We start from the raw sequence: 56,423 nt of genomic DNA on the forward strand, positions 1-56,423 counted from the left end.
GCCTCCAGCATATCCGCCATCTTCTTGTTGGTCGCGGCCCCGATCCCGGCCATGGCCTGTTGGGCTTCCTGATCCGTCTCGACCCCAATCTCGTTGATCCGGTGCGCCACATCCTGCTGCTGCGCGGTTTTCAACGATTTGGTCAAGGCGTCATAAAGCACAACGCGCTGCTTGGTGTCGGTTTTCAACTTGTTGATCAGAACCATCTGCGTTGCGGCCTGATTTTGCAGGGAATCAATCCAGGTCTTGCCCTTTTCGATATACCGCTCCAGCGTCTGCGAGTTGGCCAATTTGACCTGCTCATCCTGCACCATTGCGTTGTACTGGGTGTTCAAATCCGCCAGTTCGGTTTCCAGCTTGGTGCGCGCTGCCGCGTCCGTTTCGTTGGAGATTTTGTTCTCCAGCTCGATGATCTTCGGGTCCATCGCCTTGATGTCATTGCGCAGGGTTTCCAGCTCACCCACCGTGAATTCACGCTCGTCCAGCGTCTCTGTCAGATTGCCCTCAACCTTGACTTTTTGCTCTTCCAGCATGGTCAGCTGACCTTCCAGCAACTGCACGATCACATCCGATTTCGAGATCAGATCCTGCAACTTGTCGTCAATGCTGGCGGTGCGCACCCGGTCCTGACGCATGCTGTCGGATTTCGCACTGCTGAAGATGCCCACGAAACTTTCCCAGCCGGTTTTGTTCCGCATCTCGTCGAAATCCTGCGAAAAACCCGCCGTGATGTCATCCAGCCCCATGATCAGCTCGGCGATGTTGGCATTCATCACCTCTGTGTGGGCATGCACGTCCTCCAGAGAGGCATTTTCGATGTCCAAAAGCGCATCTTCACCGCCCTTGATCTTGGACCGCGCGGTTTCGATTTTGCTGGTCAATTCGGCGATTTTGGCTTGTGCCTCGCTCACCTGAGCCTGTGATTCACGTACCTGGGCATCTAGATCGGCCATGCATGTCCCCCTCTTTGAAATTTGTGTTTGGTTGCATCTTATATATGGGTTTTTTGCCCAAGTTTAAGCGATTTTCGCGAAATAATTACGACATAAACGTGTTGGGTGATGGTTACGCTTCATCCATTGGTGGTGTTTTTTCAAAACCTTACGGGCGAAGGGGACGGGATTTCAATTCGTTTCCTGAAATTGCTCCCACACCTCTAATGCGATCGGGTCCAGCCTGTCGGGCGCGGCATAAATGGACAGGGTCATGGGTGTTTCCCAGTCCGTGCCGCCGACCTGCACGATATGACCCTCGGCCAGCTCCGTCTTGATGGCACTTTCCGGCAACCACGCGATACCGCGTCCCGCCAGCATCCGGCGCTTGATTGCCTCTACCAACCCGTCGACATAGATCATATCCAAATGCACCGGGCGTGCGGCGATCAGTTGCTCCGTCACAGCTCCCAGAAACGTGCTGCGCTCATAGGCAAGAAACGGCAATTCCTGATCCGGCGCGCCGGGCAACACCCATCCATGTTCCGTTGCCGCAATCCGGCTGGCCACGGGTATCATGCGATCCACCATGATGTCACGGCGGACAAATTCATCCCCGTCTATGTTGGGCGACACCCCCACGTGACGATAGCACAGCAGGAACTCAACGGCCCCGTCCTGCAAAAGCTGGCAGCAGGCACTCAGCGAATCCGAGATCACCCGCGTGCGCAACTGGGGAATTTCCCGTTCAATGGTGTCAATCCGTGCTGCCAGATAGTGCACCGAAATCGTATGCAGCACCGAAAACCTGACCTGCCGCCGATCCCCCCGATCCTGATCGCGGATCAACTGGCGGCTTTCAGAAAGATCAGAAATGGCCGCCTTGGCCACGGGCAGGAATTGCACGCCGGCATCCGAGAGGCGCACCGGATACGTGGCGCGGTCCACCAGCGGCAGGCCAACCCAGCTTTCGAGCGCTTTGATCCGGCGACTGAAAGCAGATTGTGTGATGTTGCGCTCCTCCGCTGCGCGAGTGAAATTGAGCGTTCGCCCTAAACATTCAAAATCCCGCAGCCAATTCAGGTCCATATTCGCCTCCAAAACCCTTTGAAATCAATAGTATCACATAGTTATGCAAAAATGGAATAGTTCTATGAAATGTTTGAATTGGCGGTTTTGCAGAAATCCGTTCTAGACTTTGACCTGTGGCAGGGGATGGCCGCATTCGACTGGGACAAACGAAACAAAAATGGCCGAAGCTGCGCAACTCACGGAACCAGCACAGATCTCTTACCTGCGCCAAGGCGCGGGAAAGGCACTTGTTCTGGTGCATGGCTATCTTGGGGGCGCGTCCATCTGGCGCGATCAACTTGACGCGCTGAGTGCGGATTTTGATGTCATCGCACCGGAACTGCCGGGCTATGGGGATAGCCACGCGGCCGAGGCCAGCGACACCATTCGCGGTTACGCGCGCCAAATACTCAGCCTGCTGGAGCAATTAGGCATCGATCAGTTCCACCTGTTGGGGCATTCGATGGGTGGCATGATCGCGCAGGAAATCACTGCTCTTGAACCGACGCGCGTGATGCGTCTGATCTGTTATGGCACGGGTCCGCAGGGTGTGTTGCCCGACCGGTTCGAAACCATTGAGCAATCCCGCGCCCGCCTGCACCGCGAGGGCGTTGGACCGACCGCGCGCAATATTGCAGCCAAATGGTTCACCAAAGGCGAAGCGTCCGCGGATTTCGATACCTGTGTTGCCCTGGGCAAAGACGTGTCAATCGCCTCCGCACTTGCAGGGCTGAATGCGATGGAAGGCTGGGATGGCCGCGCCGCACTTGGCGATATCACGCAACCCACGCTCATCATCTGGGGCGACCAGGACCGCTCCTACGGTCGGCAACAGCCCGAAGCACTCAAAAACGGGATTGAAAACAGCAGGCTCGCCGTGATGAAATCCTGTGGACACAACGCCCATCAGGAGGACACGGGCCTGTTCAATACGATTATCCACGATTTTTTGACGGAAGGACCCGGGAATCCCTGACCGTCCCCGCTTAACCTAATCACCAATCAGAACCAGAACCCTGACAACAGGGACCTTACAAACAGAGGAGAAGACGAATGAAATTGAAACTCATGGGAACAGCACTGGCAGGCTTCATGGCGACGGCGTCGATGAGCCAGGCAGCTGAAAGCGTGAATATTGGGGCGCCCGCCTGGACCGGCGCGCAAGCCATTGCGCATCTCATTGCCGAGATCGTGGAAACGCGTATCGGGGGTGAGGCCAATCTGGTGCCGGGCAACAACGCCTCGATCTTCCAGGCAATGGATCAGGGCAAGGGTGACATCGACGTGCATCCCGATGTCTGGTTGCCAAACCAGGAAAGCTTCACCAAGAAATACGTGGATGAAGCCGGAACCGTTGCGCTGTCCGACAAACCTTACGAAGGAAAGCAGAGCTTTTGTGTCAGCCGCGCCTTTTCCGAAGCCAACAATGTGACATCGATCTTTGATCTGGCACGCCCCGAAGTGGCCGAAAAGATGGACAGCGATGGCAATGGTAAGGGTGAAATCTGGATCGGCGCGCCGGGCTGGGCCTCGGCCAATGTGAACGAGGTCAAGGTGCGTGACTATGGCCTGATGCCGTTCATGGAGCCCATCCGCGCGGATCAAGCGGTCATGACCGCCACCGTCGGTGACAGCATCAAGAAGGACATGGGATACGCCTTCTACTGCTATAGCCCTCACGCGATCTGGTTCCAGTATGACATCGTGCGTCTGGAAGAGCCTGCGTTTGATCCGGAAAAATACATCGCGATCCAGCCATCGGATGATCCCGATTGGTTCGAAAAGTCGACAGTGATGACCGAAGACGCGCTGAAGAAAGTTCAGATCGCTTATTCCAAATCTCTGACCGAGCGTTCGCCAGCGATCGCCGATCTGCTGGCCAACATCCAGCTTGACGGAGAAACCGTGTCTGACTTCGCCTTCCAGATCGAAGGTGGCAAAGATGCAGCAACCGTCGCCAAAGAATGGGTTGCCGCCAATTCCGACCGCGTTGACGGATGGCTGGGGCTCTAAGCGCCCAAAACTCTGGGGCCGCGCGAAACCGCGTGGCCCACCCCCAAACAATCCAACCGAGGCGAGGGCAAAACGTGTCACAAGGCGTTGCAATCGAATTATCGGGCGTGTGGAAGATTTTTGGCGCCCGAGCCAAAGAAGCTTTGGCCGATATCCAGGCCAACGGTATTTCAAAAAAGGATGTGCTGGAGCGTTACAATTGCGTGGTCGGCGTTGCCGATGCCACGATGGACATCCAGCCCGGTGAGATTTTCTGCATTATGGGCCTCAGCGGATCGGGTAAATCCACGCTGGTGCGCCACATCAACCGTCTGCTCGAACCCACTGCGGGCAATATCATCGTCAATGGTCAGGACATCATGGCCATGGCGCCGGACGTGCTGCGCCAGTACCGCAACGAACATATCGCGATGGTATTTCAGAATTTCGCCCTGATGCCGCACCGGTCGGTTCTGGACAACGTGGCGATGCCGCTGGAAATCCGCGGGATCAATAAAAACCAACGGCTGGAGGCGGCTGAAAGCGCCATCGACATGGTGGACCTTTCGGCTTGGGGCAACAAGTTCGCGCATGAGCTGTCGGGCGGCATGCAGCAGCGCGTGGGTCTTGCCCGCGCATTGGCCGCGGACCCTGAAATCCTGTTGATGGACGAGCCGTTCAGCGCACTTGATCCGCTCATTCGGCGTCAATTGCAGAACGAATTCATGAAGCTTGCGGCCAACATGAACAAGACCACCGTCTTCATCACCCATGACCTTGACGAAGCCGTGCGCATCGGCGACCGGATCGCCATCATGCGCGATGGCCGTGTGGTGCAGATCGGCACGCCAGAGGACATCGTGATGAACCCGGCGGATGAATATGTGGCCGATTTCGTGGCCGGTATTTCCCGCCTCAAGGTCGTGCGGGCGCATGCGGTCATGCAGCCGCTGGCCGAATTCGAATCCGCGCACGGCACGCTTGCGTCGACAGCGCAGGAATTTGCTGAAGACGCCCATCTGGGTGAGTTGATCGACGCCGCTATCGGCACCGATCAACCCGCCGCCATCATCGACGCCACCGGCACACGGATCGGCGCGATCACCCGCGCGGATCTGCTGCGCACGGTGATCGAAGGAACGGAGACCTCGTGACCATGGCCAGTGAAACCAAAGAAGAACTGCTTGCTGAATTCGTGGCCACCAATCCCGGCTACTATGAAAGACAATTCCAGAAAATCGGCGCCAAGGCCGGATTTTCGTGGACCTTCAACCTGTTTGCCGCGCTGTTGGGGCCGATCTGGTATGGGATGCGGGGTTTGTGGAACTGGGGCCTGCCCTTTGTGATCCTCGAGACCTTTGCCTTCATCCAGATTGGTCGCGGACTGTTTGGCGATCTGGGTGCCGAGGTGCGCGAACGCATCAAACAGATCGAAGGCACGCTGGCCCTGCGATATGATCAATTGCAGGCCGCCATCGACAAGGGTGACGACGGTGCCGCGTTCCAACGTAATATCGACTCGCTCGAAGCCGCGATTGGCGGCATTCGGGCCGAGGCTGACATGGCCGACGCCACCGCCATCTGGGTCGCGCTCTTTGGGGTCGGGTTCTTGTTGCTGGTCAAGGCCGCCGAAGGCATCATGGCCAACCCTGTGCTGGAGCGGCGTTATTCCGACTGGCTGTCAGATCGCAGCATCAAGTCCGGCATCGATCCCCTGCGCACAGTGCTTAGCGTCGTGTTTGTGCTATTGGTCTTCGCGGTCAGCGTCATCCACTTCGCCTTCCCCGGCGCAGTTGCATGGCTCACGGACTTCCCGACAGATCCGAATATCCGGTTGGAAGCAATCAAATGGGTCGAGGCGTTTTTCGACTTCATCATCGCGTCAGGCCAATGGCTCTTTGACATCATCACCTTCGGCATCCGCTCTGTGCTGGACGGGCTCGAGGTCTTGTTTGTCGACACCCCGTGGCCGGTGATTGCCGCCATGATCATCCTGCTGACATACCTCTCGGCAGGCCCCGGCGCGGCATTCGCGGCCGCCGGGTTCCTGGCCTATATGGGCTTCCTGGGCTTTTGGGAAAAGGCGATGACAACCCTCGCTTTGCTGGGCACGGCGGCCTGTATCTCAATCGCACTGGGCATCCCCATTGGCATGTTCTGCGCGCGCCGCCCTCGGCTCTATTCCTTCATCCGGCCGATCATGGATTTCATGCAGACCATGCCCGCCTTCGTTTTCATGATCCCTGTGATCGCGTTCTTCGGGACCGGCAAACCCGCCGCCGTTGTCACCACGATGATCTTTGGCGGCACACCCGTGGTGCGCCTGACGGTTCTGGGCCTGCGCGGTGTGCCAGAAAGCATCCGCGAGGCAGCCATCGCCTATGGCGCGTCCAAATGGTACCTGCTGACAAAGGTCGATCTGCCGCTGGCAGCGCCATCCATCCTTGCGGGCGTGAACCAGACGATCATGCTCTCGCTGGCGATGGTGGTTGTGGCCTCACTTATCGGCGCCAAGGGGCTGGGTGAAGACGTGCTGGAAGCCCTGCAATATGCCTCCGTGGGTCAGGGTATCCTGGCGGGCTTTGCCATCCTCTTCTGCGCCATGATCCTCGACCGTGTGGTGCAGGGCAAACGCGAATAGCGTCTAGTCGAAGCAAACACCTGTGGTCTGCGCCCTGAGGCGCGGATCATGCGACAGAACGCGAACCGGCGCGCCATTCAGCACCTCATTGCAGCGTTCCAACGTTTCCCGCTCCAGTCGCAGCATCGCTTCTTTCGTGTAGAAGGTCAGATGTGGCGACAGGATCACCTGTTTATGTTCGTAAAGCGGGCTCAGCTGATGACCCGAACGTTTCAACGGCTCGTTGGCAAAGACATCCAGGCCCGCGCCTGCAATCCAACCATCATCCAGCGCCCGCAAAAGCGCCTCCTGGTCGATCAGCGCGCCACGCGAGGTGTTGATCAGATACGCGCTTGATTTCATCGCACGCAGTTCACCCTCACCGATGATGCCCCGGGTCTCGTCATTGAGCACGCAATGCAACGAGACAAAATCGCTGTCAGACAAAAGTGCCTGCAGGTCATCGCATTTTTCGATGCCAATCTCCGCCATCGCATCGGCCGACATGCCCGGTGAATAGGCAATCACGCGGGCGCGAAACCCGGCCCCTGCCATGCGCGCCATGCTGCGGCCGATTTTGCCCAGACCGACGATGCCCACCGTCTTACCCGCAATGTCCGTGCCCAGCCATTCCTGCTCTGGCCAAACCCACCCTTTGCGCTGCATCGCCCTTCCCAAGGGCTGCAACTTCTTGGCCAGCGCGATCATCAGTGCAAAGGCGCCTTCGGCCACGGTTTCTTCGGCGTATTCAGGAATGTTGACCACCGGAATGCCCCGCGCCATTGCCGCTGGAATGTCGATCGCATCAATGCCAACACCATATTTCAGGATGCCCTTCAGTTTCGGCGCGGCATCAATCACCGCCTTGGTGATCGGCGTGTAGCACATCAGGATCAACGCCGCGTCAGCCACCGACGCCATCAGCGCCTCTTCGGTCACGCCGTCCTGAAGCAAAATCAACTCATGTCCGGCATCGCGCAGCGCGGCATCCACAACCGGCATCTGCAATTCGCAATCCGTGCGGACAATTTTCATGCCGTTGGTATCTCTGCGCCAATGGCCGCGACGACAATCTCAAGCGCGCGGGTCAGATCGTCTTTGGAAATGATTAAAGGCGGTGACAGGGTCAGCACGCAGCCCTGAGAAATCTTGAAGCTCAACCCGGCATCAAGGCACCGGTAATATATCCGTTCTGCAAGTGCATTGCCGGGGGTCTTGTCCGCGCGGTTCTCGACAATCTCCACCCCGAACATCAGGCCCCTGCCCCGGATATCGCCCACAATCGGCGTGTTCGCCAATTCCTCGCGCAAGTACCCCATCGCGAACTGGCCAAGCTCATCCGAACGTTCGACCAACCCTTCGTCCTCGATGATCTCGAGCGTGGTCAGGGCCGCACGCGCCGTCACCGGGTTTTTCTCATGGGTGTAATGCCCGATGGCGAAATCACCGCACACATCCAGATCACGGCGCGCCACGCAGGCTGCAATCGGCAGGATACCCCCGCCCAATGCTTTGCCGAGGGTCACGATATCCGGGATCACATCGTCATGTTCAAACGCAAACATGCGGCCGGTTTTGCCGAGCCCGGTGGGAATTTCATCAAGGATCAAAAGCGCGCCGTGACGGCCGCAGGCCTCCCGCACGGATTTCCAGAAGCCCGGTGGCGGCACATAGGGTACGGCCCGCATCGGCTCGGCGATCACGGCGGCCACGTCGCCCTCGCGCTCCAGCACGTAGTCGACCATCTGCGCGCAGGCCAATCCGCACACGTCCGGACCCGCGTGATTATACGGGCAGCGGTAACAGGCAAAGGGCGCCACATGTTCGGTGCCGGGCATCATCGGCCCGGCGATGTGACTGCGGAACGTGGCCTCTCCGCCGACGCTGGCCGCGCCGAAGCCCGCACCGTGAAACGCATCCCAGAAACTGATCGTCTTGAACCGGCCTGTCGCCGCGCGGGCGATTTTCAGCGCAACTTCGTTGGCGTCCGAACCGCCGGTGGTAAAGAGTGTTTTGCCCAGATCACCCGGCGCGATCTCGGCCAGTTTTTCGGCCAGCGCCACTGCCGGATCATTGGTGAACCGCCGCGGGGCAAAGGACAGATCATCCAATTGCTGCTTGATCGCCGCCACCAGACGGGGATGGCCGTAGCCGATGTGATGAACCGAATTGCCATGAAAATCCATGTAGCGGCGGCCATCGGCATCTTCGATCCAGATGCCGTCGGCCTTGGCGATGGTACTCACACAAGGGCTCGACAGGCTTTGGTGCAAAAACACCTCTGCATCGCGTGCCAGCAATGGCGCGGACGCAGGCCCGATGGATTTTTTCAACCATGCGCGGCGCGCGTCCGATGTGTTGGATTCGCCTTCGGTATGGACGATCTTGCCTTGCATCGGACGCCTCGAACCGCCGGCCCTAGCGTGGCCAGGGCAGCGAGTAGGTTTTGACGTTGGTGAAGAACTTCATGGCCTCGGTCACACCTTCCTTGACCGAATTGCCACTGTCCTTGATCCCGCCAAAGGGCGAGGTTTCAATCCGGTAGCCGGGCTGTTCCCAGATGTTGCAGGTACCGACATCCAGAGCGTTGATAAAGGCAATCGCGCGGTTCAGATCATTGGTGCACACGCCCGAGCTGAGGCCAAACTGCGTGCCGTTGGAGATGCGCATAACCTCTTCGTCATCGTCCGGCACACGTACGATGGGCACGATGGGGCCAAAGGTTTCTTCCATCACCAACTCGCTGTCATGGGGTACTTTGTCAACTACGATCGGCGGCAAAAGCGCGCCCTGACGGCCCGGATGATAGAGGATTTCGGCGCCTTGCTTTTCAGCATCCAGCACGCGATTTTCAAATACTTCGGCGGCCTGCGAATGGATGACGCATCCCAGTTCCGTCTCGGGGTCCTGCGGATCGCCAAACTTGATCTTTTTGGCCTTTTCCAGAACCTTGGGCACAAAGGCATCCGCCACGCTTTCCTGCACCAGAATGCGCTTGATCGCGGTACAGCGCTGGCCGGAATTGCCCGTCGCCCCGGCCACGGCGATGGTGGCGGCTTTATCTAGATCCGCATCGCTGAGGTCATTCAGAACGATCAGCGGGTCATTCCCACCGAGTTCCAGCGCCTGACGCTTATAGCCGGATTTGCCCGCAATGATTTTGCCCACAGGCACACCGCCCGTAAAGGTGACAATATCAATGTTATCATTGGTCACCATCTCATCCCCGATATCCTCGGGCAGGCCAGTCACCACCTGGAACATCTCTGGCGGCAAGCCGGCCTCGTAGAGGATGTCGGCAAGGGTCAGGCAGGTGAGCGGTGTCAGTTCCGTCGGTTTGCAGACCATGCAATTGTTGGTCGCAATCGATGGCGCGATCTTGTGACTGACCATATTGAGCGGGTGGTTGAATGGCGTTATCGCACTGATCGCCCGGACCGGTTCGCGCATGGTGTAGATCTTGCGATCCTTGCCGTTATGCGTGAGGTCGCAGCTGAAAATCTCGCCATCGTCGTTCATCGCCTGGGCAGCAGCAAACTGATAGACATCCTGCGCGCGCTTGGTTTCGTAAATGGCGTGCTGGTGGCAAATGCCAAGCTCCAGCGTCAGCCATTTCGCCAGATAATCGCGCCGTTCGCCAATGATCTCACCCGCGCGGGTAAGGATCTGGCTGCGCTCATACCGTGTCAGTTTGGATTTGTAGTTTGCCGCAATTTCAAACGCCTTGGCCGCGTGTTCGGCCGTGCCCGCCGGAACGGTGCCCACCACTTCATCCGTGTAGGGATAATGAACATTGACCACCTTGTCGGTGAAAACGATCTCACCGCCAATGCGCATGCCTTCGTTGCGAACTTCAATCGTATCTTTCATATCTAGTCCTTCCCTCAGAGGGCTGCGGCGGTGGTTGCGTAGAAAAACGCATCAAAGTTGCGCAAAACGGGCGCATCCGGCAGATCAACCACCCGGTTCACGATGAACGGAACCTCCTGTTCGGTCAATCCACCATGGCTGCGCAGCGGTTCTTTGAGCGCTGCCAGATCATGCCGATGCTCTGACGTGCCAATGCAGATGTTTTCGCCAGAAACCATGACAAGATCGCCAATCCGGTCACCCGGCAGTTCAAACTGTTCAATCGCTTCGGCCTTGGTTAACACATGGGTGATGCCGTCGGTGGCGCGCAGTTTGGCAATGATGTCGGCCTCATCCGCACCTTCGGGCAGATAGGCGGTCGCAAAAGATCCCAAGGCACCGTGATGCACAACGTAAGGGTCCGTGATTGGCAGGATCACGCGGGCCGCGTCCTTGCCCAGCCAGTCATCCATCAGGTCCTGAACATAAACCACCGCAGGACTGCCATCGGCCAGATGCTTGGGTTTCATCCCGTGATCGGCCGTCACCACGATGGCTGCACCCAATGCGTCCAGCTCCGCAAGATAGCGGTCGAACATGGCGTAGAAATCCAGCGCGCCTTGCTGATCGGGCGCAAACTTGTGCTGGATGTAATCGGTGGTCGACAGGTACATCACATCCGGCTTGAAATCTTTCAGAAGCTTGACGCCCGCTGCAAACACGAACTCGCTGAGTTCCGCCGAATAAACCTCCGGCACCGGCATGCCCAGCCATTCCGAGGCATTGTCGATGCCATGCTCGGCCTTGGTGGTCTCTCCAGAGCGTTCGGAGGAAAACGCAACGGCGCGGTCTTCGTCAAACTTGAGCCCGGCGCCCAGAAGCGCGCGCAACTTGTCCTTGGCGGTGACCATCGCGATCCGGCACCCGGCCTCATAGAATTGCGAAAAGATCGTCGGCGCGCGCAAGAAACGCACATCATTCATCATCACCTCTTCGCCGGTGTCCGGATCAATCAGGTAATTGCCGCAGATGCCATGCACGCGCGGCGGCTGACCGGTGGCAATGCTGAGATTGTTGGGGTTGGTGAAGGACGGGATCACCGAATGCGCCAAGCGGTCGGTGCCTGTTTCACGCATCTTCTTCAACGTGGGCATCAAGCCCTTGGCAATCGCGACATCCAGATATTCAGGCTCACACCCGTCCAGACAGATTGCAATCGCCGGTACTTTCGGCATCGGATAAACCCGTTCATTCGCCTCGACAGGCGCTTGTATGTTCATGTCTTGTCGTCCTTGTCGTTAAGCCGCCAGTTTGGCGCGTTCGTCCAATGCCGCCTGCGGGGGCGACGCATCATTTACGCCCATCTCAGCGAGGGCTTCAGCGGCGGCCTCCACAACCTGCCGCATGACATCTTCGTCCATCTGCCCGATACACCCGATCCGGAAACTATCTACGACAGTTAGTTTGCCGGGATAGATGATAAAGCCCTTTTTCTTCATCAACTCATAGAATGTGTTGAATTCGAAGGCGGGCGAGCTGGGGCAGAAGAAAGTCACGATGATCGGGCTGAGCCAGCGATCCTTGAGAAGCGTCTCGAACCCCAGGTCGCGCATACCGTCGACCATCACGTCGCGGTTGCGGGTATAGCGCGCGCCGCGTGCCGCAACACCGCCTTCGGCGTCATGCGACTTGAGTGCTTCAAGGAAGGCAGCGACCACATGGGTGGGCGGGGTAAAGCGCCACTGGCCAGTCTTCTCCATATTCTCCCACTGGGCATGCACATCCAGCGACAGCGAATGGCTGTTGCCTTTGGCGGCCTCAAGCTCGGAGGTGCGTGCGATCACAAAGCCGAAACCCGGCACGCCCTCGATGCATTTATTGGCCGAGCTGACCATCGCCTCATAGCGCACCTGCGCCACCTCCAGCGGGATCGCTCCGAAGGCCGACATGCTGTCCACCAACAGTTTGCGGCCCGCCGCATAGGTCACATCGGAAATTTCTTCGACCGGGTTCAGAATGCCAGAACTGGTTTCGCAATGAATGGCGACCACATGGGTGATGGCCGGATCATCCGCCAGAATCTGGGCCACCTCATCGCCGCGTGGGGGCAGGTAATCCCCCTTGTCCAGCACGACATGGTCCCGCCCCAGATATTGCATCGTCTTGGCCGAGCGTTGCCCGTAGGCGCCATTGGCCAGAACAAGTACCTTGCCATCGCGCGGCACGAAACTGCCCAGCATCGCCTCGACACAGAAAGAACCGCTGCCTTGCATCGGCACACAATCAAAGTCTTGGCCGCCAGGCCCCAACAACGAGAGCAGACGCGCGCGCATGTCACGTGTCATGGCGCGAAAGTCTTCGTCCCAACTGCCCCAATCACGCAACATCGCCTCTTTGACCGCAATCGACGTCGTCAGCGGACCTGGTGTCAGCAAATACGGCTCGCCCAGATGGGGCGGCTTAATCTTGGCACTGTGAGACGGCATATCAGCCCCCGGAGATGGCGTTTTGACATCACCATTGCAGCAAGGCCAATCATATGTGAAATTGTAAATTGCGATTAATCTATAGGCAAAGGTAATACTGAAACCAAGGACCCTTATGATGCGCCACAGCCAACTCAAAGCTTTTCACAACGTGGCCCTCCATGGCGGCTTTTCCCGCGCCGCCGAAGCCCTTTTTCTGACCCAGCCCGCGATCTCGGAACAGGTTCGAAAATTGGAGCAGGATCACGATGTGCTCCTCTTTCACCGTGAGCGCAAACGCGTCCAACTGACAGAAGCCGGAGAGAACCTCTTCCGGTTGACGAAACACTATTTCGAAATCGAGGATCAGATCAGCGAATACATGTCGGAAACCCGCGCGACGGTCGAAGGGTCACTGCGGATCATCGCGGATTCAGCGCATCACGTGACCGACATCCTCAGCGCCTTTCGCCGCCGCTATCCCAATGTGGTTGTCTCCTTGCGGACTGGAAACTCCGACGAGGTGCTGGAAGAACTGCGCAGTTTCAATGCCGAAGTCGGCGTTGCAGGCAGCCTGACACCGGGGCGTGACATGGACACAGTGAGCTTGGGGGACACACCGATCGTTGCCTTCGCCGCCAAGGGCCTGCTGCCAAAATCCAAGACCACCATCACGCTGAGCGAATTGTCGGACATGCCATTGATCTTTCGCGAAACCGGTTCGAAGACTCGCCAGAAACTGGAAGAGGAAGCCGAAAGACAGGGCATCGTTCTGACCCCCGCTATCGAAGCAGAAGGGCGCGAAACCGTACGGGAGGTCGTGGCCTCGGGGGCCGGGATCGGGTTTGTCTCCAAAGCCGAGTTTGGACATGATGCACGGATTGTCGAAATTGCGCTGAAAGGCACCGATCTGCGCATGGGTGAAAGCCTTGTGCACCTGTCGCAACGACGTGATGTCAAAGTCATTCGGGCGTTCATGGAATTTGCGCGCAAGCGGCTACAACAAACCCAGGTGAAATCAAAAGCACGGTGATCGCTCGGGCAAACGGGGCATCTGCACCTGCATCCAGTCTCCAGAAATCTGCTCGAACCCTCTGGTGGCGATTGTTGCACAACTGAAGTAAACGACCCCTAGGCATGTGTTATTTGACCAACAAAACCTGGGGGGCGACATGAAAAACCAACAGAAAATCCTCGATGGTATTTCCGTTCCGGTGATTATGCTGAACCGTGACCTTCGCATCTACATGGCCAACCGCAAGGCCCATGCCGCATTCCCCAAGATCACCGTGTCCGCCGGATTGGAATGCCTGGGCGATCTGGATGATGATGTGCCTCGGCTGCTCAGTGATACGTTGGACCGCCTCGGGTCAGACCAGATCACCGTTGTCACAGACGAAGAGTTTCAGCACGAATACCTGATCACCGTCCGCTCTATTGTGGGGCTCGATGATCACCCAGACGCCAGTCTGGTTCTGACATTTGAGGATCAGACACCACTGCGGGTCGCAAAATCCATGCGCAGCGACTTTGTTGCCAACGTATCCCACGAAATCCGTTCCCCGCTGACGGCCATTTCCGGATTTGTGGAAACCCTGCAGGACAACGCCAGCGACGACCCGGAAGCGCGTGAAATTTTCCTCAACCTGATGGAAAAAGAAGTGGCGCGGATGACCAACCTTGTGTCGGATCTGCTGTCGCTGTCGAAGGTGGAAGCCAAAGAACGCCGAGCGCCCAAAAACCCGCTGGATATGAACCAATCGATCGGACAAGCGGTCGAATCAGTCATGGCGCTGGCCCAAAAACGAGGCAAACATCTTGAATATGACATCCCACCAGACCTGCCTGCGGTCCGTGGCAAGCGCGATGATCTGTCCCGCGCGTTAATAAATTTGCTGGAAAATGCGATCAATTACAGCCGCGAAAATGGCACGGTTACCATCGTCGCGCGGGAAGTCACAGGCCCAAATCCGCTTGGCGTGGACGCTGTCAGCATCTCCGTTCAGGACCAGGGAGAGGGCATACCCGAGAACGAAATTCCGCGCCTCACAGAGCGATTTTATCGTGTAGATAAAAGCCGTTCGCGGAATGTGGGGGGACCGGTCTGGGGCTGGCCATCGTCAAGCACATTCTGGTCCGGCATCGGGGAGTGCTCGACATCCAAAGCACCCTTGGAGAGGGGTCGACGTTTACCGCATACCTCCCTGTTGCCGCAGTGCAGAAAAATTAACGCTGTCATCGAACTGTTACAGAATCGTCGTAATCGTGATTCACGCGCCGCCGACACGGTGGTCATTCCGTAAGGAACGTTCGACACACTGTTAAGGAGACATCATGTCTGTTCGTCTGAAAACACTTGCCACAACCACGATTTTGACTGCCGCTCTCGCAGCACCTGCCGTTGCGCGCGACCAGATCAACATCGTCGGATCGTCCACAGTATTCCCTTTTGCAACAACTGTTGCAGAGCGTTTTGGTAAAACCACAGACTTCAAAACACCAATCGTCGAAAGCACCGGTTCTGGCGGCGGCCTGAAACTGTTTTGCTCGGGCGCAGGTGTAAACACACCTGACATCACAAACGCCTCGCGCCGCATCAAAGAGAGCGAAGTTGCCCTTTGTGCCGAAAATGGCATCAACGACATCGTCGAAGTGAAAATCGGCTTTGACGGCATCGTTCTGGCCAACGCTGTTGGCAGCGACCCGATCGAGCTGAGCCTGCAGGATATTTTCCTGGCGCTGGCCAAAGACGTTCCCAATGGCGAAGGCGAATTGCAGCCTAACCCATACACAATGTGGAACGAAGTGAACCCTGATCTCCCTGCCGTGAAGATCGAGGTGCTTGGACCACCCCCAACATCCGGCACACGCGACGCGTTCGCCGAACTGGCGCTGGAAGGCGGCTGCAAAACCTTCGATTGGATCAAAGCCATGAAGAAGGAAGACAAGAAAGCGTATAAATCGCTATGCCACACGGTACGTGAAGACGGCGCATATATCGAAGCCGGCGAAAACGACAACCTGATCGTTCAAAAACTCGAAGCCAACCCGGATGCCTTTGGCGTGTTTGGTTTCAGCTTCCTTGAGCAGAACAGCGACAAGGTACAAGGTTCGATCGTAGGTGGCGTTGAGCCCGAATTCGAACTGATCGCGGGTGGTGATTACCCAATCGCCCGGTCGCTCTACTTCTACGTCAAGAAAGACCACGTTGGCACCATTCCGGGCATCGAGGAATTCCTGGCTGAATTCACCTCGGAAGACGCCTGGGGCGATGATGGTTACCTGACAGACAAAGGCCTGATCCCTCTGAGCGAAGACGAGCGCAAAGAGTGGGCCGACTCGGTCAAGTCGCTGTCGCCCCTGAGCATGTAAAACACCCTACCCCGGCCCGGCCCAACGCCTGGGCCGGGGTACCCTGCCAATTTCGACAAGAAAGTCACCAGAATGCCTGACGGGACGTTGATCATCACCCGATCGGACCGCCGACGCTGGCGCGACCAATTGATCGTCGGAACCATGGCTGCCGCCGCTGGCGTTGCCATTCTGGTCACAGTGGGCATTGTGCTTTCCCTTGTCTTTGAAACCATTCTCTTTCTCGAAAAAGTACCGCTGCGCGACTTCCTCTTCGGTCTGGAGTGGAGCCCGCAAACTGCGATCCGCGCTGACCAGGTCGGGGCAGGCGGCAGCTTTGGTATCATTCCCCTGATCAACGGCACTCTGCTGATCAGCGCCATTGCGATGGCCGTGGCCACGCCCTTGGGCCTCACTTCCGCAATTTATCTGTCGGAATATGCCAGCAAACGCGCCCGCGACTGGGTGAAACCCGCGCTGGAAATTCTCGCCGGGATCCCCACCGTTGTTTACGGTTTCTTCGCGGCGCTGACCGTGGCGCCGTTCATCCGTATGACAGGCGGTCAGTTTGGCCTTGAAGTTGCATCCGAAAGTGCGTTGGCCGCCGGAGTGGTCATGGGCATCATGATCGTGCCGCTGATCTCATCGTTGTCGGATGACGTCATCAACGCGGTGCCACAGTCGCTACGCGATGCATCACTTGGAATGGGCGCAACACAGTCCGAAACCATCCGCCGGGTGGTCATGCCCGCCGCCCTGCCCGGGATCGCCGGATCACTGCTTCTGGCGACATCGCGCGCCATCGGGGAAACGATGATCGTTCTGATGGCTGCCGGATTGGCCGCTCAGCTGACCCTGAACCCGCTCGATGCCGTGACAACCATCACGGTTCAGATCGTCGCCCTGCTGACAGGTGACCAGGAGTTTGACAGCGCCAAGACCCTGTCGGCCTTTGCCCTGGGCCTCGTCCTGTTCGTTCTGACCCTGTTCATGAATGTGATCGCCCTTAGGATCGTCAAGAAGTACCGAGAGCAATATGATTAATCTTACCAAAGATGCAGGGTTCGATCTGCGCGCCCGCAAACGCTCCGAAGCACGGTTTCAATGGGTGGGTCGCGGTGCGATTTTTATATCCCTGGGCTTTCTCGTGCTCCTGTTCGGCTCGATCATCAGCAACGGGACCGGTGTCATCTGGCAATCACAGATCGCGGTTACGCTTGACCTGAGTGCTGAAGAGGTCGATCCGGAAAACATCGGCGATGCGAGTTTCAACAGCATCATAAAGTCCGGCATGCGCGACATGTTCCCGGAGGTGTCGAGCCGTAAGGAAAAGAAAAAGCTTTATGGGTTGCTGAGCACGGAAGCGACGTTTGAGGTAGAACGTCAAATTCGCGCAAACCCTGAGCTTCTGGGCGGTCCACAAACCCTCTGGGTCACCGCATCCGACGATGCGGATCTCTATATCAGCGGTCAGGTCGATACCAGTTTACCGGAAAAACAGCGCCGGATATCCGATGCCGAGATCGCAATCCTTGATCAGCTCCTTGCAAACGGCATGGCGCGTGAAAGTTTCAACAGGGGCTTTTTCTCCAATGGTGACAGCCGCGAACCCGAGATCGCGGGCATTCTGAGCGCGCTGGCGGGGTCTGCCTTAACCCTACTGGTATGTTTCCTCTTGTCCTTTCCCCTGGGCATTGGCGCGGCGATCTACCTCGAGGAATTTGCGCCCAAGAACCGCATTTCTGACCTGATCGAGGTCAACATCAACAACCTCGCGGCCGTGCCATCGATCGTGTTTGGTCTGCTGGGTCTGTCGATATTTCTGGGTTACATGGGTTTGCCGCGCTCGACGCCGCTTGTCGGGGGGATGGTGCTGGCCCTGATGACGCTGCCGACAATCATCATCGCATCCCGGGCGGCCCTGCGCTCGGTGCCCCCGTCTTTCAAGGAAGCCGCGCTGGCGCTTGGCGCAACACCAGTTCAGGCCGTGTTCCACCACGTGCTGCCCGTGGCCATGCCCGGCATGCTGACCGGCGCAATCGTCGGCATGGCACAGGCATTGGGCGAAACTGCACCGCTTCTGATGATCGGCATGGTGGCCTTCATCGTCGATGTGCCAACATCGGTGCTGGAACCTGCCACCGCGCTGCCGGTGCAGATTTTCCTCTGGGCGGATGCCCCCGAACGCGCCTTTACTGAAAAAACCGCTGCTGCGATCATCGTTTTGCTGACGTTCCTGATACTCATGAACCTGATTGCGATCTTGCTGCGCCGCAAACTTGAACAGAGGTTCTGAGTATGGATCAGTCAAACATTCAAACGCCCGAAGACGCCACCCTTGCTGGCGGAACGCCGTCTGAAACCAACACACCGGAAAAGGACGCGCCCATGGATCAGGCTTTCATCGAGGCCCGCGAGGTCGATGTATTTTACGGCGAGAAACAGGCCCTGTTCGGGATTGATCTGGACATCGAATCCAACCGCGTGACCGCACTGATTGGCCCGTCCGGATGTGGCAAATCAACCTTCTTGCGCGCCATCAATCGGATGAACGACCTGATCCAGATTTGTCGTTTCGACGGCAGCCTCAAGATCGACGGACAGGAGATTTATGATCCGGCGGTGGATGTGGTCGCGCTGCGTGCGCAAGTGGGCATGGTGTTTCAAAAACCCAACCCTTTCCCGAAATCGATCTTCGAAAACGTCGCCTATGGGTTAAAAATCCACGGGATGACAACTTCGAAATCCGAAATGCAAGACAGGGTGGAGTGGAGCCTGAAAAGCGCCGGGCTTTGGGATGAGGTTGCGGATCGTCTGGACCAGCCCGGCAACAGCCTTTCGGGCGGTCAACAGCAACGCCTGTGCATCGCACGCACCGTCGCCGTGGCCCCGAAAGTCATCCTGATGGATGAGCCCTGTTCGGCCCTTGACCCGATCGCCACAGCGGTGGTCGAAGACCTGATCGACAGTCTGCGCAAAGACTACACGATCGTGATCGTGACCCACTCGATGCAACAGGCCGCGCGGATTTCGCAACGCACTGCCTTCTTCCATCTGGGCAAGCTGATCGAGGTGGGAAACACCAAGGATGTCTTTACCAATCCGCGCGAAGAGCAGACACAAAACTACATCACCGGACGCATAGGCTAGGACCGCACCATGGAAGCAACACCCCATATCATGTCGCGTTACGACAAGGATCTCGACAAGCTCAAGCGTCGTATCCTTGCCATGGGCACCCAAGTGATCGACCAGATCAGCGATGCAACCGATGCGCTGGATCAATTCGATGCAAGCGAAGTCGACCGTCTTGTTGCCTTTGATCGCACGATCAACGGCATGCATCAGGATATCTTCACCCGCGCCGAGCGGCTGATTGCCCTGCGCCAACCCATGGCGCTCGACCTGCGGCAGGTCTTGCTCCCGATCAATATCGCGCATGAGCTTGAGCGGATTGGAGATCACGCGAAATCAACTGCCAAGCGGGCACGCATTCTTGCGGCAAGCGAGGCTGGCAAACCCGCGCGCGCCAAGATCACCGAAATGAGCGCCATGTTGCAGAAAATGCTGGCGGACGCGCTCAACGCCTACACGGAAAGCGACATTGAACTGGCCGCTACAATCCGTGAGCGGGATCTCGAGATCGACCAGATGAACAAAGACGTTTTTGACATGCAGATCGCCGCCGTGGCCGAGACGCCGCAGGATGCCGAAGCTCTGGTGCATTTGATCCTGCTGGCCCGCGCATTCGAACGCGTCGGGGACCATACTGTTAACATCGCCCGCCACGTCCACCAGATTGTTACAGGCGTCGACCTGAAAGCTAGCGACTGATAGGTGTTTCATGCGTTTGGAAAAATTCTCGAAATCGCAACCAACCCAAAAACCACGGACACCCCGATTGAGCCTTTCAACTCCCCGCCTTCTGATCATCGAAGATGAACCATCCCAAGTCGAACTGCTCAAGTACAACCTGAGCAAACAGAGTTTTGACGTGCGGGTGGCCATGGATGGCGAAGAAGGGGTTGAGGCCGCGCGGGAAGACCCGCCGGATCTGATCCTGCTGGATTGGATGTTGCCCAATCTCTCGGGTGTGGAGGTGTGCCGTCAGTTGCGCCGCGACAAGGCCACCCGTGAAATCCCGATCATCATGCTGACCGCCCGGTCCGAGGAACGCGACAAGGTCCGGGGTTTGGATGTCGGCGCCGATGACTACGTGACCAAGCCCTATTCGGTCAAAGAACTGATTGCGCGTGTGCGGGCCGCTTTGCGCCGTCCGGCCGCACGCGTGGCGGATAGCAAACTTGTCAGTGGCGTGATCGAAATTGACCTTGAAAAGCACACCGTCAGTGTGGGCGGCAAAAGTGTCATGCTGAGCCCGACAGAGTTCCGGCTGCTTGTGACACTGATGCAGAGCCCCGGTCGCGTGTTTTCACGCGATCAACTCTTGGACATGGTTTGGGGCATCACCGCGGATGTCGACACCCGGACAGTGGATGTGCATGTGGGCCGTCTTCGGCGTGTGCTTGATGGTGCCGGGGGCAAGGATCTGATCCGGACGATCCGGGGGTTCGGCTACGCGCTTTCGACGGACTGAGGAGAAATTTCGCCGAAAAATCAATCTTGAGTTGATAATTCGGCGTTTTTCTAAGCGGCTAATCGCGCATAGGCTGTCATGCTTGAGGGCCTGCGGTTGATGGTTAATGATTGCTTAAAACGCAGTCATTAGAGAACCCGCATGACGCCCGAATTCGACACAGCCGAAGAGATTTCAGAGTACTTTCTGGACCGCACCGGAACGGCGCTTATGACTGGCGATTTCGACCTTTTTGCATCGTGTTTTTTGCTGCCACAGAAAATGGAAACGTTTCAGGGCTGCCGGAACATTCGAAATCTGGCCGACCTCAAAGAGGTGTTTGACGGCGTCACGCAACACTTCAAACGCAAGAACGCAACCCAACTTGAACGTCATTGCATTGAAGCGTCATTTCGCGATCCGGATACCGTTGTGACCACGCATATGTCCCGGCTTGTCAGCGGCGCGAACCTTGTTCAGAAACCTTACCCGGTGATGTCGGTGCTACAGCGCGTTGACGGCAAATGGATGATCTCCGACAGCATGTACGCCATCGAAGATGAAGTTAACCACGCCAAGGCGCTTTCCGGTTAGTCGACATTTCCAAACGCACTGCAATTCCGGTCGCTGATCACCCGGCTTTGGCTGCCTCGATGGAGGCTTCCAAAATGTCCATGCCTTCGGCAAAAACCGCGTCCTCAATCGTGATCGGCGCCAGGAACCGTACGACATTGCCGTAAATCCCGCATGTCAGCAGCACCAAATGACGCTTCAACGCTTCGGCCCGTACCCGGTTGGCAAAGGACGCGTCCGGTGCGCTGCCGTCGGCGGTATTGAACTCCGCCGCGACCATGAACCCCGGCCCGCGGATATCCACCAATTGCGGTGTATTCTCCCGGATCGCCTCAAGGCGCTGTTTCAGGCGGGACCCCAATTCATTGGCACGTGCGCAAAGGTCTTCTTCCTCAATGACATCCAGAACTGCATGTGAGGCAGCCACGCCCAAAGGGTTGCCCGCATATGTACCGCCCAACCCACCGGGGTCCGCCGCATCCATCAGATCGGCGCGTCCGGTCACCGCCGCCAACGGCAGGCCACCGGCCAATCCCTTTGCCATGGTGGTGATGTCTGCACTGACGCCGTAGCTTTCCATTGCAAACATATGCCCGGTGCGCGCAAACCCCGTCTGCACCTCATCGGCGATCATCACGATCCCATGCTCGTCGCACAGTTCACGAATGCCGCGGATCAATTCCGCCGGTGCCGGGTAAAACCCGCCTTCACCCTGAACAGGTTCAAAGATGATGGCGGCCACCCGCCCCGGATCCAGATCAGCCTTGAAGAGACCCATCAGCGCATCCATTGCATCACCGGAACTCCGCCCATGCAGATCAACCGGAAACGGCACGTGATAGACGTCCGGCATCATCGCACCGAAGCCTTTCTTGTAGGGAACAACCTTGCCCGTCAGGCTCATCCCCATGAATGTCCGGCCATGAAATCCACCACCAAATGCGATGATCGCGGGCCGGCCCGTGGCCGCGCGCGCAACCTTGATCGCGTTCTCAACTGCCTCCGCGCCCGTAGTGACAAAGATCGTCTTTTTCTCGAAATCGCCGGGCACCAGCTCGTTCAGGCGTTCAGCCAACTGAATGTAGTTGGCGTAAGGCATGACCTGATGACAGGTATGGGTGAAGGACCCCAATTGCTTTTCTACGGCCGTCATAACCTTGGGATGGCAATGGCCCGTATTGACCACCGCAATACCAGCCGCAAAATCGATGTAGCGATTACCTTCAACGTCCCAGACCTCGGCATTACGCGCTTTTTCCGCGTAAATCTGCGTCATCATTCCCACGCCGCGGGCAATCGCCGTGTCGCGTCTGCTGCTCATTTCCGTGTTCAGCATGGATCAAACCCCTTGTTTCAAGGCCGCGCGGACGGGCGGCGCACCAGATGCATCGTTCTTTACAAATGGTGCCGGTCTTAACAACTGGAATCAAGCAGCGGCGCCCAACAATTTGATCAAATTATCGGACGCTAGTGCTCTGGGCAGTCAAAAAAGGAAAACCGGACGTGCTATTTACACAATCAACCCGGCCGGGATCAGTTTGTGGTGGAATGGCCGGAATGACCAGAATGATCATCCTCATTGCTGCGCGGCTCCACGGCAAATTCGATGTCGATTTCACCGGCCTTTTCAAAAACCAACGTTGCGCCGACTTTCTCCCCTTCTTCGAAGGGATCACCGTTCAAACCCATGAACATCACGTGAAACCCGCCGGGCGCCAATTCGACTGTCTCGCCAGCTGGTAGTTCGATTTTCATGACATGGGTCATGGTTGCGATGCCATCTTTCTCTTCCGACAAATGCAGCATTGTGCGGGGAAAATCAGCGCGCACTTCAATCAGCGCGTCATCTGTTTCGCCAGTGTTCATGATCGTTAGGTACCCGGCCGCAGATTTAGCCGTTACAGGCGTTTCAAAGGCCATGGGATGCATGATTTTCAGGGCGCCAAGTTCAAAGTCATGGGCCCAGGCAAGGGTCGGAAGGCTCAAGGCAGCAGCCAAAATCAGAGCGTTTTTCATCTTCTCTCTCCGTTTCAGGATATTGCACTGCGTGGTCAATGACCGGCAGTGGATAGAACAAACTAAGGAGGGTTGGTTCAGCCGAAAGGAGGCGCCCGGGGGAGCGCTGAAGAGAAAAGAGAGCTGTCAGAACCTTTAGCGGCGCCTGCAAGCGGTGTGACCGTAAAAACCGGCTCCTGGATGGCGGCGCTGAATACTGGCCCGGATGCCGTGCCCGCAACATTGACCAAGGCGCAGATTTCAGCATCGGCCGAGACATTCACCGGGTCTCCGTTTGCATCTATCTGGATCATACGCAGGCCATCGCCTGTGCAAATGACCATGATGCGACCATCAACCGCGCCAACCGCGATCAACGCCGCCGACATCTGCGGTGTGACGATGCCCAAAACAGTCAGGCAAACGATCAGGTATCTGGTCACGAAGGATTTCATATCAAACGAGTATCGCTGTTCCGCGGGATTGGAAAGTCCACGGGTGCACCATCAGGCCCCGGTCTTGCGAGGCGTATTGACGCAATTTCAGGCCAGTTGATACCAGATCGTCGCTTCGTGCAAAGCACCGCGCAAAACATGCAGGAGCATGTCACAAGCCTCGGCGTCAAAGGTAAGCGGTGGTCGGATTTTCAACACGCTGTCATGTGGCCCGTCACGACCGATCAACACACGTTCATCACGCATCCGGTTGACCACATAGCGCGCCAGATCCGTGCCGTGTTCCCGCGTTTGCGGATCACGAACCAGCTCCACCCCCACAAAAAACCCCATGCCGCGCACATCGCCGATGATCGGAAAATCACCCTGCAAGTCCCGCAGACCGTCGAGGAGAACAGCACCGACTTGGCGGGCATTTTCCATCAAGCCTTCCTCGTCAACGACGTCCAAGACCTCCTTGCCAATCCGGCAGGACAGGGTTGAACCACCAAAGGTCGAGAAAAATTCCGGGCCTTGGGCAAAACTGTCGGCGATGGCGGGGGTTGTCACAACAGCCGCCAGCGGGTGACCATTGCCCAACGGCTTGCCCAGGACCACGATGTCGGGCACCACCTCTTGCTGTTCAAACCCAAAGTAATGCGTACCAAGCCGCCCCAGCCCGGTTTGCACCTCGTCTGCGATACACAACCCGCCTGCCGCGCGAATACGGGTGTAAACCCCCTGCAGATATCCTTCCGGTGGGATGATCTGCCCACCGACACTGGGGAATGTTTCGGCGATGAATCCGGCCAGTTTCCCGCTCTGCGCCGCGATGGCATCAATCGCGTCATCAACACCGCGGGCAAATTTTTCAGCGCGGTCCGGATCATCGCGGGTGAAAGCACCCTGGTAGTCATCCGCCACATCCACCAGATGCACCCAATCCGACTGTCCGACACCACCGGGGGCGTTGAACTTATAAGCCGAGATGTCGATCGCGCCGGTGGTGTTACCGTGATATCCGTGATCCGGTGTCACGATGTCCTTGCCGCCCGTATGGGCGCGGGTCAGGCGCAAGGCCAGTTCATTAGCTTCGGAGCCGGAATTGACGAAATAGCACACCGTCAGCCCAGACGGCATTTTCGACACGATTTTTTCGGCAAATTCGGTCTGAGCCGGATGAAGATAGCGGGTGTTTGAATTCATCCTCTGAAGCTGGTCGGCGGCCACGGCCTGAATGCGCGGGTGGGCATGGCCGACATGCGGCACGTTATTGTACCCATCCAGATAAGGCCGTCCCCAAACGTCAAAAAGGTGGTGTTTCCAGCCCCGCACCAGCATCACCGGTCGGGTATAGCTTGGCATAACATTGGGGCCAAAATGCAGTTGGCGCTTTTCCAGAACGGCTTCAGGTTCCGTCGGCCGATAGCGGGTTTTATCATCGGTAAGGTTCAACAACGCCGCCGGGTTTGGACAGAGCCCCGTCCAAAGCGGCAATTGATCGGGATCCGCCACACCGGGTAAACCATCATCGTGACCTTCCAAGCTCATTGCCAACTGGAAATGGACATGCGGGCTCCATTTTCCATTCTCTTCGGGTGGGCCCAGCTCGGCGAATTCAGCCCCTTTTTCAATCACTTGGCCAACAGAAAGGCGCGCAACCGACGCTTTTGAGAGATGTCCGTAAATCGTGTAGAAACCATCGCCATCCGGCGTTTCATGGTGCAATATCACCACCCCGCCATAGTCAAGATTGGCCTCACGGTAGAGGGAAAACACGACCCTGCCCGCCAATGGCGCAAAAAGCGGCGTTCGGGCTTTGGCAAAGACGTCAACGGCCAGATGAACCGTGCGCCGGTCACTGGCCTTCCATGGCCCAAGTCGAAAAAAGCTTTCAGTATAGATCAGACGCGGCTCGCGATAGTACCCCAGCCAGACAGGCGCCGTGTCGTGATAAGACGCCCCTGCCGACGCCGCCTCAGACGCGGTGATATGAAAGGGGTTCTGCGGCGTCGTGCTTTCTTCGACCGACAGGGACCCCATGGGTACATCCGCCAAATCCTGCCCGATGAGCGGGGCAAATTGCCCGCGTTCCCCATCCAGCCAGGCCATGACCCGGGGCGCCGCATCCGTGACCGGCAAACCGCAGGCTGCCCTGAGCATCGGGCCAATTGTTCCGGCATTGATCCCGTTGTTTTCCAAAAACTGCCAGGCAGGCGCTTGCGATATCAGCGTGTATCGATCATCGGGGCATTCAAGGGACATCATCGTCGAATTCACCACGCTGACCGCAAGGCGCATCCGCAGCAGCAGCCAGATCATATCGACTTCGGCGGCAGATAGCGGCGAGGCGTTATGATACCCGGCAACCAGTGCGCACAGCATCGCTTCGGGTGCGTCGTGATCCAACACGGTATAGGCCGCCGCGATTGCCAAATCACATATTCTGGGCGCGGCGCACAGATCCCCGAAATCAATTAAACCCGATACGCGCGGCGCGTCCTTAAGGCCACCGGTGACCAAAATATTGTGGTCATTGACGTCGTTATGCAGTGCCATCTGCGGCAGGTCCATCAATGCGGGCTTTAGCGCGGAAAACCCTGCAATGATTTCATCCAGAATTTCCCTACGGACCGGGTTGCTGACAACATCCGTGTGGCCCGCGATCCAATCTGCCTGCGCAAGGTTCCATTTGAACGGCCGGTCCAGCAACGGATGCGTAAAACCCTCAAGCGCGCAATTTATGCCCGCAAGATGCTGGCCTAACTGCCTGGCCATGTCGGGAATATGTGGCCGAAATTCGCGGTATGGGATCCCCGGGAGCCGGTTGAGCAACCAGACCACACGGTCCTCTCCCTGCTCATCCCGGGCTGTGGCAAAAAGCGCGCCATCCTTGGCGGGCACCACTATCGGCACAGGCACATCATCCGACGCGGCGTTGATCCGGGCCATCGCCTGGCATTGCATATCGACAAAATCCGCTGCGCATCCAGCACGCATCACTTTGAGGACATAACCCGGCGATCCGTGGACAAGGAAATTCAGGTCATATTCACCATCAAGCGGGCTGATTTTTTCGTCGATACCCCAGAGATCGAACAGACAGTTTTGCCAATGCGCTGTCATGATAAACGGCCCGCGAAATCCACATTAAACTCACTTACTCCGAAGCACGTTCTGCCTCGATCTTGCGCCACTCTGCGACGTTTTTATTGTGTTCTTCCAAGGTTTTGGCAAAAGCGTGCCCGCCTGTACCATCCGCCACAAAGAAGATGAAATCAGTGGTGTCAGGGTCAACCGCAGCCTCAAGGCTGGCTTTGCCCGGGTTGGCGATGGGTGTGGGCGGCAAGCCATCAATGACATACGTGTTCCAATCGGTCCTGCCGCGCAATTCGCTTTGCCGCAATCCGCGTCCCAAAACGCCCTGACCCTTGGTGATGCCATAAATCACGGTTGGGTCTGTTTGCAGTTTCATGCCCTGTCGCAGACGGTTGGTAAACACGCTCGCCACCTGACGGCGTTCATCCGCAACAGCTGTTTCTTTTTCGATAATGGACGCCAAAATGAGCGCTTCATAAGGATCATTGAGCGGTATGCCTTCCGCGCGGTTGTCCCAGGCTTCCGCCAGCAGCCGGTCTTGCGCATCGCGCATCCGCGCCACAACGCTTTCCAAAGTGTCACCGTCACTGACTTCGTAGCTGTCGGGGGCCAGACTGCCCTCCGGCGGCAAGTCACTGACCTCGCCCTCCAGCACGTCCAGCTGACCCAAGGCATTTACGATCTGCCAACTGGTCACGCCCTCGGCAATCGCAATGCGATAACGGGTATCGCTCTCATCGCGTACTTTTTCGTAAATCTCAGGGCGCGCTTCGTCCTCCAGGTTAAACGACGCGCGTTCCACATATTGGTCCGTTCCAGGATCAAGCTCTCGGACCTGCGCCTGCGCCTGCGTCACACCAATCCTGTAGACAACTTCGGTGCCACAACTGCTGGCACCACCACGTGTCACAATATCAACGATCTCCTGCATGCTGGCGCCTTCAGGGATCAGCCAACTACCAGCCTTCAACTTGCTGTTTTTGCCGGAATATTCCGAACCAACGCGGTAGATTGATCCGTTTGTCACGGCACCAATTTCTTCGAGCTGCTGCGACACACTGCGCATGTTCGAACCCGGCTTGACCCGCAAACAAACGCGATCCTCAAGCGGGCCTTGCGCTGTGTACTCGCCCTGACCCCAGAGGATCACGCCGCCCAGCAAGAAGGCCAGAACCACCAGAAACGTCAGGGCATTTGACGCGATATGTCGCCACATTAACGCAGTTTCCCGAAACAAACCGATGCATTTGTACCGCCAAAGCCAAAGCTGTTGGACAGCGCGACATTGATTTCGCGCTCCCTTTTGGCATTCGGCGCCAGATCCAGCGGCGTTTCCACCGCAGGGTTATCCAGATTGATAGTTGGCGGCGCGACCTGATCGCGAATGGCAAGGATCGAAAAGATTGCTTCAATCGCGCCGGCTGCCCCCAAAAGGTGCCCCGTGGCCGATTTGGTCGAGCTCATTGTGGCTGACCCTGCCGCGTCACCCAACAGCCGTTCAACCGCCTTCAACTCAATCGTATCAGCCATTGTGCTGGTACCGTGCGCGTTGATGTAATCAACATCCGCCGGTTCAACACCCGCATGTCCCAAGGCCGCCACCATCGCGCGATAGCCCCCATCGCCGTCTTCCGAGGGCGCCGTGATGTGGTAGGCATCTCCCGACAATCCATACCCCAGAACTTCGGCGTAAATCTTGGCCCCGCGCGCAACCGCATGGTCATAGTCTTCCAACACGACAATGCCCGCACCTTCGCCCATGACGAACCCGTCACGGTCCTCATCATAAGGGCGGCTGGCAGCCTTCGGATCATCCGCCCGCTTGGTGCTGAGCGCCTTGCAGGCATTGAAACCCGCAATCCCGATTTCGCAAATCGCGGCCTCGGCCCCACCGGCGATCATGACATCCGCATCGCCAAACATAATCAACCGCGCGGCGTCACCAATGGCGTGTGCGCCTGTGGAACAGGCCGTCACAACCGAATGGTTGGGGCCCTTGAAACCATAGCGGATACCCACCTGACCGCTGATCAGGTTGATCAATGCGCCGGGGATAAAAAACGGCGATACGCGGCGCACACCCTTGTCGCGAATGATCAGCGTGGTTTCCTCGATCGACCGAAGCCCACCGATGCCGGAGCCGATCATCACACCCGTGCGCAGGCGGCTTTCTTCATCCTCAGGCATCCACCCCGCATCCTCGACCGCCTGCTGCGCGGCGGCAATTCCGTAGAGGATGAAGTCATCGACTTTACGGCGCTCCTTGGGCAGCATGTAACTGTCGGAATGAAACGTGCCATCGGCACCATCCCCCAGAGGCACTTCGCACGCATAGGTGGTTGCCACATTCGAGGCGTCAAAACGGGTAATCGGACCCGCTCCGGATTGGCCGTCCAACAAACGGCTCCAGCTTTCCTCGACCCCATCCGCCAATGGAGTTACCAGCCCGAGGCCGGTGACAACGACACGCCGCATGATGCTGCCCTTTCACATATTCCTAATGGATGCTCATACCCTGCCTTGCACCCGAGGGGCAAGACCGTGCCGCCGCAGAAACCGGATGGCTTTTGCCAATCCGATTTCCGCGCAGTGATCGGGATTACTGGAAGGCTGCGGTAGGCTCGGGCTGCGGCTGTGCAACGTTGAGCGCTTCGGCCAGATCAACATCTTTGGCCAGCAGCGCTTTGCCGATCAGCGTGCCTGAGATGTTCGAGACATATTTCAAACGGGCCACGTCATCGACGCTGCGGACGGTTCCGCGCGCGATCACCGGATGGCGGGTTATTGCCGCCAGACCTGAAATCACACCAATTCTACCGTCCTGATCGGCGATATCCGCGTCAATATCTGTCACGATGATGCCCGCCAGAGGCGTGGTATCAAACGCGGCCAGAAACGATTCCGGTTCGAAAGCGCTGTACTTGCGCCAACCTTCGGTCATCACATGACCCTGGAAGATATCAATCGCCAGAACGATCTGATCCGGGTGAAGCTTGGCCAGTTCCTTGACCAGTTCCGGGTCATGCGCGGCCATCGTGCCAATCACGATCCGTCCGGCACCCATTTCAATCCAATGCTCAACCCGTTCACGCGACCGAAATCCACCGCCCAGTTGCACCGGAATACGCGCGGCGCGGATAATGTCTTCGATCAACGCATTGTTGTTCCCATCGCCGTTAAGCGCGTTCATGTCTGTGACATGCATCCACTCGGCCCCGGCCTCGGCAAAACCATGCGCCGTCTCAACCGGATCGATATGCCAGATATATGGCTCTTCCAAACGCCCCCGGGTCAGGGACACACATTTACCATTCAAAATTTCCAATGTGGGATAGATGATCATAGTCGTGATCCTCAAATGTGATCTACCTGACATTGTGCCAGGACAAGACAGCTATGCAGTCTAAACCCGAATCCCGATATCACCAAATCGGCATGATACAGCCCGTTCGCGCCCTGATTGCGCGCCACGGGGATGCAGACGCTGTGCGCCATACAGTCAGTTTTGCAAGATCTCCGCAATTTTCGGGCCGAGCTCGACCTGCATAGCCTGCATGTTCGGCCCAAGCTCTGCCATCACATCTTGCATGAACGGCGTCATTTTCTGCATCACCGCTGCCCCATGTTCCGAGGAATAGAAATCAATCAGGGCCTGCAATTCATCCGCAGAAAAAGTATCTGCACTTTTTGAAACCATCACTTCCTCAAGCTTTGGGCGCAATTCGTTCATCGCTTCAGACATGACCACGCCGATCTCGTTCTTCTGTGCGTCACTCAGGGTAAAATTCGCAGGCAAACTTGCCTCAATCTGGTTTCCCATCGCCTTGGGGGAAAACATTTCCGTAATCATCGCCTGAACTTCGGGCAAGTTGGCGTATTGCATGGCAAGCTCCGACGTATCTTGCGCCAAAACCGTTGTCGACAAACTGGAAAAAGCCAGGGCCAGAATGGTATTTTTCATGAAAAATCCTCCAAACTCTATGCTCTTTTCAAGCCTAGCAGCAGTTCACCTTTGGTCAAACAGCGATCCGGTTCAAACCATGCGCAGCCCAAGCGCCGTATGACATGCTTGCAATTTGGAGCGCACACGAAAAAGGCCCCGCCGATCCGGCAGGGCCTCTTACGAAACAGTATGTGGCTTACGCGGCTTCGGAAATGAACTTTACCGCGTCACCGAATGTTTGGATGTTTTCAGCTGCATCGTCCGGAATTTCGATGCCAAATTCTTCTTCGAAGGCCATGACCAACTCAACCGTGTCCAGGCTGTCTGCGCCCAGATCGTCAATAAACGACGCGTTTTCACTCACCTTGTCTTCTTCAACACCCAAGTGCTCAACAACGATCTTTTTTACGCGGTCTGCGGTATCGCTCATGTCATAATCCTCATAGTCTGATGGGCGCTATCGCCCGTTTTCTGCCCCGCCCCTATTGGGCTGTGGCCTTGATCTTTATGCCCGCTCGGGCGGCTTCGTCGCCCATTTTGGGCCGCCATAGGACATGTCGCAACACACCCAAGGCCAATCTGCGCCGCCTATAGCACATGGCGCGCCTTAGGCAAATGTTTTCCCAAAGTGGGTGATCACACAGCGAATGCAAGGGGGATAGCAGGCCCAAAACACCAAGTGCGATATGCTAATACACTGTATTTCCAGCAGTATTCGAATTCAAAATAATCCGGGAAATTGGGCAATACACCCCTGCCCCTCTTTGGATCAACCCGCGCAATCAGTCCGATTTTGCATATTTGCGCACCAAATCGGCGCGGTTTGATTCCCCGAATGCCCCGCTTCTACGTTACCTAGAGCATCGCCATGCCACCATTCACATGCAACGTAGCGCCCGTGACATACCCCGCCTCAGGGCTGGCCAGATACAAAACCGCGGCTGCGATCTCGTCGGCGGTGCCCATACGCGCGGCCGGGATTTGCGCGTTTATTTTGCCCTTTTGATCATCGGTCAGCGCCTCAGTCATTGCCGTGGCAATGAACCCCGGAGCAACCGCATTGGCAGTAATATTGCGGCTGGCTACCTCTGCGGCGATGGATTTGGTCATCCCTACCATGCCCGCCTTGGACGCGGCATAATTGACCTGACCTGGGTTGCCGGTTGCGCCAACAATCGAACTGATGTTGATGATACGCCCCCACCGCGCTTTCATCATCGGACGCATCACACCGCGACACAGGCGCATTGTGGCCGTGAGATTGACGTCGATGACGCTTTGCCACTCCTCATCCGACATGCGCATGAAAATCTGATCGCGGGTGATCCCGGCATTGTTGACCAGAACATCAACCGCGCCCATCGCCTCGATTGCTTGTTTGGGCAGGGCGTCCACCGCCTCGGCATCGCTCAGATTGCACGGCAATACATGCGTCCGATCCCCAAGTTCTGCCGCCAGTGCCTCAAGCGGTTCCACGCGCGTCCCGCTGAGCGCCACGGTGGCACCCGCCGCATGCAACGCCTGTGAGATCGCACCGCCTATGCCGCCCGATGCACCTGTTACAAGCGCGGATTTTCCTGTCAGATCAAACATTTAAACTGCTCCTTTATCGAAATATTCATGCCACGCAGCGGCCACGGCAATCCACCAGCATCACCCGTTGTGATAGGCCTCAGCGGCTGCTTTGACATCATCCGCCGTGCCCACGGCCCGGCACGCAATGTCCCGGTTGATCCGGCGCACCATGCCCGACAAGGCTTTGCCGGCCCCAATCTCCCAAATCTCATCGACACCTTGCGCGTCCATGAACATCACCGACTCTCGCCATCGCACCGAGCCCGTCACCTGTTGGACAAGCAGCGACCGCAAAACACCCGGATCGCTTATCTGCTCAGCGACCACATTGGCAACGACCGGCACGGCAGGCCGATTGATCTCAACACCCTCCAATGCCTCGGCCATTACCTGCGCGGCAGGCTCCATCAACGCGCAGTGAAAAGGCGCGCTGACTGGTAACAACATGGCGCGTTTTGCACCGCGCTCCTTGGCCAGATCGACCGCACGTTCAACCGCTGCCTTGTGGCCGGAGACGACCACCTGACCGGGATCGTTGTCATTGGCCGCCTGACATACGTCGCCACCGGCGGCCTCCTCCGCGACACCCCGTGCCGCCTCAAAATCCAGCCCAAGCAATGCGGCCATCGCCCCGACGCCCACCGGCACCGCCTCTTGCATGGCAACGCCGCGTGTCCGCAACAGCCGTGCCGTATCGGCGACGCTCAATGCCCCGGCCGCGGCCAATGCCGAATATTCACCCAAGGAATGCCCGGCCACACAGGACGCCGCGTCAATGCTGATGCCTTCAACCTCAAGCGCCCGCATCGCCGCAAGCGACGTAGCCATCAAAGCAGGCTGCGCGTTTTGCGTCAGCGTCAAAGTCTCCTGATCGCCCTCCCAAATCAACGCGGACAGCTTTTCATCCAGCGCATCATCGACCTCATCAAACACGGCCTGAGCCGCCGGATAGGCATCGGCCAGCGCTTTGCCCATGCCGATGGTCTGCGCACCTTGTCCCGGGAATACGAATGCTCTGCTCATGTGTTGTGCCTCCCACACTCTTTTTCTTCGGATACCGCGCTTGTCGCGCATAGGCAACGCCCTAGCCTCACCCTGTGGATTTGCGCGCGACCATTGTGCACCGATAGAGATTGCCCCTTTTTTGATATCCCTTACGTTCTAACATACCCAATCAGGACCCAGACCTATGCCACTCAGCAATTCGCAAAATTCCTATGGCGCCGTGACCAAATCGTTCCACTGGCTGACGGCTCTGCTGATCTTGTCCGTGATCCCGTTGGGCATTGTCGCCAACAACCTGGCCTATGGGTTGAAAGACCCAAACATTACCCCTGACGAGGCGACTATTGCCCTGACCGCCACGCTGTTTTCTTTGCACAAAACCATAGGCGTGACGATTTTCTTCGTGGCGCTCGCGCGCATCTTCTGGGCCTTGTCGCAACGCAAACCGGGTCTTCTGAACGGAGATAACAGTCTGGAAGCATGGCTGGCCGAAACAGTGCATTGGTTGCTCTACGGCTCATTGGTCGCTGTGCCGCTCAGCGGGTGGATACACCATGCCGCCACAACCGGTTTTGCCCCGATCTGGTGGCCATTCGGTCAAACACTGCCCTTCGTACCCAAAGACGCAGCCCTGGCTGAGCTGACCGCCACCCTGCACTACATTTTGCAATGGGTGCTTGTAGGTGCTGTCGGGTTGCATATCATCGGTGCACTCAAGCATCACGTTGTTGATGGCGACGCCACATTGCGCCGGATGTTGCCAGGCGGCACCTCCGGGGAGCCGACGGAAAAGCAACCAAACCACGTCCTCCCTTTCGTGACGGCAGTCGCCATTTGGGCGGGCGCTTTGGGTGGAGCATCCGCCCTCGGATGGTTCTCGCACGCTGCACATAACACCACGCCAGCGGTTGCAACCGCTGCTGCACCGGCTGCCGAAGCCTCCGATGGCGCATGGCAAGTGCAAGAGGGTGTTCTGAACATCTCCGTACGTCAGTTTGGGTCGGACGTGGTGGGCAGCTTTGCCGATTGGACCGCCGATATTGTCTATGATGAAACGCCCGATGACGCCGGCGTTCATGGGAGTGTTGACGTCACCATCACCACGGGGTCACTGAGCCTGGGTTCGGTCTCAAGCCAGGCCATGGGGGCAGGATATCTCGAAACGTCCACATATCCGAACGCCGTTTTTGCTGCGCAAATTGTAAACCGTGACAGGGACTATATTGCCGTAGGAACGCTCACCATCCGCGACACTTCTCTGCCGGTCGAAATGCCGTTTGAGCTGACAATCGAAGGCGACGTCGCCACAGCCAAAGGCGGGCTCAGCGTGGATCGCAGAGATTTCGACATCGCGATTGACACAAAGGACGAAGGAACTTTGGGTTTTGCCGTGGGCATCACGTTTGAATTGACCGCCAAACGCCCCTGACCTTTACGCATCGTCCTCCCAAGGCTCGATCAGTTCCGGCCCGCTGGCCCGGTTTGAATTCACCTGGGGATCAACGCGCCAATAGTGGAGCGCCTCCTCCGCAGCCGCCGTCATCAGCGGGGCAGCGCCTTTGCCCTCTTCACCCAGCCAAAGCGCCCAGTCCTTGGGCTCAAGCACCACAGGCATCCGGTGATGGATCGCCGACATGGCCCGGTTTGCCCCGGTGGTCACGATCGCGCATGTATTGAGCGGCGTGTCACCCTTGTCCCAACGTTGCCAGACACCTGCAAATGCCAGGGGCGTTCCATCCGAACGGGCAATGTACCACGGCAGACGCTTGCCCTCAGTGTCCTTTGTCCATTCGTAAAACCCCGTCGCCGGGATCAGGCACCGCCGTTCACGGCAGGCGGCACGAAACGCGGGTTTTTCGGCAATTGTCTCGGACCGGGCATTGATCAGGAGCGGCCCATCGGTGGGTGATTTGTACCAATGGGGCAAAAACCCCCACCGCATCGCACCCAATACACGCCCCTCTTCTCCTGATGTGATCACGTGCACCGCGTTGGTCGGACAGACGTTGAAATTGGGCACATCTGGTACGTCATTTGCGGGGCGCGCCGCGAATAATTGCGCCATCGCATCCGGGGGCAGCGTTATGGCAAATCGACCGCACATCGCGTCAACGCAGAATGCCGGAGTAAAGCAGCATGCCCCAGCTGGCCAATTCGGCTTCAACCGAGGCCCAAGTCGCACCCATGCTGATCGGGTCGGTCTTGGTGGCCGCAGCAATTTCCGTCAGATTGCGGCGCCCATCGACGGCCGCAATCAAGGGGGCTGCGGCTTTTGGCAGTTTCAGATGCGCGGTTACACCGGCAAAGCTCAGCTTGGGCGCTTGGCCTTTTGCCACAGCCTGCGCTAGCGCACGTGCTTGGACCCCCTTGATGTGGGGCACCAAGGTACGGTTTTTGCCGCTGGCGGCATGGCGCATTTCATCCGCAGGCACAGCATAGCCGACATGGGTCTTGATCGTGCCGCGCAGTTTCTCTGCCACGGCCATGGCCTGCACTGCGTCCAGATGCGCAGGCACCGGGGCGACGCGCGCCAAATCGTAAAGCGCGGGCATGGTGAACCCGCTCAGCGTCCAACCGGCCTCACGCATTGTCCCAAGCAGTTGCGGCACATCGAATGCGCGATCCTGGCTGTGCAGCAAAAGATCGTAAAATCCCGCATCGCTGTCGTAGTGATCACCCAGATTGGGATTGCCCTTGAAAGGATGACCCGAAGGCAGAGCCTCGACGATCTTACGCGCGGCCTTCAGGCGCTCCTTGGGCGACATCCCATCGTAAAGCATGCCAAACGCCTCTTGCAGCGGGTACACCCCGGCACGGCCGTAGGGCGCATAGACCATGAACCCCAAGCCACCTCCCGGTGCCAACGCGCGGCGCAACGCTTGGAAGCCCGCCGTTGGATCCGGCAAATGATGCAACACGCCGCAACAATCAATGTAGTCAAACGCGCCCAGCTCGGGCGCATCCATCAGACTACCAGTGACAAAAGTAATCCCGGTCAGTTTGCGGGCCTTGGCCCGGGCCTCGGCAATCTTGCGCGACGCCCGGGACAGATCGACATAGGTGATCTCAAATGGCTTGCCCGCCTGCGTCAACATCTGCGCCAACTGGATCAACCCATCGCCCGTTCCACCGCCGGCCACCAACACGCGCAAAGGCGCAGACCAGTCGCGCTGTCCCGCAAAGAGAAAATGATCAATTTCGAGTGGATGCGAAGGCGATCCGCTGATCAGACGCTTGGCCTCATCCTTGGGATCACGCTCGGGGTACGGGTAGGCCTCGTACTGATCCTTGACCTTGTTCATTTGCGCCTCGTGCCTGTGATTTGCGCGCAAGATAGGCCGCAACGCAATGCAATTGCAAAACCCAAAAGGCGACCCTTGCCATTCGGCGCGTCCTGCGTCAGCGTCCTGCGTATGACCGATCCCTCACCGCGCATTGCAATTCCCTATTTCTCCGGTAACGGCCATACCCGCCGTCTGGCAACGGCGATCGCGTCGGGGGCGCCCTCTGCCCGGCTGATTGATGTCGAGACGATCACGCCGGATGGCTGGGCCGCCCTTGATGCCGCCGAAGCCATTATCTTTGGCACACCCACCTACATGGGATCAGCGGCAGCGCGATTTGACGGTTTTTTGGAGGACGCGGCGGACCGGTGGGTCGATCAGGGATGGGGCAGCAAAATCGCGGGCGGATTTACCGTTGGCACCTATCCATCCGGTGACAAGCTGAGCACGTTGATACGATTGGCGGTCTATGCCGCGCAGATGGGCATGATCTGGGTTGGCCCCGTCGAAATAGGCGCGCCCGTTGACCCGAGCAAACCGGGCATCAACCGTGACGGCAGCAACCTGGGCCTGACCGCGACCTCTTCGAGCGACAAGGCACAATTGATCGAGCCAGGGGATCGCGAAACGGCACGTCTTTTCGGGATGCGCATCGCGCAAGCAACGCTGCGATGGCGCGTTTAGTTATGTGCGTTCAACGGCGGCTTCCAACGCCGGATATCGCACCGCCAGTGTTGCACCGCGCGCCACAAAACTGATCAGCAAGGCCAACCAGAGCCCGTGATTGCCCACCAGAGGCACCAGCGCCGCAGCCGATGCAATGTAAATCAGCATGCTGATCGCCATCATGTTGCGCATGTCGCGGGTGCGCGTCGCGCCAATGAAAATCCCGTCAAACATCCAGGCGGCCAGCCCCAGCAATGGCGCCAGCACCATGTAGATCAGGTATATCCGGGCTTCTGATTGCACATCCGGTGATTTGGCCATCAAATCCACGATAGCCGCGCCAAAAAATGCAAACGCACCCGCCAGCAACAGGACGGTAATCAGGCCCCACTGGCTTGTCATGATGGCGCTGCGCCGCAGAACGGCCCGGTTGCGCGCGCCCATGGCCTGCCCCACCAATGCCTCCGCCGCAAAGGCAAACCCGTCCAGCGCATAGGCTGTGATGTGCAGAAATTGCAGCAGGACCTGATTGGCCGCCAGCGTGACATCGCCAAAATCCGCGCCCAGAAACAGGAACGAGATGAAGATGATCTGCAGCATCAGCGACCGTAGAAAAATGTCTGAGTTGACCGCGAAGATCAGGCGCAGACGGTCCTTGTCGAACACCCGCGGCCAATCGCGCCAGGCCGGGACACGAAACACATCCCGACAGAGCCACAGTCCCAATATCAATCCGGCCCATTCGGCAATGAATGTCGCCCAGGCCACACCTGCAACACCCCAATCGAGGCCGAGCACGAACCACAGATCCAGACCGATGTTTAGCCCGTTCATTAAAAGCTGGATGGCCAGAACGGCGCGGGTGCGTTCCAGTGCAATAAGCCAGCCGGTGATGCCATACATCGCGATGATCGCGGGCGCACTGTAGACGCGGATGCCCATGTATTCGCGCGCCAGTGCTTCCACTTCGGCACTCGCCGGAGAAACCTGAAATGCGCCTAAAAATATTGGCACCTGCAACGCAATGATCGCCGCCCCACCGGCCAGTCCGATCATCAGTGCACGGGTCAGCATGGCCGCCACTTCACCCGGTTTGCCGGCACCCTTGGCCTGGCTGGTCAATCCGGTGGTGCCCATGCGCAAGAATCCGAACATCCAGTAGATGCCCGTCAGGATGATAGCGCCAATGCCGACCGCGCCGATTGGGACGGCCTCGCCCAATTGGCCCACGACGCCGGTATCCACGGCCCCCAATATGGGCACGGTGGCATTGGCCAACACAATGGGGATGGCGATGTTCAGAACCCTGCGATGGGACAAGGTGGCAGATGTGCCAGCCGTCTGGTCAGCCATTGCGTTTTGGCATCACGAAATGGCCCGTGGCCTGCGCAAAGGCGCGGGTGCGGTTGTCCTGCCACCCTTCAACATGCACGCTGGCATAACGGCGGCCAGAGCGATTGACGCGGGCGCGCGCATAGGCGTCGCGGGGCAGACCCGACCGCAGATAATCGACCGTGAACCCGACGGTTTTTGGCAACCGGGGCATCTGGCCACTGACAAGCTCTTCGGCATCAAACGCACCACTTTCGATATCTTCCCAGAGCATCGACCAGCTCAGGCCAATGATGGCCGTGACCTCCAGAAACGCCGCCGTGGCCCCGCCATGCAGCGCGGGCAGGATCGGGTTGCCGATGAGCTTTTCGTCAAACGGCAACACGGCCGTCAGCTCATCTCCGCGCCGTTCAAACTGAATGCCCAGAAACCGGATATAAGGCACGCCATCAACCAGCGCGTTCAGCGCCGCATCACGGCGTTGTTTGACCACCTGAACCGGTTCTGGCTTGGGTCGGGCCATCATTTGCCCTCCACGCTGAATGTGCCGGTGGCGGTGGCGACAGGCAGGCTGTCATCATGATCCATCGCACGGGCACGCACAAAAGCAACCGAGCGCGTGATGTGATAGCATTCGGCCTGCGCGGTGATCATCTGACCTGGCTTGGCAGGGCGCATATAGTCGATCCGCAAATCGATGGTGGCCGTACTGCCACGGTTTTTGGGATGGCTCAGCGCCGCGGCACCACAACAGGTATCCATCAGCGCAGATACCGCGCCGCCGTGGATCACGCCCGTTTCCGGATCGCCCACAAACCGTTCGTCATAATCCATGGTGAATTCAGCCGTTCCTTCGCCGATATCGGTCAGCTTCATGCCTAGCGCGCGCGCATGGGGCAGCGCTTCCATGAACTGTTGTGCCAGTTTCGTCTTGTCCGCGCTCATCCGGGGGTCCTTTCGAATTCACTCCTTTATGATCTGGAAATTGCTGCATCCGCAAGACCACCTGTTGCACACACGGGCCGATGAAATTACGCTTGGCGGTGGGAGAAGTTAAAACCATGTCCGACACAAAGCTTTCCTTCAAGGAAATGTGCGCAAAGTTCGACGTGACCCCGCGCACGCTGCGCTACTACGAATACATCGAACTGATTCAGCCCGAACGCCAGGGCCGATCGCGGTTCTACGGCCCCAAGGAACTGGCACGGATGACGCTGATCCTGCGGGGCCGCCGGTGGGGGTTCGCGCTTGAGGAAATCCGCCAGTGGCTGCTGATTTACGAGCATGAAGGCACCGAGACTCAAATGCGGACCTGGATCGAACTTGCGGACCGGCAGTTGGGTGAATTGGCAGAACAACGCGCGCAACTTGATCAGGCAATGGACGAGTTGAAAGCCCTGCGAGACGAAACGCAGGCCTCCCTGGACAAGGCCTGAACGGCGCGCTGCGGCTAATAAAATTACCGAAACATCAAGTTTACCTTGCTTTATCTTACGTCAACTTCAAAGTGACGTAGCGTACCTATTACGTCAACACATCCTGGTGTTGTATCGAATCTCTCACAGACACAGATACGCCTCATCCGATGCGTAAATGTAGGTAACCCGATGAGCAACGATACGATGACAATCCGCGCGATGTGCGACAAGTTCGAGGTAACCCCTCGCACGCTGCGTTTTTACGAGTCCAAAGAGCTGCTGTTCCCGATCCGCGATGGTCAGAAACGGCTTTTCACCAAGCGTGACCGTGCGCGTCTAAAGCTGATCCTGCGCGGCAAGCGCTTTGGCTTCAGCCTCGAGGAAATCCGCCAGTTGCTCGACCTTTACGACAAGGGCGACCAGCAGTTCACCCAGCTGTCACGCGCCTATGAGATTGCCAAGGAACGCCTTGCAGATATGGAACGCCAGCGCAACGAGCTGGATGCCGCCATCGCTGATCTGCGCGATCAGATGAAATGGGGCGACCACATGCTTGCCTCGCTCAGAAATTCAAAAAGCGCCGCGGAATAAACGCCGCGGCACCACGAGATCAAGACCCAAGGGAGACACCAGATGCCCAGCTACACCGCCCCGATCAAAGACATGCAATTCGTGCTGCACGAAGTCCTTAACGTGTCGCAAGACAGCACCCCAGGCTACGCTGAACTGGACGCCGATTTCACCGGCGCGGTTCTGGAAGAAGCGGGAAAGGTGGCGTCCGAAATCCTGTCGCCCTTGAACGTGGTCGGAGACACAGAAGGCTGCACGCTGGAAAACGGTGTCGTGCGCACGCCCACGGGCTTCAAGGACGCATTCGAGCAGATCAAGGAAGGCGGCTGGCCCGGCATCGACCTGCCCGAAGAGTTTGGCGGCCAGAACATGCCCTACATCATGTACACCGCCGTGGGTGAGACATCCTCCGCCGCCAACCAGGCCTTTACCATGTATCAGGGCCTGACCCATGGTGCGGCCACCGCCATTCTGGCGCATGGCTCGGACGAACAGAAGGCCAAGTACCTGCCAAAGATGACGTCCTGCGAATGGACCGGCACCATGAACCTGACCGAGCCGCATTGTGGCACCGATCTGGGCCTGATGCGCACCAAGGCCGAACCTCAGGGTGATGGCAGCTTTAAAATCAGCGGTCAGAAAATCTTCATCTCGGCCGGTGAGCATGACATGGCCGACAACATCATACATCTGGTGCTGGCCAAGATCCCCGGTGGTCCCGAAGGCATCAAAGGTGTGAGCCTTTTCATCGTGCCGAAATTCCTGATCAACGAAGATGGCACATTGGGCGCGCGCAACGGCGTGGCCTGTGGCGCGATCGAAGAGAAAATGGGCATCCACGGCAATTCGACTTGCGTAATGAATTATGACGAGGCAACAGGTTACCTGCTGGGCGAAGAACACAAGGGCATGCGCGCCATGTTCACCATGATGAACGAGGCCCGCATCGGCGTTGGCATGCAGGGTCTGGCACAGGCCGAAGTTGCCTATCAAAACGCGCTGATCTACGCCAAGGACCGCCTGCAGGGCCGCGCCGTCACCGGTGATGAAAACCCAGACGGTCCAGCCGATCCGCTGATCGTGCACCCGGATATCCGCCGGTCGCTGATGGATCAGAAAAGCTTTGTTGAGGCGGGTCGTGCCTTCCTGCTGTGGGGGTCCAAGATGATCGACCAGTCACATCGTGGCGGGGATGATTTGGCCGAAGGTATGGTGTCGCTCCTGACGCCTGTTATCAAAGGTTTCCTGACCGATCAGGGCTACGACATGACCGTGCAAGCACAACAGATTTACGGCGGCCACGGCTATATCGAGGAATGGGGCATGTCGCAGTTCACCCGCGACGCGCGCATTGCGATGATCTACGAAGGGGCCAACGGTGTTCAGGCGCTTGATCTGGTGGGCCGCAAACTGGCCGCCGACGGTGGCAAGCCGATCATGGCCTTCTTCGAGATGGTCAAGAGCTTCATCAAGGACAACGAAGGCAATGAGGCGCTCAAGTCCGATTTCCTTGACCCACTGAAAGAAGCGTCCAAGCACCTGCAGGCATCGGGCATGTATTTCATGCAAAACGGCATGAAAAATCCGAACGCGGCGCTTTCTGGCTCGAATGATTTCATGCACCTCTTTGGTCATGTATGTCTGGGCCTGATGTGGGCGCAGATGGCCAAAGCCGCACATGAGGCGCTGGCAAACGGCGCGTCGGACAAGGCGTTCTATGAAACCAAGCTGGCCACCGGCCGATACTATATGGCGCGCCGCCTGCCCGCCACGGCCATGCACCTCAAACGCATCGAATCCGGTGCTGACCCGGTGATGGCATTGGAGGCCGACCAGTTTTAAGCGATGGTGGGGGCCAAACCCCACCACGCATAAGAGGACAGATATGCCAAAACGCTTTCGCCTGACCCGACGTTTCAATGCCGCCATGACCGAAGACGGGTATCGGCGGCTCCGGAAGTTCGCACAGGAGGCGGGGTTGGACGAAGGCGAGGCACTGTCGTTCCTCTTTGAGAATTTTGACAGTGTCATCAACGAGGACACGTTTTCGCACAGGCTTCGGATTTTCAATTCCGAGCTGGAAGCACGTAAGAAATAACAGGGAGTGGCCCGATGACATCCACCTGGATGACAGACGAGCATCAGATGCTGTCCGATATGACGGCGAAATTCATCACCGATGAATGGACGCCGCATTACGAGCGCTGGCGCAAGCAAGGTGAAATGGACCGCAGCACGTGGAATGATGCGGGCGAATTGGGGTTTTTGTGCCCATCGATCCCCGAAGTATATGGCGGGGCCGGTGGCGATTTCGGCCATGAGGCAGTGATCTGTATGGAACAGAGCCGCGCTAATCTGGCCAGCTGGGGCAACCCGATCCATTCCGGCATCGTGGCACATTACATCCTGGCCTATGGCAGCGAAGATCAGAAGAAACGCTGGCTGCCCAAGATGGTTTCGGGCGAAATGGTTGGCGCGCTGGCGATGACCGAACCGGGCGCAGGCTCAGACTTGCAGGGCATGAAAACCAGAGCGTTGCGTGAGGGCAATTCCTATCGCCTGTCGGGTCAAAAGACCTTCATCACCAATGGCCAGCATGCCGAGTTGATCGTCGTGGCCGCCAAGACCGACCCGAAAGAAGGCGCCAAGGGCATCTCGCTTGTGGTGGTCGAGACCGAAGGGGCCGATGGGTTTTCCCGCGGTCGCAACCTTGAAAAAGTCGGTCTGCATGCCGGGGACACGTCAGAGCTGTTTTTTGATAATGTGGAAATCCCGCCCGAAAATATTTTGGGCGGCGAAGAGGGCCGTGGTTTTTACCAGATGATGGAACAGCTGCCGCAAGAGCGCCTGATCATTGCCTGTGGCGCACAGGGTGCGATGGAAGGTGCGGTCGAGCGCACCATCGCCTATGTGAATGAACGCGAAGCCTTTGGCGCGCCCCTGACGCAGTTCCAGAACACGCGGTTCAAACTGGCCGAATGCCTGACCAAGACCAAAGTGGCCCGCGCATTCCTGGATGAATGCATCAACGAGCACATGGAAGGCAAACTGACCGTCGAAAAGGCGGCGATGGCCAAATACTGGATGACCGACACGCAATGCGACGTTCTGGATGAATGCGTTCAGCTGCATGGCGGTTATGGCTTCATGCAGGAATACGCCGTCGCGGAAATGTGGGCTGACGCCCGCGTCCAGCGCATCTACGGTGGCACCAACGAGATCATGAAAGAGCTGATCTCGCGCGGGTTCTCCGAGAAGAAACCCGCCTGATGCACACATCTGAAGGAGCCGGACAATGACGATCAAACTCTATTGCATGGGCGAAAGCGGCAATGCCTACAAGGCGGCGCTGGCTCTGGAGCTGAGCGGGCTGGAATGGGAGCCCATCCATGTCGACTTCTTTGGCGGCGAAACGCGAACAGAAGAATTTCGGAAAAATATCAATGGGATGGGCGAAGTCCCCGTCATGGTCGATGGCGATTTCAAGATGAGCCAATCCGCTGCGATTCAGGCGTATATTACCGAGAAAACTGGCAAATTTGGCGGCGATACCCGCGAGGCGAATTACGAAATTTTCCGGTGGGTGCTGTGGGACAATCACAAGCTCAGCAGCCCCGCTGGCGTCGCCCGGTTCCTGATGAACTTCTTGCCCGAACCCAAACGCCCGCAAGAGGTTATTGCCTACACAAAAGGCCGCCTGAAATCGGCCTATGCCACGCTCAATGCCCATCTTGAAGGCCGCGACTGGATCGTTGGCGACGCCATGACCAATGCAGATCTTTCGTGCTGCGGCTATCTCTTTTACCCCGAACCTTTCGGCTTTGACCGCAAGGATTGGCCCCATATCGACCGGTGGCTTTCGAACATCGAAAACACCCCCGGCTGGAAACACCCCTATGACCTGATGCCCGGCTCCCCCGCGGACCGCGCCTGACAAGGAGAGAGAACATGACAGAAGCCTATATTTATGACGCCGTGCGCACGCCGCGTGGCAAGGGCCGCAAGGACGGTAGCCTGCACGAAGTGACCGCCGTGCGTCTTTCCTCACAGGTGCTGAATGCGCTGAAGGATCGCAACGGCCTCGATGGTCACGCAGTTGAGGACGTGATCTGGGGCAATGTCACGCAGGTGAAAGAACAAGGCGGCTGCTTGGCACGAACCGCCGTGCTGGCCTCGGACCTTGACGAATCCATCCCCGGTCTGGCCATCAACCGCTTTTGCGCAAGCGGCATGGAAGCCGTGAACCTGGCCGCGAACCAGGTCAAAGGCGGCGCCGGTGATGCGTATATCGCCGGTGGCGTTGAAATGATGGGCCGCGTGCCCATGGGCAGCGACGGCGCGGCCATTGCCGTGGATCCAAGCGTTGCGATGGAGACCTACTTTGTGCCCCAAGGCATCAGCGCGGACATCATCGCCACCGAATATGGCTTTACCCGCGATCAGGCTGATGAATTGGCGATGAAAAGCCAACAGCGCGCCGCCGCCGCATGGGAAGACAAGCGTTTCGACAAATCAGTCATCACCGTCACCGATCAGAACGGCCTGACCATTCTGGACCATGACGAATACATGCGTCCGGGCACCGATATGCAATCGCTTGGCGGCCTCAACCCGGCCTTCCAGCAAATGGGCGAAGTGATGCCGGGCTTTGATGCCGTGGCCAAACTGAAATACCCGCATCTGGAAAAGATCAACCACATCCACCACGCCGGGAACTCCAGCGGGATCGTGGACGGCTCAGCCGGTGTGCTGATCGGCAACGCGGAATTCGGCAAGAAATACGGGCTTAAGCCGCGGGCGCGCATTCGCCAGACCTGCAAAATCGGCACGGACCCCACAATCATGCTGACAGGCCCCGTGCCCGCGACGCAGAAGATTTTGGAAGACAGCGGCATGAAGATCGGTGACATCGACCTTTTTGAGGTGAACGAAGCCTTTGCCAGCGTGGTTCTGCGGTTCCAGCAGGCGTTTGATGTTGATCCCGACCTGGTGAACGTGAATGGCGGTTCCATCGCGATGGGCCACCCTCTGGGCGCCACCGGTGCGATCATCATCGGCACGTTGCTGGATGAGCTGGAACGGACCGATAAAGAGGTCGGCCTTGCCACGCTTTGCATCGCATCCGGCATGGGCGCGGCCACGATCATCGAGCGGGTGTAACCCATGCCAGTGATCGACCAGACCACTACGCCGGTCAAAACCGGGTCCATCTATCCCGAGCCCTACGCCAACGAAATGGCCGGGCGCTCATCGCTCCGTCTGGGCGATGCGGGTGGATTGACCCAGTTCGGTGCAAACCTTGTGATGCTGGAGCCGGGGGCGAAATCCTCACTGCGGCACTGGCATGCGCGCGAAGACGAATTTGTGATGATCACCCAAGGCAGCTGCACCTTGATCGACGATCAGGGTGAGACAGACATGGACGTGGGCGATTGCGCGGCCTTCCCGGCAGGTGACCCAAATGGCCACCATTTCGTCAACCGAACAGACAAGCTGGCCAGCTTTCTGGTCATCGGCACCCGCAAGGCCCACGAAACCGCCACCTATTCAGACGTCGACCTGAAGGTCACGATCAATGACGGCAGCGCCACCTTTACCCAAAAGGATGGCAGCCCCTTCAAAGCACCCGAAACGGGAGAGAAATAAATGACTGATTTTACAATGAAAACCGACGCGGATGGCGTGGCCATCATCACCTGGGACACGGTCGGAAAATCGATGAATGTAATGAACCAGCAAGGGTTCATGGATCTTGATGCGCTGATTGATCAGGCCCTTGCGGATGACGCCATCAAGGGCGTTATCATCACATCGGGCAAGGAAGGGTCTTTTGCCGGCGGCATGGATCTCAACATCATCGCCAAGATGAAGGAAAGCGCCGGGGACAACCCTGCGAAAGGGTTGTTTGACGGCCTGATGAAAACCCACGCCATTCTGCGCAAGATCGAACGCGGCGGCATGGATGACAAGAACAAGGGCGGCAAGCCCATCGCCTGCTGCCTGCCTGGCACAGCACTTGGCATAGGCCTGGAAATTCCGCTGGCCTGCCACCGGATTTTTGCCGCCGACAATCCCAAGGCCAAGATCGGCCTGCCCGAGATTATGGTCGGCATTTTCCCCGGCATGGGCGGTACGGCGCGTTTGACACGCAAACTGGGTGCGATGGGCGCATCCCCGCTCTTGCTCGAAGGCAAGCTCAACAATCCGCAAAAGGCCAAATCAGCCGGACTGGTGGATGAGGTTGTGCCTGCGGTTGAGCTGATCGAAAAAGCCCGTGAATGGATCCTGTCAGAACCTAAATTCGTCAAACCGTGGGACGAAAAAGGCTACAAAATCCCCGGTGGTGAGCCGTATCACCCCGCCGGGTTCATGACCTTTGTGGGTGCTTCGGCCATGGTGAATGGCAAAACGCAGGGCGCGTTCCCGGCAGCCAAGGCTTTGCTCAGCGCGGTTTATGAAGGCGCGCAGGTGCCGTTTGACACGGCTCTCAAGATCGAAGCGCGCTGGTTCACCAATGTCCTGATGAACCCCAGCTCAGCTGCCATGATCCGCTCGCTCTTTATCAACAAGGAAGCGCTTGAAAAAGGCGCCAACCGCCCCGACGCGCCCGATCAGACGGTTAAGAAGGTTGGCGTCATGGGTGCGGGCATGATGGGTGCGGGCATCACGCTGGTCTCCGCCATGGCGGGTATCGAAGTGGTTCTGATTGACCAGCAACAGGAGGCGGCGGATCGCGGCAAATCCTACACCGCCGACTACATGGATAAGGGTATCAAACGCGGCAAGGCGACCGAAGAGAAGAAGGAAAAAATCCTATCTCTGATCAACGCCACCACCGATTATGACGCGCTCAAAGGCTGCGATCTGATCATCGAGGCCGTGTTCGAGGACCCGGGCGTGAAGGCAGAAGTCACCAAGGCGGTTGAGGCCGTGACCGGTGAGGATTGCATCTTTGCCACCAACACCTCGACCCTGCCGATCACCGAACTGGCCAAGGCCAGCGCGCGGCCGGAAAAATTCATCGGCATCCACTTCTTCTCACCGGTTGAAAAGATGCTGCTGGTGGAGATTATCAAGGGCCAGAAAACAGGCGATGTTGCCGTAGCCAAGGCGCTGGACTACGTGCGCCAGATCCGCAAGACACCGATTGTCGTGAATGACGCGCGCTTCTTCTACTGCAACCGCTGCATCATCCCCTACATCAACGAGGGCATCCGCATGGTGGCCGAGGGAGTTGCGCCGTCGATCATCGACAATGCCGCACGTCAGTTGGGTTTCCCGGTTGGGCCACTGCAACTGGTCGATGAAACTTCGATTGATCTGGGCGCCAAGATCGCCCGCGCCACCCGCGCAGCCATGGGCGATGACTACCCCGATGGCGCTGTCGATGAAGTGATCTTCTGGATGGAAGAGCAAGGCCGGTTGGGCCGCAAATCTGCGGCAGGTTTCTTTGACTATGACGAGAAAGGCAAACGTCAGGGCTATTGGGACGGGCTGGAGGCGCAGTATCCGCGTGCTGATGAACAACCTGACTTGGTCACCGTACAACACCGTTTGATGTTTGCGCAGGTGCTGGAAGCCGTGCGCGCGCTGGAAGAGGACGTGCTGGAGGACATCCGCGAAGGCGACGTTGGCGCGATCCTGGCCTGGGGCTTTGCCCCATGGTCCGGCGGCCCGTTCAGCTGGCTCGACATCATCGGCGCGCCCTATGCCGCCGAACGGTGCGACGAGTTGACCGAAGCCCTTGGCCCCCGGTTCGCCACGCCCGATCTCCTGCGCGACATGGCAAAGAAGAATCAAAGCTTCTACGGCCGCTTTGGCGGAGAAGCCGCGGCTGCCTGATCAAATCATCTCGAAGCCGTCATATGGCGGCTTTGAGACTCGATCCATCCCGAATAGTGTAGGCACATGAGTGAGTTTCGAAACGCCAAATCTTCCGACGCAACTCGCTGCTTTGAAATAGAGACTGATGCCTACGAAGGCGACGAGGCAGCAACGCTCGAAAAGATTTCCAAAAGGATTGAGGTCTATCCCGATGGCTTCATAGTTCTTTTGGTGGAAGGCGAGATCGTTGGCTTTGTGAATTGCGGATGTACTCATGAAGTCGAAATGTCTGACGAAGAGTTCAAAGAGCTGGTTGGCCATGACCCCGACGCCCCAAATGTCGTAATAATGTCTGTTGTTGTTGATCCCGTGCATCAGGGCAAGGGCCTATCACGGGCATTGATGGTCGAATTCGTGGAGCGCATGAAAAGGATGGGTAAATCCACAATCCATCTCATGTGCAAAGAGCATCACGTCCCAATCTACGAGAATTTTGGATACAGCTATTTGCAGCCATCGACTTCTGAGCATGGAGGAATGACTTGGCATGAGATGTCAATGGAACTTTGAATTGCCAGATTTGCTCAGCCGTGCCGGGTGGACATAGGAACAACCTGCTGCATTTTGCCGTTTACGCTCTTATTGGACAGTCGCTGCGATACGCGACCTAGGTAAGGGCGCAGAGCATTCAATTGCGGCGGATGCGAGGTCACAACTGCGATAGAGACAACGTCGGCAGTAGCCCGCGTTTGGTGCCTTCTGCTCCTTTGTGGTTTAGTCTGCGCGCAGCACCGGAGACATTTCATAACTTTGCTTTGCGATAATTGGCCGGCGTTGTTCCGAGCCATCGCTTGAACGCACGGGTGAAAGAGCTTTGTTCTGAAAAGCCTGTCAGAAATGCCACTTCCGCCAACGAGTATTGCTCATCCTGTAGCAGGCCTTCGGCCAGTTCACGGCGCGTCTCCTCCGTGAGTTTTTGGAAGTTTACGCCGTGCTCTGAAAGACGGCGATGAAACGAGCGGGTACTGAGGCCGAGACCTTTCGCAATGTCGGCCATGCGAGGCGTGCCTTCGTTTAAACACTGGGCAATCGCATCCTTTGCCTCACCAACCATTGGCGGCGGGGTTTCGACCTGAGCAAGCTCACGATCGAGATCTGACACCAGGTATCGCGAGATACCCTCATCCCCGAGGATGTTGGCGCGTTCCATCGCTTCCCGCGAGACCAGGACAGCATCGAGATCGGCGTTGAACGTGACAGGGCATCCGAACCACGCCTCGTGGAAGGCCTTCGATTTAGGCGCCTTATGCTGAACGAAAACCTCTACCGGGTTGAAAGGAACCGGGCAAACCTGCCGCGCAAGTGAGACGGCACTGGCGAGGGTTGCTTCGTTTGAAAGGCGCAGCCCCAGCCGCCGTTCGCCTTCTCGGTGCAGTACAAGAAGCGTGCCGCGTGGGTGGTTGCGCAGCTCGTAGGTGACAACACCCGTCCAGATCCGCGCATACCTTTCGATCCGCAAACAGGACGCCATGAGCGTTGGCGCCGCCTTCCAAGCCAGACCAAGCGCGCCATATTCGTCGCATCGCATGGACGCGCCTACGTGAACCGGAAGCTCGGTTACGTCGATTTGTTCCGCCATGCCTTCAAGCATTTCGTAGTAAGTCACGGCCTGAATCATGAATTTGGGATCCCACGGCGCATCGGGATCGATGCCCGCGTTTTCCAGCGTTGCACGCTGGTTGATGCCAGACCCGGCGGCAGCGACCATTTTACGAGCAAAGAGCGAAGTTACGTAGGCCATGACTGAGGCTTCTGAATTAGTCGGCAGGAGTGCATGAGCGCAGAATAACTTGTGCAATGCGATATGTCACAGGACGCATTTGGCATGCTCGGTCAAAACCCTGGCGGCGGCGGTCAATATTCCGTCTTCGCATTCCCGCTACTCCTTGGTCATCAAGTGCAATCATGGAGAGAGAATATGCAATCCAAACCCATTCTTGTTGTCGGCGCTACTGGCAAGACCGGTTCGCGCGTCGTGTCGAGGCTCGAAGGCAAAGGCATCGCCGTCCGTCGCGGTTCGCGCAACGCTGACATCCCGTTCGATTGGGAAACGCCGGCCACTTGGGCACCCGCACTCAGCGGCGTGTCCAAGGCTTATGTCACGTACTTCCCGGACCTGGCTTTTCCCGGTGCGGTCGAAGCACTGGAAGCCTTCACCAAGGTCGCGGCCGCCAGCGGTCTTGAACACATCGTTCTCTTGTCGGGGCGGGGTGAGCATCACGCGCGCATGGGCGAGGAGGCCGTTCGCGCTTCCGGCATCCCATTCACCATCGTTCGCGCTGCATGGTTCGCGCAGAACTTCAGCGAAGGCTATTTGCGTGATCCAATCCTGGCGGGCGTCTTGTCGATGCCGGGCGGTGACGTGGCTGAACCCATCATCGACATCGATGATATCGCCGATGTTGTCGTCGCGGCGCTTACGGAAGACGGGCACACGGGCGAACTCTATGAAGTCACCGGCCCGCGCTTGATGAGCTTTGCGGAGATGGCCGGGGGTCTGTCGCAGGCCACAGGCCGCCCAATACAGCATGTGCCAATCACCTTCGAAGACTTCCACGCCAATGTTGCAGCATCGGGTGGCGACTTCGTGGCGGATGTCTTTACGGCGATTGCGCGGGAAACGCTCGACGGGCGGAACGCGCAGACGGCCGACGGTGTTGAACGCGCACTTGGCCGCAAGCCACGCGACTTCGCCGAGTTTGCAGCCGCTGCCGCCTCCCGGGGTGTCTGGAACACTGCCGCCTGACTGCCACAACCGACAGAAAGGAGATCCCAATGTCTGTTACTTTTCTCGAAAAATTCGCCCTTGGCGTCGCCGGTCTGACGGCCGTTGGCATCGGCGTCTTTATTCTGGCCGCTCCCCACGCCTTTTTTGCCAGCTACGGTATCACAATCGGCGATGACGCAAGTTTGTTGAGCGAGTTGCGCGCGCCGGCAGCGGGCCTTGCGGCATTCGGTTTCCTGATGCTGATGGGCATTTGGAACACCGCAATAACGCAAGTGTCCAAGGCCGCGGCAATAACCGTCTTCCTCGGTTTTCCCGCGGGTCGGTTGATCGGGTTGATCGTCGACGGTTTGCCGTCAGGCGCAATCATTGGCGCCCTCGTCTTCGAACTGGCTGTCGCGGCACTCTGCATCGTGGCCTTCCGTCAGCGATCCAAACTGGTGCGGACGCGCCGATTTGGTGCCCGCGCCAGGCACTGAAGTCTCTTTGGTGGCACACCTTGCAATGCGTGCCACCATCCTCATCCAAATAGGAGAAATCCGATGTCCATTCTTGTTCTCTTGCTTCTACAGTTATCCATTCTCGCCTACGCCCTCGTCGGTGGTGTTTTCCTGGCCTTCTCTGACTTCATTATGCGCTCACTTGCCCGTACCGCCGGTGTGGGTGGCGTTGAGGCCATGCAAATTATCAACCGAGAGGTCTTTCGCTGGGTTTTCATGGCGCTCTTACTCGGGATGGCTGCCATGTCGGTGTTCATCCTGATCTACAGTGTGATAACCCTGACCGGCGGACCGGGGAAGCTCATCATGCTTGGCGCGCTGGTTTATCTATTCGGATGTTTCGCCGTCACGATATTCTTCAATGTGCCGATGAACGAGGCGCTCGCAGGTATGGACCTTTCGGCAGATGCAACGCACGACTACTGGACCGGCACGTACCTGCCACGCTGGACCATGTGGAACACGGTGCGCACGATTGCCTGTGCGTTGGCCGCGGGGCTGCTGCTTTTCGGGCTCGTCTGGCTTACAAAGTCGCAAGCGCTGCTGGTCTGAAATGGGCGGTTGCCCTCGAAACCGGGGCGGCTGACACTTATGCCTGAGGTCCGGAGGACGGATACGAAACGAACATCCCCCACACTGCACATGGTCTGCGGCAAGATAGCGTCTGGGAAATCGACACTGTGTTCGAAGCTCGGCTCCTCCCCCAGCACGATCATTATATCCGAGGACGCGTGGCTTAGCGGTTTGTTCGCGGAGCAGATGAAAACAGGTGCCGATTTTCGACGATACTCAACCAAGTTGCGTGCCACGATTGCGCCGCATGTGACGGAATTGCTGACGTCAGGGTTATCAATCGTCCTGGACTTTGCCGCCAACACGGTGGCGCAGCGGCTGTGGATGCGGGAGATTATCCTTGCCAGCGGCGCGGACCATCAGCTGCATTTTTTGGACGTGTCCGACGCGGTTTGTCTTGAGCGGCTGCGCACCCGCAACGCCGAAGGAAAGCATGAGTTCGCGGTGACCGAGGAGCAGTTTCGACTGTTCACGGCGCATTTCGTACCACCGACGGACGACGAAGGGCTCACCATCGTTCGATACTAGAAAGCAACCGTTTGAGTGTGAGCAGGAATTCGACTGTCATGATCTGGTGCTAGAGCCTTCACCAGTAAACCTTAGACCATGGGGTAGCGGATGGCAGCTTTGATGGGCTGCACCGCGTATGCAGGTGATATTGTAAACGTAGGGCTCAGGGCCAATTTTCCTACTGCTGGGGATGCTCTTGCGGGACCTCCGCTAAACAGCCAGATGTCCATCTAGAGCGTTGTTAAACAGCAGTGCCTTGCAAACCAAATCGCTTTGTAACCCGGTCCAAACTGCGACGACAGTGTGCGATATCGTTTGTGGCGCTTGCTTTCATGCGCATCAAACCTGCCATACGGCGCGGCAATGGATACCAGCGATCCAGATCAAGCCCGCAGCGATCCAAGAGCATAAGGGGCAGGGTTTGTACCGCAATCACTTGGTTCATATAGGCCTGCGCCGCTGTCGCCCCAATCCAGGCATTCCGGTTTTTGCGAAACAGTGCCTCCAGATCTAGCGTATAGAATCCGCGGCCACGCAATTGGTTTCGGTAGAGCAGATGCGTCGCAAAAAACCCCGAAACGCTTGTGAGGAAGTGAAAGGCGTCACGCGCGTTGATCGACAGAATGCAGTCGTTGGGCGACAAGAACGGATCCGCATCAGAATATTCCTGAGTGCGGAAAAAACTGCCGGTGCAATTCACGAAAATACTTCCCGCCGGAGCCGGAAAAGCCGTGCCACCGCGCAATCTCATTTCGGGGCCGGTCGCTGTGTCGGCGACATCTGTCAGGTAATCAGAATGGATGGCTGCCAAACCCTCTTGAACCCTCGCGTGCTCATCTTCGGATTGAAGCCCATAAAGGAATACGCCATTTTGCGACTGCGGGTCCGTCGAATACTTGGCGCGCAGATGTGTCAACGTATGCGCCTCATTGTCGCCGTCGAATTGCAGCGCGACGTCACGAAAGATCCGCGACACCAGCTCGCCAGAGGTCCAACGTTTCAAGCCGGTTGGGACGTATTTCGTCCGGTTGATGAAATTCGTTCCGCGCCCGTTGATAAGAGTTACGTACCGGGTTGGGTCTGACGCGAGAGCCGCCAAAACTGTATCCATCCCTGTCTTACCGCCACCAATTACGTAAACCGGCGCCTCTGGGTGATCGGCCAGCGTTGTGCGCAAGTCCTGCGGAATGATCGAGACGACATGCTGGCTCGAAAGCGACAAGGGTGTTGCAAGGGCGTAGTTCAATCCCGACGCATGAATGGCGCGCTTGGCGCGCACGGTCTGTGTCGTCGTTGTTGCGGAGACTGCGTGATAGTCCACCTCGGCTACCGGCCCATTCTCTGTCATGACCTCCTCGCAGCGGGTGACCGTCTGATCGAACCCGGTTGTCAGCTCAACGTGTTCACTTATCGAATTCAAGGCGCCGACAAGGTGATCGCGCACCTCGTCCCGCGCGGCAAGGTAATGGCGTGGTTTCTGCCAATTCCATTTTTGATTGCCCACGGTGAACATCGGATGCGGCTGATGAAGGCGCACGTAATCATAGGCCGTATTCCACATGCCCCCCGCAGTGTCTTTCTGGTCAAGCAACAGTACCTGCGCGCCCTTGGGAAGGTATTCACAGGCTGCATTAAGTGCGTTCAGACCGGCAATTCCAGCGCCGATGACCACGAGATCGTACACCGTTTTCAGCGTGGTATTTTCTGTAGCGACTTGGCTTTGATCCAACATATGTGCCCCCAGTGTTTCCCTTGCGTCATCCTGCCGGATTACACCTATCTTGTCGTGGGCAAATTTACCCATGCGCGCAGGACCGATCTCGACAATACTCGGCACTAAATTAAGCCACCGCGAGCGAGAGACATGCCAATGGGATCGGTAACCTGAAGGCCCTTGATAACGCACCTGAATGTGTGTTCACGTCATAGGCCAATGCGAAGGAAAGACATTATGAAACTGTTTATCCACGGGGTTCCGGACACGGGGTACATGTGGAACCCGCTCATCAAAGCTCTTGAATTGACAGAAAGCGACTACCTGGCACCGACGCTTCCCTGCTTTGATGGGGCGACACCAACCGGGTTCACCGCGACCAAAGAGGCCTATGTCGCATGGGTGAGCGAGACATTGGAAAAAGCTGCGTCTGCGCATGGGCCGATTGACATCGTTGGTCACGATTGGGGCGCGCCCCTTTGCGCCATGGCCGCGCACATGCACCCGGAATTGATCCGGACCTGGACCGTTGTGAACGCTGTACCGGAACCCAGTTACAAGTGGCATGCCCTGGCACGGAAATGGCAAACCCCCATCGTGGGCGAGCTTTTCATGGCACTTGGCAACACAAAGGCTTTCCATCAGCAACTCATCGCTGCGGGCATGCCGGAGGCGATTGCCGATCACGAAGCGCCGCGTATCGACCGCCACATGAAACGCGCCATTCTCAAACTCTACCGATCCGCGAAAAACCCTGCCGAATGGTCGTTAGACTTTTCGGGCATCGCTGATCGCGGACTGGTTATGTGGGGTGCAGATGATCCGTTTGTACCGATCAAATACGCAAAGACGTTTTGTGAGCGCTGGAACATCCCTTTGGCCATCGAAGAACGCGTTGGTCATTGGGGTATCTGCGAACGCCCGGATGCTTTCGCGGCACACCTACAAAATCATTGGAACCTTTAGCCCAATGCTTCTACAACGCTTGGCGTTGTTTGAACCAAGACCAGAAGGGCTCTATTCGCAAATGTTCTCCTTGATGAAGCAATTTGAACCGATGCAGCCATCCCATCCTTCACGTTTGATGGACTGAGATTTCTCACTGAATGCACCTTCAACAAGCTGCACCGACTTAATCTTGTCAAATCTGAAAATCCGTTCGGAAGCGTAATCCCGTCCCTTGGTGCAACCGCGATTTTGCCAGCCGTGCATGTACAAATTGCCGTTGTTGCCAATCGCAACTTGATGAACATCCACAATGCGGGGAAGACATCCTTTGCTGACGTCTTTGTCGTAAACGATCTCTACAACCCGGTTTGTCTTTGCCGCCTCGCAGAGCACCGCTTCGTGTTCCGACTGCGCTTGGGCAGATGAAGAAATGGCCAAAGTGACAGCCAAACCTATGTTTGCGCGGCTTAAATTCATTATTTGGTTCCTTAGGCTGTCTAGATTTTGCCCAATCCTAGGTCTTATGCATGTCTTAGTCCCGCACAAAACGCAGCCATTTTGGTGAACGAAATGCTGCAGCCTAATCGAAGGTCTGCACTGGAGATGCTGGAAACCGGTATGTCACGTTGGCGAATGTCGGCAAAGGGCAGGTCTTGATTGTGGTTGCAACCGCGCAAACGCAATTTTCAATTGTGCGCGATACGATAACCGGCCCGCGGGAAATGCACACAAACCGTTCCCACTGTCTCAGTTGTGCGTTCAATCCCGATGGTTTCCGCATCCGCATAACGAACATTACCATCGACTGGTTGCTCGCCG

General features: G+C 57.5%; 57 protein-coding genes (2 of these 57 cut by a window edge). 30 read left to right on the plus strand and 27 right to left on the minus strand.

Annotated features, from left to right (window positions below; translation table 11 throughout):
- Together ACZ1HJ_RS00270 and ACZ1HJ_RS00275 are read right to left on the minus strand one after the other, a co-directional pair.
- Positions 1-953 carry the 5' portion of a hypothetical protein gene (locus tag ACZ1HJ_RS00270; RefSeq protein WP_472720373.1) on the minus strand. It extends 124 nt beyond the left edge of the window, so the window shows 953 of its 1,077 coding nt (coding positions 1-953); it begins with the start codon at positions 951-953; its stop codon lies beyond the left edge, outside the window.
- Positions 954-1,124: 171 nt separating this feature from the next.
- Positions 1,125-2,021, minus strand: coding sequence for a LysR family transcriptional regulator (locus tag ACZ1HJ_RS00275; protein WP_472720374.1), 897 nt, complete (start codon positions 2,019-2,021; stop codon positions 1,125-1,127).
- Positions 2,022-2,181: 160 nt separating this feature from the next.
- Between ACZ1HJ_RS00275 and ACZ1HJ_RS00280 the strand changes: the two genes are divergently transcribed.
- From ACZ1HJ_RS00280 to ACZ1HJ_RS00295, 4 genes are all read left to right on the plus strand, one after another.
- Positions 2,182-2,979: an alpha/beta fold hydrolase gene (locus tag ACZ1HJ_RS00280; RefSeq protein WP_472720375.1), complete on the plus strand. Its 798-nt coding sequence runs from the start codon at positions 2,182-2,184 to the stop codon at positions 2,977-2,979.
- A gap of 77 nt (positions 2,980-3,056) precedes the next feature.
- Positions 3,057-4,016, plus strand: a complete 960-nt coding sequence (locus ACZ1HJ_RS00285) for an ABC transporter substrate-binding protein (RefSeq protein WP_472720376.1) — start codon at positions 3,057-3,059, stop codon at positions 4,014-4,016.
- Between the two features lie 74 nt (positions 4,017-4,090).
- Positions 4,091-5,149, plus strand: coding sequence for a quaternary amine ABC transporter ATP-binding protein (locus tag ACZ1HJ_RS00290; protein ID WP_472720377.1), 1,059 nt, complete (start codon positions 4,091-4,093; stop codon positions 5,147-5,149).
- 2 nt (positions 5,150-5,151) lie between these two features.
- Positions 5,152-6,636 (plus strand): ABC transporter permease, encoded by a 1,485-nt coding sequence (locus ACZ1HJ_RS00295; protein ID WP_472720378.1) that lies wholly within the window; start codon positions 5,152-5,154, stop codon positions 6,634-6,636.
- A 3-nt stretch (positions 6,637-6,639) separates the two neighbouring features.
- Here the strand turns inward: ACZ1HJ_RS00295 and ACZ1HJ_RS00300 are convergent, their stop codons facing one another.
- From ACZ1HJ_RS00300 to ACZ1HJ_RS00320, 5 genes are read right to left on the minus strand one after another with little or no spacing between them, the layout of a single operon-like run.
- Positions 6,640-7,650, minus strand: a complete 1,011-nt coding sequence (locus ACZ1HJ_RS00300; protein ID WP_472720379.1) for a 2-hydroxyacid dehydrogenase — start codon at positions 7,648-7,650, stop codon at positions 6,640-6,642.
- Positions 7,647-9,011, minus strand: coding sequence for a (R)-1-hydroxy-2-aminoethylphosphonate ammonia-lyase (gene pbfA / locus ACZ1HJ_RS00305; protein ID WP_472720380.1), 1,365 nt, complete (start codon positions 9,009-9,011; stop codon positions 7,647-7,649). Before pbfA ends, ACZ1HJ_RS00300 begins: the two co-directional genes overlap by 4 nt.
- Before the next feature lie 22 nt (positions 9,012-9,033).
- Positions 9,034-10,485: a phosphonoacetaldehyde dehydrogenase gene (gene phnY / locus ACZ1HJ_RS00310; RefSeq protein ID WP_472720381.1), complete on the minus strand. Its 1,452-nt coding sequence runs from the start codon at positions 10,483-10,485 to the stop codon at positions 9,034-9,036.
- 14 nt (positions 10,486-10,499) lie between these two features.
- Positions 10,500-11,744 (minus strand): phosphonoacetate hydrolase, encoded by a 1,245-nt coding sequence (phnA, locus tag ACZ1HJ_RS00315; protein WP_472720382.1) that lies wholly within the window; start codon positions 11,742-11,744, stop codon positions 10,500-10,502.
- An 18-nt stretch (positions 11,745-11,762) separates the two neighbouring features.
- The gene (locus ACZ1HJ_RS00320; RefSeq protein ID WP_472720383.1) at positions 11,763-12,950 is read right to left on the minus strand and encodes a 2-aminoethylphosphonate--pyruvate transaminase; all 1,188 of its coding nucleotides are present in this window, start codon (positions 12,948-12,950) and stop codon (positions 11,763-11,765) included.
- Between the two features lie 118 nt (positions 12,951-13,068).
- On the opposite strand from ACZ1HJ_RS00320, the gene ACZ1HJ_RS00325 reads away from it, so the two are divergent.
- From ACZ1HJ_RS00325 to ACZ1HJ_RS00365, 9 genes are all read left to right on the plus strand, one after another.
- Positions 13,069-13,962 carry a LysR substrate-binding domain-containing protein gene (locus ACZ1HJ_RS00325; protein WP_472720384.1) on the plus strand — a complete coding sequence of 298 codons (894 nt, stop codon included), beginning with the start codon at positions 13,069-13,071 and terminating at the stop codon, positions 13,960-13,962.
- Positions 13,963-14,101: 139 nt separating this feature from the next.
- Positions 14,102-15,232, plus strand: coding sequence for a sensor histidine kinase (locus tag ACZ1HJ_RS00330; RefSeq protein ID WP_472720385.1), 1,131 nt, complete (start codon positions 14,102-14,104; stop codon positions 15,230-15,232).
- A 31-nt stretch (positions 15,233-15,263) separates the two neighbouring features.
- On the plus strand, positions 15,264-16,301 hold the full coding sequence (locus tag ACZ1HJ_RS00335; protein WP_472720386.1) for a substrate-binding domain-containing protein: 1,038 nt from the start codon (positions 15,264-15,266) through the stop codon (positions 16,299-16,301).
- Between the two features lie 72 nt (positions 16,302-16,373).
- Entirely contained in the window at positions 16,374-17,324 is a 951-nt protein-coding gene (gene pstC, locus ACZ1HJ_RS00340; protein WP_472720387.1) for a phosphate ABC transporter permease subunit PstC, read from the plus strand.
- Positions 17,317-18,576 carry a phosphate ABC transporter permease PstA gene (pstA, locus tag ACZ1HJ_RS00345; RefSeq protein ID WP_472720388.1) on the plus strand — a complete coding sequence of 420 codons (1,260 nt, stop codon included), beginning with the start codon at positions 17,317-17,319 and terminating at the stop codon, positions 18,574-18,576. Before pstC ends, pstA begins: the two co-directional genes overlap by 8 nt.
- Before the next feature lie 92 nt (positions 18,577-18,668).
- Positions 18,669-19,430, plus strand: coding sequence for a phosphate ABC transporter ATP-binding protein PstB (gene pstB, locus ACZ1HJ_RS00350; RefSeq protein WP_472722249.1), 762 nt, complete (start codon positions 18,669-18,671; stop codon positions 19,428-19,430).
- 9 nt (positions 19,431-19,439) lie between these two features.
- Positions 19,440-20,114 (plus strand): phosphate signaling complex protein PhoU, encoded by a 675-nt coding sequence (gene phoU, locus ACZ1HJ_RS00355; protein WP_472720389.1) that lies wholly within the window; start codon positions 19,440-19,442, stop codon positions 20,112-20,114.
- A 67-nt stretch (positions 20,115-20,181) separates the two neighbouring features.
- A complete protein-coding gene (gene phoB / locus ACZ1HJ_RS00360) occupies positions 20,182-20,877 on the plus strand; it encodes a phosphate regulon transcriptional regulator PhoB (protein ID WP_472720390.1) in 696 nt (231 codons plus the stop codon).
- Between the two features lie 141 nt (positions 20,878-21,018).
- On the plus strand, positions 21,019-21,450 hold the full coding sequence (locus ACZ1HJ_RS00365) for a hypothetical protein (protein WP_472720391.1): 432 nt from the start codon (positions 21,019-21,021) through the stop codon (positions 21,448-21,450).
- Between the two features lie 37 nt (positions 21,451-21,487).
- Here the strand turns inward: ACZ1HJ_RS00365 and ACZ1HJ_RS00370 are convergent, their stop codons facing one another.
- The 11 genes from ACZ1HJ_RS00370 to fabD form a co-directional block, all read right to left on the minus strand.
- Positions 21,488-22,765, minus strand: a complete 1,278-nt coding sequence (locus ACZ1HJ_RS00370) for a 4-aminobutyrate--2-oxoglutarate transaminase (protein WP_472720392.1) — start codon at positions 22,763-22,765, stop codon at positions 21,488-21,490.
- A gap of 197 nt (positions 22,766-22,962) precedes the next feature.
- Positions 22,963-23,445, minus strand: coding sequence for a copper chaperone PCu(A)C (locus ACZ1HJ_RS00375; RefSeq protein WP_472720393.1), 483 nt, complete (start codon positions 23,443-23,445; stop codon positions 22,963-22,965).
- A 77-nt stretch (positions 23,446-23,522) separates the two neighbouring features.
- The gene (locus ACZ1HJ_RS00380) at positions 23,523-23,867 is read right to left on the minus strand and encodes a hypothetical protein (RefSeq protein ID WP_472720394.1); all 345 of its coding nucleotides are present in this window, start codon (positions 23,865-23,867) and stop codon (positions 23,523-23,525) included.
- Positions 23,868-23,966: 99 nt separating this feature from the next.
- Positions 23,967-26,984 (minus strand): aminotransferase class III-fold pyridoxal phosphate-dependent enzyme, encoded by a 3,018-nt coding sequence (locus ACZ1HJ_RS00385; protein ID WP_472720395.1) that lies wholly within the window; start codon positions 26,982-26,984, stop codon positions 23,967-23,969.
- Between the two features lie 34 nt (positions 26,985-27,018).
- Complete coding sequence (gene mltG, locus ACZ1HJ_RS00390; protein ID WP_472720396.1) at positions 27,019-28,173, minus strand: endolytic transglycosylase MltG; 1,155 nt, start codon at positions 28,171-28,173, stop codon at positions 27,019-27,021.
- Entirely contained in the window at positions 28,173-29,432 is a 1,260-nt protein-coding gene (gene fabF, locus ACZ1HJ_RS00395) for a beta-ketoacyl-ACP synthase II (RefSeq protein ID WP_472720397.1), read from the minus strand. Before fabF ends, mltG begins: the two co-directional genes overlap by 1 nt.
- Before the next feature lie 124 nt (positions 29,433-29,556).
- On the minus strand, positions 29,557-30,300 hold the full coding sequence (locus ACZ1HJ_RS00400) for a 1-(5-phosphoribosyl)-5-[(5-phosphoribosylamino)methylideneamino] imidazole-4-carboxamide isomerase (protein WP_472720398.1): 744 nt from the start codon (positions 30,298-30,300) through the stop codon (positions 29,557-29,559).
- A gap of 156 nt (positions 30,301-30,456) precedes the next feature.
- Entirely contained in the window at positions 30,457-30,918 is a 462-nt protein-coding gene (locus ACZ1HJ_RS00405; protein ID WP_472720399.1) for a DUF2059 domain-containing protein, read from the minus strand.
- Positions 30,919-31,096: 178 nt separating this feature from the next.
- Positions 31,097-31,330: an acyl carrier protein gene (locus ACZ1HJ_RS00410; protein WP_472720400.1), complete on the minus strand. Its 234-nt coding sequence runs from the start codon at positions 31,328-31,330 to the stop codon at positions 31,097-31,099.
- Positions 31,331-31,755: 425 nt separating this feature from the next.
- The gene (gene fabG, locus ACZ1HJ_RS00415; protein WP_472720401.1) at positions 31,756-32,493 is read right to left on the minus strand and encodes a 3-oxoacyl-[acyl-carrier-protein] reductase; all 738 of its coding nucleotides are present in this window, start codon (positions 32,491-32,493) and stop codon (positions 31,756-31,758) included.
- Positions 32,494-32,553: 60 nt separating this feature from the next.
- Complete coding sequence (fabD, locus tag ACZ1HJ_RS00420; RefSeq protein ID WP_472720402.1) at positions 32,554-33,498, minus strand: ACP S-malonyltransferase; 945 nt, start codon at positions 33,496-33,498, stop codon at positions 32,554-32,556.
- A 166-nt stretch (positions 33,499-33,664) separates the two neighbouring features.
- On the opposite strand from fabD, the gene ACZ1HJ_RS00425 reads away from it, so the two are divergent.
- Positions 33,665-34,909, plus strand: a complete 1,245-nt coding sequence (locus ACZ1HJ_RS00425; RefSeq protein ID WP_472720403.1) for a cytochrome b/b6 domain-containing protein — start codon at positions 33,665-33,667, stop codon at positions 34,907-34,909.
- Between the two features lie 3 nt (positions 34,910-34,912).
- Here the strand turns inward: ACZ1HJ_RS00425 and ACZ1HJ_RS00430 are convergent, their stop codons facing one another.
- Positions 34,913-35,584 carry an SOS response-associated peptidase gene (locus ACZ1HJ_RS00430; protein WP_472720404.1) on the minus strand — a complete coding sequence of 224 codons (672 nt, stop codon included), beginning with the start codon at positions 35,582-35,584 and terminating at the stop codon, positions 34,913-34,915.
- 4 nt (positions 35,585-35,588) lie between these two features.
- Entirely contained in the window at positions 35,589-36,782 is a 1,194-nt protein-coding gene (locus ACZ1HJ_RS00435; protein ID WP_472720405.1) for a class I SAM-dependent methyltransferase, read from the minus strand.
- Positions 36,783-36,893: 111 nt separating this feature from the next.
- Between ACZ1HJ_RS00435 and ACZ1HJ_RS00440 the strand changes: the two genes are divergently transcribed.
- Positions 36,894-37,448, plus strand: a complete 555-nt coding sequence (locus ACZ1HJ_RS00440) for a flavodoxin family protein (RefSeq protein ID WP_472720406.1) — start codon at positions 36,894-36,896, stop codon at positions 37,446-37,448.
- Here the strand turns inward: ACZ1HJ_RS00440 and ACZ1HJ_RS00445 are convergent, their stop codons facing one another.
- Genes ACZ1HJ_RS00445 through ACZ1HJ_RS00455 form a run of 3 tightly spaced genes read right to left on the minus strand, consistent with a single transcriptional unit; the run spans position 37,449 to position 39,707 of the window.
- Positions 37,449-38,783: an MATE family efflux transporter gene (locus ACZ1HJ_RS00445; protein ID WP_472720407.1), complete on the minus strand. Its 1,335-nt coding sequence runs from the start codon at positions 38,781-38,783 to the stop codon at positions 37,449-37,451. It lies immediately after the preceding gene.
- Positions 38,776-39,285, minus strand: coding sequence for a PaaI family thioesterase (locus ACZ1HJ_RS00450; protein ID WP_472722250.1), 510 nt, complete (start codon positions 39,283-39,285; stop codon positions 38,776-38,778). Before ACZ1HJ_RS00450 ends, ACZ1HJ_RS00445 begins: the two co-directional genes overlap by 8 nt.
- Entirely contained in the window at positions 39,285-39,707 is a 423-nt protein-coding gene (locus ACZ1HJ_RS00455; RefSeq protein ID WP_472720408.1) for a PaaI family thioesterase, read from the minus strand. The genes ACZ1HJ_RS00450 and ACZ1HJ_RS00455 overlap by 1 nt, the downstream gene beginning before the upstream one ends.
- 116 nt (positions 39,708-39,823) lie before the next feature.
- Between ACZ1HJ_RS00455 and ACZ1HJ_RS00460 the strand changes: the two genes are divergently transcribed.
- The 10 genes from ACZ1HJ_RS00460 to ACZ1HJ_RS00505 all read left to right on the plus strand — a co-directional run bounded on the left by ACZ1HJ_RS00460 (position 39,824) and on the right by ACZ1HJ_RS00505 (position 49,144).
- Entirely contained in the window at positions 39,824-40,198 is a 375-nt protein-coding gene (locus ACZ1HJ_RS00460) for a MerR family transcriptional regulator (RefSeq protein WP_472720409.1), read from the plus strand.
- 171 nt (positions 40,199-40,369) lie between these two features.
- Positions 40,370-40,771, plus strand: a complete 402-nt coding sequence (locus tag ACZ1HJ_RS00465; protein WP_472720410.1) for a MerR family transcriptional regulator — start codon at positions 40,370-40,372, stop codon at positions 40,769-40,771.
- A gap of 42 nt (positions 40,772-40,813) precedes the next feature.
- Complete coding sequence (locus ACZ1HJ_RS00470; RefSeq protein WP_472720411.1) at positions 40,814-42,592, plus strand: acyl-CoA dehydrogenase C-terminal domain-containing protein; 1,779 nt, start codon at positions 40,814-40,816, stop codon at positions 42,590-42,592.
- Positions 42,593-42,635: 43 nt separating this feature from the next.
- The gene (locus tag ACZ1HJ_RS00475; protein WP_306116146.1) at positions 42,636-42,848 is read left to right on the plus strand and encodes a hypothetical protein; all 213 of its coding nucleotides are present in this window, start codon (positions 42,636-42,638) and stop codon (positions 42,846-42,848) included.
- A 14-nt stretch (positions 42,849-42,862) separates the two neighbouring features.
- The gene (locus tag ACZ1HJ_RS00480) at positions 42,863-44,020 is read left to right on the plus strand and encodes an acyl-CoA dehydrogenase family protein (RefSeq protein WP_472720412.1); all 1,158 of its coding nucleotides are present in this window, start codon (positions 42,863-42,865) and stop codon (positions 44,018-44,020) included.
- Between the two features lie 25 nt (positions 44,021-44,045).
- Positions 44,046-44,684, plus strand: coding sequence for a glutathione S-transferase family protein (locus ACZ1HJ_RS00485; RefSeq protein ID WP_472720413.1), 639 nt, complete (start codon positions 44,046-44,048; stop codon positions 44,682-44,684).
- A 14-nt stretch (positions 44,685-44,698) separates the two neighbouring features.
- Positions 44,699-45,910: an acetyl-CoA C-acetyltransferase gene (locus ACZ1HJ_RS00490; RefSeq protein WP_472720414.1), complete on the plus strand. Its 1,212-nt coding sequence runs from the start codon at positions 44,699-44,701 to the stop codon at positions 45,908-45,910.
- Between the two features lie 3 nt (positions 45,911-45,913).
- A complete protein-coding gene (locus ACZ1HJ_RS00495; protein WP_472720415.1) occupies positions 45,914-46,396 on the plus strand; it encodes a cupin domain-containing protein in 483 nt (160 codons plus the stop codon).
- The gene (locus ACZ1HJ_RS00500; protein ID WP_472720416.1) at positions 46,397-48,592 is read left to right on the plus strand and encodes a 3-hydroxyacyl-CoA dehydrogenase NAD-binding domain-containing protein; all 2,196 of its coding nucleotides are present in this window, start codon (positions 46,397-46,399) and stop codon (positions 48,590-48,592) included.
- A 66-nt stretch (positions 48,593-48,658) separates the two neighbouring features.
- Positions 48,659-49,144 (plus strand): GNAT family N-acetyltransferase, encoded by a 486-nt coding sequence (locus ACZ1HJ_RS00505; RefSeq protein WP_472720417.1) that lies wholly within the window; start codon positions 48,659-48,661, stop codon positions 49,142-49,144.
- A 232-nt stretch (positions 49,145-49,376) separates the two neighbouring features.
- Here ACZ1HJ_RS00505 and ACZ1HJ_RS00510 read toward each other — a convergent pair whose 3' ends face one another.
- On the minus strand, positions 49,377-50,375 hold the full coding sequence (locus tag ACZ1HJ_RS00510) for an AraC family transcriptional regulator (protein WP_472720418.1): 999 nt from the start codon (positions 50,373-50,375) through the stop codon (positions 49,377-49,379).
- A 177-nt stretch (positions 50,376-50,552) separates the two neighbouring features.
- Between ACZ1HJ_RS00510 and ACZ1HJ_RS00515 the strand changes: the two genes are divergently transcribed.
- The 4 genes from ACZ1HJ_RS00515 (at position 50,553) to ACZ1HJ_RS00530 (ending at position 52,960) form a co-directional block, all read left to right on the plus strand.
- The gene (locus ACZ1HJ_RS00515; RefSeq protein ID WP_472720419.1) at positions 50,553-51,380 is read left to right on the plus strand and encodes an NmrA family NAD(P)-binding protein; all 828 of its coding nucleotides are present in this window, start codon (positions 50,553-50,555) and stop codon (positions 51,378-51,380) included.
- Positions 51,381-51,409: 29 nt separating this feature from the next.
- On the plus strand, positions 51,410-51,838 hold the full coding sequence (locus ACZ1HJ_RS00520) for a DUF4345 domain-containing protein (RefSeq protein WP_472720420.1): 429 nt from the start codon (positions 51,410-51,412) through the stop codon (positions 51,836-51,838).
- Positions 51,839-51,901: 63 nt separating this feature from the next.
- Positions 51,902-52,411 carry an anthrone oxygenase family protein gene (locus ACZ1HJ_RS00525; protein WP_472720421.1) on the plus strand — a complete coding sequence of 170 codons (510 nt, stop codon included), beginning with the start codon at positions 51,902-51,904 and terminating at the stop codon, positions 52,409-52,411.
- Between the two features lie 90 nt (positions 52,412-52,501).
- Positions 52,502-52,960, plus strand: a complete 459-nt coding sequence (locus ACZ1HJ_RS00530; protein ID WP_472722251.1) for a P-loop nucleotide/nucleoside kinase family protein — start codon at positions 52,502-52,504, stop codon at positions 52,958-52,960.
- Between the two features lie 223 nt (positions 52,961-53,183).
- Here ACZ1HJ_RS00530 and ACZ1HJ_RS00535 read toward each other — a convergent pair whose 3' ends face one another.
- Positions 53,184-54,746, minus strand: a complete 1,563-nt coding sequence (locus ACZ1HJ_RS00535; RefSeq protein ID WP_472720422.1) for an FAD-dependent oxidoreductase — start codon at positions 54,744-54,746, stop codon at positions 53,184-53,186.
- 147 nt (positions 54,747-54,893) lie between these two features.
- Here ACZ1HJ_RS00535 and ACZ1HJ_RS00540 point away from each other — a divergent pair, with 147 nt between their 5' ends.
- Positions 54,894-55,622, plus strand: coding sequence for an alpha/beta fold hydrolase (locus tag ACZ1HJ_RS00540; protein WP_472720423.1), 729 nt, complete (start codon positions 54,894-54,896; stop codon positions 55,620-55,622).
- Between the two features lie 51 nt (positions 55,623-55,673).
- On the opposite strand, the gene ACZ1HJ_RS00545 is transcribed toward ACZ1HJ_RS00540, so the two are convergent.
- Positions 55,674-56,081 (minus strand): WYL domain-containing protein, encoded by a 408-nt coding sequence (locus ACZ1HJ_RS00545; RefSeq protein WP_472720424.1) that lies wholly within the window; start codon positions 56,079-56,081, stop codon positions 55,674-55,676.
- A gap of 209 nt (positions 56,082-56,290) precedes the next feature.
- On the minus strand, positions 56,291-56,423 hold the 3' end of the coding sequence (locus ACZ1HJ_RS00550) for a glutathione S-transferase family protein (protein ID WP_472720425.1). It continues 812 nt past the right edge of the window; the window shows 133 of its 945 coding nt (coding positions 813-945); its start codon lies beyond the right edge, outside the window; its stop codon occupies positions 56,291-56,293.

The sequence above is a fragment of the Roseovarius sp. JB2-10 genome (assembly GCF_055693585.1).

Excerpts from the sequence above, each read along its gene's own strand:
- pstA (WP_472720388.1), top strand. The coding sequence starts at position 17,317 with ATGATTAATCTTACCAAAGATGCAGGGTTCGATCTGCGCGCCCGCAAA.
- ACZ1HJ_RS00545 (WP_472720424.1), bottom strand. The coding sequence starts at position 56,081 with ATGAATTTAAGCCGCGCAAACATAGGTTTGGCTGTCACTTTGGCCATT.
- ACZ1HJ_RS00295 (WP_472720378.1), top strand. The coding sequence starts at position 5,152 with ATGGCCAGTGAAACCAAAGAAGAACTGCTTGCTGAATTCGTGGCCACC.
- mltG (WP_472720396.1), bottom strand. The coding sequence starts at position 28,173 with ATGTGGCGACATATCGCGTCAAATGCCCTGACGTTTCTGGTGGTTCTG.
- ACZ1HJ_RS00520 (WP_472720420.1), top strand. The coding sequence starts at position 51,410 with ATGTCTGTTACTTTTCTCGAAAAATTCGCCCTTGGCGTCGCCGGTCTG.
- ACZ1HJ_RS00460 (WP_472720409.1), top strand. The coding sequence starts at position 39,824 with ATGTCCGACACAAAGCTTTCCTTCAAGGAAATGTGCGCAAAGTTCGAC.
- ACZ1HJ_RS00495 (WP_472720415.1), top strand. The coding sequence starts at position 45,914 with ATGCCAGTGATCGACCAGACCACTACGCCGGTCAAAACCGGGTCCATC.
- ACZ1HJ_RS00535 (WP_472720422.1), bottom strand. The coding sequence starts at position 54,746 with ATGGGTAAATTTGCCCACGACAAGATAGGTGTAATCCGGCAGGATGAC.
- ACZ1HJ_RS00455 (WP_472720408.1), bottom strand. The coding sequence starts at position 39,707 with ATGAGCGCGGACAAGACGAAACTGGCACAACAGTTCATGGAAGCGCTG.
- ACZ1HJ_RS00465 (WP_472720410.1), top strand. The coding sequence starts at position 40,370 with ATGAGCAACGATACGATGACAATCCGCGCGATGTGCGACAAGTTCGAG.
- ACZ1HJ_RS00405 (WP_472720399.1), bottom strand. The coding sequence starts at position 30,918 with ATGAAAAATACCATTCTGGCCCTGGCTTTTTCCAGTTTGTCGACAACG.
- phnA (WP_472720382.1), bottom strand. The coding sequence starts at position 11,744 with ATGAACATACAAGCGCCTGTCGAGGCGAATGAACGGGTTTATCCGATG.
- ACZ1HJ_RS00410 (WP_472720400.1), bottom strand. The coding sequence starts at position 31,330 with ATGAGCGATACCGCAGACCGCGTAAAAAAGATCGTTGTTGAGCACTTG.
- ACZ1HJ_RS00430 (WP_472720404.1), bottom strand. The coding sequence starts at position 35,584 with ATGTGCGGTCGATTTGCCATAACGCTGCCCCCGGATGCGATGGCGCAA.
- ACZ1HJ_RS00370 (WP_472720392.1), bottom strand. The coding sequence starts at position 22,765 with ATGCTGAACACGGAAATGAGCAGCAGACGCGACACGGCGATTGCCCGC.
- phoU (WP_472720389.1), top strand. The coding sequence starts at position 19,440 with ATGGAAGCAACACCCCATATCATGTCGCGTTACGACAAGGATCTCGAC.
- phnY (WP_472720381.1), bottom strand. The coding sequence starts at position 10,485 with ATGAAAGATACGATTGAAGTTCGCAACGAAGGCATGCGCATTGGCGGT.
- ACZ1HJ_RS00325 (WP_472720384.1), top strand. The coding sequence starts at position 13,069 with ATGCGCCACAGCCAACTCAAAGCTTTTCACAACGTGGCCCTCCATGGC.
- ACZ1HJ_RS00400 (WP_472720398.1), bottom strand. The coding sequence starts at position 30,300 with ATGATCATCTATCCCACATTGGAAATTTTGAATGGTAAATGTGTGTCC.
- ACZ1HJ_RS00490 (WP_472720414.1), top strand. The coding sequence starts at position 44,699 with ATGACAGAAGCCTATATTTATGACGCCGTGCGCACGCCGCGTGGCAAG.
- ACZ1HJ_RS00525 (WP_472720421.1), top strand. The coding sequence starts at position 51,902 with ATGTCCATTCTTGTTCTCTTGCTTCTACAGTTATCCATTCTCGCCTAC.
- ACZ1HJ_RS00485 (WP_472720413.1), top strand. The coding sequence starts at position 44,046 with ATGACGATCAAACTCTATTGCATGGGCGAAAGCGGCAATGCCTACAAG.
- ACZ1HJ_RS00440 (WP_472720406.1), top strand. The coding sequence starts at position 36,894 with ATGACCGATCCCTCACCGCGCATTGCAATTCCCTATTTCTCCGGTAAC.
- ACZ1HJ_RS00505 (WP_472720417.1), top strand. The coding sequence starts at position 48,659 with ATGAGTGAGTTTCGAAACGCCAAATCTTCCGACGCAACTCGCTGCTTT.
- ACZ1HJ_RS00500 (WP_472720416.1), top strand. The coding sequence starts at position 46,397 with ATGACTGATTTTACAATGAAAACCGACGCGGATGGCGTGGCCATCATC.
- ACZ1HJ_RS00385 (WP_472720395.1), bottom strand. The coding sequence starts at position 26,984 with ATGACAGCGCATTGGCAAAACTGTCTGTTCGATCTCTGGGGTATCGAC.
- pstC (WP_472720387.1), top strand. The coding sequence starts at position 16,374 with ATGCCTGACGGGACGTTGATCATCACCCGATCGGACCGCCGACGCTGG.
- ACZ1HJ_RS00480 (WP_472720412.1), top strand. The coding sequence starts at position 42,863 with ATGACATCCACCTGGATGACAGACGAGCATCAGATGCTGTCCGATATG.
- ACZ1HJ_RS00475 (WP_306116146.1), top strand. The coding sequence starts at position 42,636 with ATGCCAAAACGCTTTCGCCTGACCCGACGTTTCAATGCCGCCATGACC.
- ACZ1HJ_RS00285 (WP_472720376.1), top strand. The coding sequence starts at position 3,057 with ATGAAATTGAAACTCATGGGAACAGCACTGGCAGGCTTCATGGCGACG.
- ACZ1HJ_RS00425 (WP_472720403.1), top strand. The coding sequence starts at position 33,665 with ATGCCACTCAGCAATTCGCAAAATTCCTATGGCGCCGTGACCAAATCG.
- ACZ1HJ_RS00515 (WP_472720419.1), top strand. The coding sequence starts at position 50,553 with ATGCAATCCAAACCCATTCTTGTTGTCGGCGCTACTGGCAAGACCGGT.
- ACZ1HJ_RS00540 (WP_472720423.1), top strand. The coding sequence starts at position 54,894 with ATGAAACTGTTTATCCACGGGGTTCCGGACACGGGGTACATGTGGAAC.
- ACZ1HJ_RS00300 (WP_472720379.1), bottom strand. The coding sequence starts at position 7,650 with ATGAAAATTGTCCGCACGGATTGCGAATTGCAGATGCCGGTTGTGGAT.
- fabG (WP_472720401.1), bottom strand. The coding sequence starts at position 32,493 with ATGTTTGATCTGACAGGAAAATCCGCGCTTGTAACAGGTGCATCGGGC.
- ACZ1HJ_RS00375 (WP_472720393.1), bottom strand. The coding sequence starts at position 23,445 with ATGAAAAACGCTCTGATTTTGGCTGCTGCCTTGAGCCTTCCGACCCTT.
- ACZ1HJ_RS00280 (WP_472720375.1), top strand. The coding sequence starts at position 2,182 with ATGGCCGAAGCTGCGCAACTCACGGAACCAGCACAGATCTCTTACCTG.
- fabF (WP_472720397.1), bottom strand. The coding sequence starts at position 29,432 with ATGCGGCGTGTCGTTGTCACCGGCCTCGGGCTGGTAACTCCATTGGCG.
- ACZ1HJ_RS00445 (WP_472720407.1), bottom strand. The coding sequence starts at position 38,783 with ATGGCTGACCAGACGGCTGGCACATCTGCCACCTTGTCCCATCGCAGG.
- ACZ1HJ_RS00330 (WP_472720385.1), top strand. The coding sequence starts at position 14,102 with ATGAAAAACCAACAGAAAATCCTCGATGGTATTTCCGTTCCGGTGATT.
- ACZ1HJ_RS00530 (WP_472722251.1), top strand. The coding sequence starts at position 52,502 with ATGGTCTGCGGCAAGATAGCGTCTGGGAAATCGACACTGTGTTCGAAG.
- ACZ1HJ_RS00320 (WP_472720383.1), bottom strand. The coding sequence starts at position 12,950 with ATGCCGTCTCACAGTGCCAAGATTAAGCCGCCCCATCTGGGCGAGCCG.
- pstB (WP_472722249.1), top strand. The coding sequence starts at position 18,669 with ATGGATCAGGCTTTCATCGAGGCCCGCGAGGTCGATGTATTTTACGGC.
- ACZ1HJ_RS00335 (WP_472720386.1), top strand. The coding sequence starts at position 15,264 with ATGTCTGTTCGTCTGAAAACACTTGCCACAACCACGATTTTGACTGCC.
- fabD (WP_472720402.1), bottom strand. The coding sequence starts at position 33,498 with ATGAGCAGAGCATTCGTATTCCCGGGACAAGGTGCGCAGACCATCGGC.
- ACZ1HJ_RS00470 (WP_472720411.1), top strand. The coding sequence starts at position 40,814 with ATGCCCAGCTACACCGCCCCGATCAAAGACATGCAATTCGTGCTGCAC.
- ACZ1HJ_RS00510 (WP_472720418.1), bottom strand. The coding sequence starts at position 50,375 with ATGGCCTACGTAACTTCGCTCTTTGCTCGTAAAATGGTCGCTGCCGCC.
- ACZ1HJ_RS00450 (WP_472722250.1), bottom strand. The coding sequence starts at position 39,285 with ATGGCCCGACCCAAGCCAGAACCGGTTCAGGTGGTCAAACAACGCCGT.
- ACZ1HJ_RS00365 (WP_472720391.1), top strand. The coding sequence starts at position 21,019 with ATGACGCCCGAATTCGACACAGCCGAAGAGATTTCAGAGTACTTTCTG.
- ACZ1HJ_RS00435 (WP_472720405.1), bottom strand. The coding sequence starts at position 36,782 with ATGAACAAGGTCAAGGATCAGTACGAGGCCTACCCGTACCCCGAGCGT.
- ACZ1HJ_RS00275 (WP_472720374.1), bottom strand. The coding sequence starts at position 2,021 with ATGGACCTGAATTGGCTGCGGGATTTTGAATGTTTAGGGCGAACGCTC.
- pbfA (WP_472720380.1), bottom strand. The coding sequence starts at position 9,011 with ATGCAAGGCAAGATCGTCCATACCGAAGGCGAATCCAACACATCGGAC.